Origin of the sequence: [Erwinia] mediterraneensis, assembly GCF_900604315.1 — a bacterium.
Lineage (GTDB): Bacteria > Pseudomonadota > Gammaproteobacteria > Enterobacterales > Enterobacteriaceae > Pantoea > Pantoea mediterraneensis_A.
This window is the reverse complement of the sequence record NZ_LR026978.1, coordinates 1,349,839-1,407,509: the sequence shown is the minus strand read 5'-3', so window position 1 is coordinate 1,407,509 and position 57,671 is coordinate 1,349,839. Positions and strand designations below refer to the sequence as shown.

Here is a 57,671-nt window from a genome sequence, read left to right as displayed (position 1 = left end):
GGAAGTGAAAGGATTTCGTCCCGGCGATCGCGTCTCGGGCGAAGGACATATTACCTGTGGTCACTGCCGCAACTGTCGCGCCGGACGCACTCATCTGTGCCGTAACACCGTGGGTGTCGGGGTGAACCGGCAGGGCTGCTTCGCCGAGTATCTGGTTATTCCGGCGTTTAACGCCTTTAAAATTCCGGACAATATTTCCGATGAGCTGGCTGCCATCTTCGATCCTTTCGGCAATGCGGTACATACCGCCCTCTCTTTTGACCTGGTGGGCGAAGATGTGCTCATTTCAGGAGCCGGACCTATTGGCATTATGGCGGCGGCGGTGTGTAAGCATGTCGGCGCACGTCATGTGGTGATCACGGATATCAACGATTATCGTCTTGATCTGGCGCGCAAGATGGGCGTAACGCGCGCGGTGAACGTGGCGCAGGAAGATTTGCGTGGCGTGATGTCTTCCCTGGGCATGACCGAAGGGTTTGATGTGGGTCTGGAGATGTCAGGCGCACCAGCCGCCTTCCGCACGTTGCTGGAAGTGATGAACCACGGCGGACGTATCGCCCTGCTCGGCATTCCGCCGGGTGAAATGGCCATTGACTGGAATCAGGTGATCTTCAAAGGACTGTTTATCAAAGGAATCTATGGTCGCGAGATGTTTGAAACCTGGTATAAGATGGCCGCTCTGATTCAGTCGGGCCTCGATCTGACGCCAGTGATCACGCATCGCTATCATATTGATGATTTCCAGCAGGGGTTTGATGAGATGCGTTCAGGCCGCGCCGGAAAAGTGATTCTGAACTGGGATTAAGCAAGAAAGGCCGCCGCGTGCGGCCCGTGCTTTACGATTTCAGTTTTTCCGCGTCGGTCAGGTAACGCACCTTGCGGGTATAGTCCTGCCCTTTAAACTGCAGCGGCTGATCGGGGTCTGCGAGGTATTTTTGCCATTCCGACAGCGGAAAACCGCCATGAGCACCCACCACCTCTTTGGGGATCACGGCCGACTGTCCGCCAATTTTTTTGGAAACCGGCCAGTTCGCCCATTCGCCCAGATTAATGGTTTTGATATCAAGTAAATCCAGCAGCGCCGCCAGCGGCAGCTGATCGGTAGGGGGCTGGCTGTCGTTCATCAGTTCCCAGGTATCCTGAAACAGCGTCAGCCAGAGCGGGCAGATACGCTTCCAGGTGGCATGGGTAGCCGCCAGATAGGCCCCATTCACATGGTCAACAATGTAAGGACGAATACTGTGCTGATAATAAGCCGGTACGCTGTCCGGTGCCGCGCCCTCCAGCTTGGCGATCATTTTACCCTGGCGAAAGCTTGAATAAAGATGACCCGCTTTCATCTGGATCTGCGGCATCTGCAGCAGGTTGAGATCGGAATCGATCATCAGGATCCCCTCACCTTTGGCCTGCAGGGGAGCCTGCAGTTTGATCAACCGGCTGCGGTAAATCTGCTTATAGCGATAACTCTCTTCGCGCAGCGGAACATCCAGCGTCACCACGCGCGTTTTTGCCGGTAAAAGACCAAAGGCGCTCACCGGCTGATCGCTGACAATAACGATTTCCTGCACGTCGGGCGCAAAGCGTGCGGCGAACAGCGCGCTCAGGGTGGCCTCTTCGATGTAATCAGCGCCGGTGCAGGGAATAACCACCGAAGTAACGGGAATGTCGCCCTGCACGTCCGGCTGGCTGTAAGCGAGGTTATGCCTGGCGCGCACATGGCGATAACGGGGATTCAAAAATTTAAACATGCTGTTTTTCCCTGACCACACTTTGAAGAATCGTTTCTACACCACTGACATAATGCTCAATAGCATAGTGTTCGCGTACGCGCTTGCTGGCCGCTCCGACCAGACGCTGGCGCAGCGCAGTGTCCTGCCACAGTGCCGTCATATGCTGGCTCAACGTCTGCACATCGCCATAGTCGAAAAGCAACCCCGTTTCATCATGGCTGATAAGTTCAGCGGTGCCCACGACCCGGGAGCCAATCACGGCGGTATTCACCAGCATCGCTTCCAGCACCACACGCGGCAGGCCTTCACTGCGGGAGGCCAGGATAAAGGCATCAAAGGCAGCGAGATAATCCAGCGCGTTGTTCTGAAAGCCGGTAAAAATCACATGATCCAGGATATTTTCATCGGCGGCCAGCTGTACCAGCCGTTGGTGTTCCGGCCCGGCGCCGACAATCATCATTTTCCATCTCGCATCCGGGCAGGCGGCGCGGAACTTGCCCAGCGCCTGCAGAATATGATGATTCGATTTACGTAAGATCAAGGATCCGATAGAGCCAAACACAAAGGTTTCCGGCGACAGTCCCAGGCGCTGGCGCACAGCAGCGCGGTCGGGCAGCGGCTGGTGGATATCAATGGCGTTAGAGACCGTAAAGCAGAGCTCGGGTTTTATCCCACCCCGGCGCAGCGTCTCGTTTACGCCGTGGGAAACCGCGATCACCGCATGGCAGTGCTGATTCACCATCTGCACCAGGCGCGTATCCAGCAGAGGTTCGATACGGCAATGCTGGACAACGGCGATATCTGATCCGCGCGCTGCCAGATAGCCTTCGATATTGGTGCTCGGCTGGTTGTTCATATAGAGCGTGTCGTAACGGCCCTGCTGCAGCAGCGCCTGGATTTTGCGCGCATTCGGCGCCACGCGCCAGCGCGCGTCTACCAGGGCGACGGCGCGTTTTTTTAACGGACGGCTGAAAAAAAGCACGGCACGCAGCGCTTCTTTGGCTATTTTGGCCCAGCCGGGCTGTCTGGCCTGCGGAATAAAAACCACCGGAATGCCCAGCCCTTCCAGAGTGGCACCAATGGTTTCATCATTGCCGCGCGTATAGTTATGATAAAAGCAGCAGGTGATAGCGAATTTCTGACGATCGATACGCTTCAGCAACTCCAGCATGCTGTTGGTACCGCCGCCCCATTCTCTGCCGTTATCGAACAGCAGAATATTTTGTTTCTGTTGTGCCATCCGTACTGCTGTCCTCATCCTGTGCCAGACCTGCGTCATGCAGGATTATAGGTTGCACATCAACCCGAAGTCAGCCGGTTAAAACAGACTTTCGAGGGTTTTCGCCAGCTGGCTGTGAGTGACGCTTTCGCTCACCACGTCCAGAGCCCGGGTAGCCGGAACCGGAGAGAGCGGCTGATCCGCTTTACATTCACCCGGCGGCTGGAAATGCGGCTGTGGTTTGCTGACCGGCTTATTCACAGGCTTGTTAACGGGTTTATTAACCGGTGCGGCAGGCGACGTCGCTGCATGCGGCGTTTCGTTCAGCAACTGGCTCGGGCGCACCAGGATAATATCCGCTGGCAGCGAGGGCAACATCTGTTGCAGCACACGCACCGTCGTCGGATGGGGATGGCCGATGGCGATCGCATAGCCGTCACGCTGGGCCAGCCGCACGGCGCGCGTAAACTGCTGACGGATCGCGTTTTCATTCTGGCTGTCGTCCAGGAACACCCGGCGCTTGAGGACTTTGACCCGCGTCCCCTGCGCGGCGGGCAGCGACTGGCTGTTGCCAATGGTCATACTGTCGAGAAAATAGAGGTTGTACTGATTGAGCGCCTGCATCACTTTTTGCATGCCAAACAGGCTGGAGGTCATTTTGCTGCCCATATGGTTGTTCAGACCTATCGCATACGGCACTTTAGCGACGGCGTTGCGGATGATGCGCTCAATCTCGTCGCTGGTCATCTCGGGCGTCAGAGTATCTTTCTCCAGCGGCTGCTTGCTTAACGGCGCCATCGGCAGATGAATCAGTACTTCATGACCGCGCTGATGCGCTTTGGTCGCCATTTCACGCGCATGGGGCGCGCCGGGCAGGACCGCCACGGAAATGGCGGCGGGCATCTGTAGCACTTTATTCTCTTCGCCGGGTCGGTAGCCGAAATCATCGATCACGATGGCGAGTTTGCCGGCATGGGCGGCATAGCTGAGGAGCAGACCGCTCAGCACAGCGGTCATTTTACGAAGTTGAAACAATGCTTATCTTCCTAACCACGGGAGTGGATTGACGGCCTGTCCCTGGCGCCGGATTTCAAAATAGAGTGAGGGGGTTCCCCGACCGCCGCTGTTACCGACCAGCGCCACCGGTTGTCCGGCTTTCACCTGAGCGCCAACGCTGACCAGCGCGCTCTGGTTATAACCGTAAAGGCTCATATCCCCTTTTCCGTGTTCAATTACCACCACCAGGCCATAACCCTGCAGCCAGTCCGCCATCAGCACGCGTCCATCGGCGATGGCCTTTACTTCGCTGCCTTCTGGCGCCGCGATCACCAGGCCTTTCCAGCGCAGTTCGCCCTGCATCGCTTCGCCGAAGCGATGTTCAATACGCCCACGAACCGGCCAGATTGCCTGTGAGGCGGCACGACCAAGGCCGCCGGTACGCGCGATCAGCTCGCGCTCGCTCTGGGTGGGTTGATAAGAGGATCCTTTAGCTTTCGCCTGCGCCTGACGCTGGCGCACTTTTTCCGCTTCGCGCGCTTCACGCTCGGCCCGTTCCCGCGCCTCACGTTCCGCGCGGGCGATTTTATCCTGCAGACGACTTTCGTTCTGGCGCATCTCTACCAGGTCGGCCTGATCTTTCTCAAGCGCGTTTTCCAGTGTTGTCAGCGTCTTTTTGCGCGCTGCGCTGGCCTGTTGCAGCTTCTCCTGCTGCGCCTGTTGCTGGCTCAGCAGCGCTTTTTGCTGCTGTTGCTTCTGCGCCAGAGCACTTTTTTGCCCGGCAAGCTGGGCGCGCGTCTCTTTCAGATCGTCAATGTTTTGCTGGCGCGCCGCGTTCAGATAGCCAAAGTAAGCGAGTATGCGCTCACTGCGCTGGCTCTCTTCGCCGCCCAGTAAGAGCTGTACGCCGCTATGTTTGCCCTGGCGAAACGCGGCGTCTAACTGCTGCGCCAGCAGATTGACCTGCCGGGACTGCTGTTTTTCCAGCTTTGCAATGGAAGCGGTGAGTTGACTCATCTCCTTGTCCAGCACATTCAGAGTGTTACGGGTTTGCCGCAGCTGACGGCTCGCCTGCGCAATCACTTTTTCCTGACTTTGCAGCTGATCAAGCAGTTTGCTGCGCTGCAGCTTTTGTGCCCGGACACTTTTCTCTTTTTCGGCGATATCTTGCTGGATGGATTTCAGCTGCGATTTACTGTCATCTGCGCTTTGTGCAGCGCAGGGCAACAGCAGAGCCCCCGAGCAGAGCAGGCTAAGGGCGAGGGTGGACAAGCGTATGGACAACGGTGAGCTAAAACCGTTGTAACGGGTCCTTGTATCTGAAACAGTCGCTTTTCCCTTCATAGGTCAATGATTATTCCACGATGAACTGCCGCTTACCAGTTTCCCGCTGGCGTTTTCCGTTTCCGGACGTGTCGTGCGCGCGCCGTGACGGGACAGAAGCCGTGACGACATCATTGCGGTAAATTCACTTTTTTTGAAAAATGGCACACAAATCGTCACTCTGACCGCTTAGCGTCTGTACATGCGAAGTGGCGCAGGTATACTCAGAACCCTTGTTTTAGCTTATTAGCCCGGTCTGGAGTTGTTACCCCTCATGCAAGAAATTATGCAGTTTGCAAGCAATCACCCCATCCTCTGTCTGGCATGGGTGGTTTTGTTAGTTCTGGTGATTGTAACCACCGTTAAAAGCATGTTCTCTAAAGTAAAAACCATCAGTCGCGGTGAAGCAACCCGTCTGATCAATAAAGAGGATGCGGTGGTAGTGGATGTGCGTTCACGTGACGACTATCGCAAAGGCCATATCTCCGGCGCGGTGAACGTGGCGGCGGCAGACATTAAAAAAGGCAGCTTCGGCGAGCTGGAAAAGCATAAAGCGCAGCCCATAATTGTAGTTTGTGCTACGGGCCAAAGCGCAGGCGAACCTGCGGCACAATTAAGCGCTGCGGGCTTTACGCAAGTCGCAGTGCTGAAGGATGGCATCAGTGGCTGGAGTGGTGAAAACCTGCCGCTGGTACGCGGAAAATAACCCTATCTGAGGTACTAACATGGCGAACGTTGAGATTTACACCAAAGCAACCTGTCCTTACTGCCACCGGGCCAAGGCATTGTTGAATCAGAAAGGTGTTACGTTTCAGGAGATCCCCATTGATGGCGACGCAGTGAAACGTGAAGAGATGATCAAACGTAGCGGTCGCACCACGGTGCCTCAAATTTTTATTGATGCGCAGCACATTGGCGGCTGTGACGATCTTTTTGCGCTGGATGGTCGTGAAGGGCTGGACCCCTTATTACAGGCGTAACTCTACGACCAGGATTTTTTAACTTACAGGACTCAGACACATGTCAGAACAAACCACGAATGAAATGACGTTCCAGATTCAACGCGTTTACACCAAAGATATCTCCTTTGAAGCTCCTAACGCACCGCAGGTTTTCCAGAAAGAGTGGGAACCGGAAGTGAAACTGGATCTGGATACCGCTTCATCTCAACTGGCTGAAGGCGTGTATGAAGTGGTCCTGCGTGTTACCGTTACCGCAAGCGTAGGGGAAGAGACGGCTTTCCTGTGTGAAGTGCAGCAGGCTGGTATCTTTACCATCGCAGGTATCGAAGGAAACCAGATGGCGCATTGCCTGGGCGCATACTGCCCGAACATCCTGTTCCCGTATGCCCGTGAATGCATCACCAGCCTGGTTTCACGCGGTACTTTCCCGCAGCTCAACCTGGCACCGGTCAATTTTGATGCGCTGTTTATGAACTATTTGCAGCAGCAGAATGAAGGTGCCGCACCGCATCAGGATGCCTGATGAATACAGTTAACGCTTCTATCAGCGTCATCGGTGCCGGTTCATACGGCACCGCTCTGGCCATTACCCTGGCGCGCAACGGCCATCCGGTGCTGTTGTGGGGTCATAATCCGCAACATCTGGCGCAGCTGCAGGCCGATCGTTGCAACCGCGCTTTTCTGCCCGATGTCGCCTTTCCCGATAACCTGATCCTTGAACCTGACCTGGCGCGTGCGATTACGGCCAGCCGTGATGTGCTGATTGTGGTGCCCAGCCATGTCTTTGGCGACGTGCTGCAGCAGATTCAGCCTCACTTGCGTGCTGACTCGCGTATCGTCTGGGCAACGAAAGGTCTGGAACGGGAAACGGGGCGGCTGTTGCAGGATGTGGCGCGTGAAATTCTGGGCGAGTCTATTCCGCTGGCGGTGATTTCGGGACCGACCTTCGCGAAAGAGCTGGCAGCAGGGTTGCCTACCGCGATTTCGCTGGCATCAACCGATGCGCAGTTTGCCGATGATTTTCAGCAGCGTCTGCATTGCGATAAAAGCTTCCGCGTCTACAGCAATCCGGACTTTATTGGCGTGCAGCTGGGCGGAGCGGTCAAAAACGTTATCGCCATTGGCGCAGGTATGTCAGATGGCATCGGTTTTGGTGCCAATGCCCGTACTGCGCTGATTACCCGGGGACTGGCGGAAATGAGCCGGCTGGGTGCTGCGTTGGGGGCCGATCCCACCACCTTTATGGGCATGGCGGGGCTGGGCGATCTGGTGCTGACCTGTACCGATAATCAGTCCCGTAATCGCCGTTTTGGCATTATGTTGGGGCAAGGTGCCGATGTTGAGACGGCGCAACGCAATATCGGACAAGTTGTAGAAGGGTACAAAAATACTAAAGAAGTCAGGGCGTTAGCAGAAAGATTTGGCGTAGAAATGCCAATAACCGAGCAAATTTATCAGGTATTATATTGCGAAAAGCCGGCGCGAGAGGCAGCATTAACCCTGCTTGGCCGTGCAAGGAAGCACGAAAACAGCAATAGCTGAAGCGGGAAGCTCGGCGTAATTACCTGTGGCGCTATCGTCGGCGCTATTTTCTCGGGAGAATACAGCAATGTCGTCAGAAGAGTTAGAACTGGTCTGGAGTAATATCAAAGCAGAAGCGCGGGCACTGGCAGATTGTGAACCGATGCTGGCCAGCTTTTATCATGCGACATTGCTCAAGCACGAAAATCTTGGCAGCGCGCTGAGTTATATGCTGGCCAATAAACTGGCGAATGCCATTATGCCCGCTATCGCCATTCGCGAGATTGTGGAAGAGGCTTATCGCCAGGATCCTTCTATGATTGCCTCCGCCGCTTACGATATTCAGGCGGTGCGCCAGCGCGACCCGGCGGTCGACAAATATTCTACCCCGCTGCTTTATCTGAAAGGCTTCCATGCCCTGCAGGCGTACCGTATCGGTCACTGGCTGTGGAATGAGGGACGCCGCGCGCTGGCGGTCTATCTGCAAAATGAAATTTCCGTCTCATTTGCTGTCGATATTCATCCGGCAGCACGTATCGGCCGCGGCATTATGCTCGACCATGCAACCGGCATTGTGATCGGTGAAACCGCCGTGGTGGAAAACGATGTGTCGATCCTGCAATCGGTCACCCTGGGGGGAACCGGCAAAACCAGCGGCGATCGTCATCCGAAAATTCGTGAAGGCGTGATGATTGGCGCGGGTGCCAAGATCCTCGGCAATATCGAAGTGGGCCGTGGCGCGAAAATTGGCGCTGGCTCTGTGGTGCTGCAGCCGGTGCCGCCGCATACCACGGCTGCTGGCGTGCCTGCGCGTATCGTTGGCAAGCCCACCAGTGATAAACCGGCAATGGATATGGATCAGCACTTTAACGGCACCATTCCCGGTTTCGTGTTTGGCGACGGGATTTAAGTTTTTACCAGCGCGCCAGCATAGCCAAGCTGGCGCCAGGCTTCATAGACCACAACCGAAACCGCATTAGACAGATTCATGCTGCGGCTTTCCGGTCTCATCGGAATACGTATCTTCTGCCCGGCGGGCAGCGCGTCGAGAATAACGGCGGGCAAACCGCGGCTTTCCGGACCAAACATCAGATAATCGCCCGATTGATAAGCTACCGCGCTGTGGGCAGGCGTGCCTTTGGTCGTCAGGGCGAACAGGCGCTGCGGGCGCTCTGTCGACAGAAACGCCTCATAATCAGCATGTCGTTTAATCGCGGTAAATTCGTGATAATCCAGTCCGGCCCGGCGCAGGCGCTTGTCATCCCAGGCAAAGCCCAGCGGCTCAATCAGATGCAGCTGGAAACCGGTATTGGCGCACAGACGAATAATATTGCCGGTATTGGGTGGGATTTCTGGTTCAAATAAAACAATGTTCAACATAAGGCCCCCGATAGCGAGGGCCGAAGCATAGCAAATTATTACCGTGCGGAGTACAGCGGCAGCCAGAGCGTCAGACGCAGGCCGCCCAGCGGGCTGTCATCCGCTTTGACCCAGCCGCGATGCTGTTGAATCGCCGTTTCCACAATGGCCAGGCCCAGTCCGGTGCCGCCCGATTCCCGATCGCGGGCTTCGTCGGTGCGATAGAAGGGACGGAAAATTTGCTCGCGATCTTCTGCGCTGACGCCAGGACCATCATCATCGACATGCACGGTAATGCCTTCGATATCGACAGAAAAACTGACACTGATATGGGAATGGGAGTAGCGCAGGGCGTTACGGACAATATTTTCCAGCGCGCTTTCCAGCGCATGCGGGTTGCCATATAAGGGCCAGGGGCCAGGGGGATAGGGGATATCGAGCTTTTTCCCCATCTGTTCCGCTTCGAAGCGCGCGTCTTCCAGCACGCCACTCCACAGCTGATTGGCCTTCATCGCTTCGCTGACCAGTGCATTTTTGTGCTGCGTACGTGACAGCACCAGCAGATCGTTGATCATGCCATCCAGGCGCTGCGCCTCCGTTTCAATACGCGCCAGCTCTTTGCCTTCACCGTGACGGCGGCGCAACAGGGCCGTCGCCAGTTGCAGGCGCGTCAGCGGCGTGCGCAGCTCATGGCTGATATCTGACAACAAACGCTGTTGCGCCGTCATCATCCGCTCCAGCGCGCTAACCATTTGGTTAAAGCTCGAACCTGCCGCCAGAAACTCCTGCGGCCCCGATTCCAGCTCCGGATGCTGACGCAGATTGCCGCGGGCGACCTCGTCGGCAGCATGCTTGAGCTTACGCGCCGGACGCGCCAGGCTCCAGGCCAGCCACAACAGCAGCGGCGAGCTAATCAGCATGGTTACGATAAGCAGCAACAGCGGGCGATCGAACAGCAGGTTGATAAAGTCAAGCTGGGAACTGGTGGCGGGGCGAATCATATAGAGCTGATAGTTATCCTCACCGTCATGTACGGCAAAGGGGCCAACCAGCTCAACACGACCATATTTCTTTTTCTGCGGATGATCGGCGTTATCGGACTGGCCGATGAAGTTACGGATCACCTGCATTTCATTATGCTGCGCACCGATAACGCGCCCTTCGCTGGTAACCAGCAGCAGACGCTGCCCCGGCGGTGCCCATTTGTCAATGGCGCGAAACAGCCGGCGCCACCACATCAAATCATTCGGAGGATCTTCTGCCAGCTCCGCTTCGACATGCTGTTCAATCATCACCCCCTGACGCTGCTCACTCTCCAGCAGCGAGGTCATCTGGCGTGAATCGAGTTTCGGCACCATTAACACCAGCATCAGCACCAGAGCCAGCGTCAACCAGAAGATGGCGAAGATGCGGGTAGTCAGACTGCCAATCATGATGCCGAAACCATCAGGTATCCACGGCCACGTAACGTTTTAAACCAGGGGTGGCCGTCACGGCGTTCAGGCAGCTTACGGCGCAAGTTGGAGATATGCATATCGATAGCGCGATCAAAAGGCGTCAGACGCTTGCCTAATACCTCCTGGCTGAGATGTTCACGGGAAACCACCTGGCCCAGGTGCTGCGCCAGTAAATAGAGCAGCGTAAATTCCGTGCCGGTCAAATCCAGCGTCTCGTTATCGAAGCTCGCTTCCTGACGGCCCGGATTCAGCCGCAGACAATCCACTTCTAAAGTCGGTGAGCTGTTATCGTGCAGTTGCTGCTGTTCACTCCAGTTGGAGCGGCGCAAAATAGCGCGGATACGCGCCACCAGTTCTCGATCGTTAAAAGGCTTGGGCAGATAGTCATCAGCACCCAGTTCCAGCCCGAGCACGCGATCCAGCTCGCTACCGCGTGCTGTCAGCATAATCACCGGCGTCTGATGCTGCTGACGCAGCTCTTTCAGCGTATCAATGCCGTTTTTCTTCGGCATCATGACGTCAAGTAACAGCAGGTCAATAGAGTTATCCAGCAGGTTCAGAGCCTGTTCGCCATCGCTGGCGACAACTACTTCAAAACCTTCCATTTCTAACAGTTCTTTTAAAAGCGACGTTAATTCGCGGTCATCGTCAACCAACAGGATTTTATTCATTTTTATTGCCCTCCGCAGGCAAAATACCGTGAACCTATATTGCCAATCCAACGCTTTACGTAGTTTTACACCCCCTGACGGATGTTTGCAGCTGTCCCCGTACACTGGATTTGTAGAATCGCAAAACGGAACGAACTGGGAGTAAACGATGCGCAACTTAACCGCCGTCGTCATTGCCTCAGCGATGGTTCTTGGTCACGCCAGCGCTGGAGCAGCAGACACGACGACGATTGACGAGATGCATCAGAACGGTGGATTGACGACAGGCAGTATGACGCAAAATCCGCAAAGCCACATGTTTGATGGCATTGAGTTGACTGAGCATCAGCGACAACAAATGCGAGACCTGATGCAACAGGCGCGACATGAACGTCCCGCGACAGATATTCAGGATTTTGAAAAGATGCATGATCTGGTCACTGCCGACGCCTTCAATGAAGCGGCGATTCGCGACCTGGCCGAAAAAATGGCGCAGGCGCAGATAGAACAACAGGTCATTATGTCGCGTGTGCGGAACCAGATGTATCACCTGTTAACGCCCGCCCAGCAGGCGACATTACAGAAGAATTACGAGCGGCGCATCAATGAATTGCGCAAGCTGGCAAATTTGCAGCCACCATCACCGCTGCAAGCAGTGAGTAGCACCAGTAGTAACCAGTAACGTAGTATCCCTGTTTTCCTTGCCATAGACACCATCCCTGTCTTCCCCCGCTATGATAGCGGGGTTTTTTTTGCCCATTTTACGGCGGGAACCCGGCAGAAAATCATTCTGCGGCCGCCAGCGAGTGCGCAGATCGACTTTTCTGACACTTTGCCCATAACGGTCTGAATTGTCAGGTTCAATTAATAAAATTTTGCTGTCTTAAATAACAAACAGTTAAATAAATCAATTTTCCCGTTGCGTTTTAATGTGGCGGGAAATAACTTTTTGTTTTATTTGTTTTTATTGAGGCGATGTCGCTCTGGAAAGAATCAGGCTTCTGACAAGCGAGGCGGTTATTTATGTAATTTTGTTTCATAGTATTTTACAATATTATTTTTATTATATAAATCAAATAAAATCAATATGTTAATTAAGATTATTTGTTTGCCGGTAAAACTGGCGTAATAAGATTTTCTTTCTACAATTAAAAGTGTCGCAGCAAGGATGGCGATAAATCCCGGGAAAGAAAGGTTTATTATCCACATCATGTAATCCAGTACGTTTACACTCAACGGAGTAAGTTATGGCAGAACATCGTGGTGGTTCAGGTAATTTCGCTGAAGATAAACAGAAAGCTTCTGAGGCTGGCAAAAAAGGCGGCAAAGCCAGTGGCGGTAACTTCGCTAATGACCGCGAAAAAGCCTCTGAAGCGGGTAAAAAAGGCGGCCAGAACAGCCGTAAGTCATCCTGATTAACGCAAATCTGATGATATAAGGCTTCTGATTAACAGGAAGCCCTGAGCCCCGACCTCTGTTGCAGAGGCCGGGGTTTGTTTTTTCTGCACATCGTTAATCAGGACAACGCGTAACAGCGGATTTATACGTCATGCACCTGAAGGTGGTAAACTTTATTTACTGGTTCCCTGTTATGCACAAGCCTGTGGCTCTGTGAATCTCCCTTTTACCGGATCGTGGCATGCACTCATCCTATGGCAAACTGGTTAAACGCGCGGCCCTGGCTGCCACCTTTATAGCGTCTCTGCTGTTACTGGTGAAAATCTTCGCCTGGTGGTATACCGGGTCAGTGAGTTTGCTGGCTGCGCTGGTTGATTCACTGGTGGATATTGCCGCTTCACTGACAAATCTGCTGGTAGTACGTTATTCCCTGCAGCCAGCAGATGCCGATCATACTTTTGGTCACGGCAAAGCCGAATCGCTCGCTGCGCTGGCGCAAAGTATGTTTATCTCTGGCTCCGCCTTATTTCTGTTCCTGACGGGGCTTCAACATCTGGCGACACCCAATGTTTTGCAGGCACCGTTAGTGGGTATCGTCATTACGCTGATCTCCTTGTTTATCACCTTAATGCTGGTGACCTTCCAGCGCTGGGTTGTGCATAAAACCCGGAGTCAGGCTGTCCGGGCAGATATGCTGCATTATCAGTCGGACATCATTATGAATGGTGCCATTCTGGCTGCGCTGGCACTGAGCAGTTACGGTTTTCCACGCGCCGATGCGCTGTTCGCCCTCGGTATCGGCGTCTTTATTCTCTATAACGCCTTGCGCATGGGTTATGAGGCGGTACAGTCATTACTGGATCGCGCCTTGCCGGAAGAGGAGCAGCAAAGCATTATGGCGATAGTGGCCAACTGGCCAGGCGTGCAGGGGGCGCATGATCTACGCACGCGGCAGTCAGGTCCGACCAAATTTATTCAGCTGCATCTGGAACTGGATGACCAGTTGCCGCTGGTACAGGCCCATCAGGTGGCCGATCAGGTTGAACAGGCATTACGGCAGCGATTTCCAGGTTCCGATGTGATTATTCACCAGGATCCCTGTTCCGTTGTCGCGGCTGAGCGCGAACATTTTTATCAGTTTTAAACGGGTGCCGGTAGTAATTTGCGCTAAAAAATTAACAAAATGTAGCGGTAGAAAATGAATTAGCGGAAACTTGTCTGACCTGAATCAATTCAGCACCAGCGCTTTGATATACTATCTGCCATCTTATGTCGCGCTTATCGTAAATCTGACTCATACGGCGCTCGACAGGCAGGATTAACCCTTAGTTTTGAACAATCCAGAGGTTGTCATGATCAGAAAAATCGGTGTACTGACCAGCGGCGGCGACGCCCCGGGCATGAACGCAGCCATTCGCGGAGTTGTGCGCTCTGCACTCAGTGAAGGACTGGAAGTTTTTGGTATTTATGACGGCTATCTGGGACTGTATGAAGACCGCATGATCAATCTCGACCGCTACAGTGTCTCGGATATGATTAACCGCGGCGGCACCTTTCTCGGCTCGGCCCGTTTTCCGGAGTTTCGCAACGAGGAAATACGCCAGATCGCTATCGAGAATATGAAAAAGCGCGGTATTGATGCGCTGGTGGTCATCGGCGGCGATGGTTCATACATGGGGGCTAAGCGCCTGACGGAAATGGGTTTTCCCTGCATTGGCCTGCCGGGCACCATTGATAACGACGTTGCCGGGACCGATTACACCATCGGTTATTTCACTGCGCTGGAAACGGTGGTGGAGGCGATAGACCGCCTGCGCGATACCTCTTCTTCCCACCAGCGTATCTCTATCGTTGAAGTGATGGGGCGTTACTGTGGCGATTTAACCCTGGCGGCGGCGATTGCGGGTGGCTGTGAGTTTATCGTACTGCCGGAAATTCCTTATACGCGTGAAGAGCTGGTCTCTGAAATCAAAGCGGGCATTGCGAAAGGGAAAAAACACGCGATTGTGGCGATCACAGAGCATATCTGTGATATTGACGATCTGGCGCGCTATATCGAAGCAGAAACCAAACGTGAAACCCGTGCTACCGTGCTGGGCCATATTCAGCGAGGCGGCGCGCCCTGCGCCTATGACCGTATTCTGGCATCCCGCATGGGCGCCTATGCGATCGAGCTGCTGCTGCAGGGCTACGGCGGCCGCTGCGTCGGCATCCAGAATGAGAAGATGGTGCACCATGACATCATTGACGCCATCGAGAACATGAAGCGCCCCTTTAAACGCGACTGGCTCGAAACCGCCAAAAAACTCTACTAATCCTTTTCAGGCGCGAAATGATTCGCGCCTTTTCTTTGTCTGTTTTATTCCTGAAAGTTATAATAACCTTTTTTTAATTCTTTAATTTCAGGAAAATTTTATGTCACGCTTGTTCTATAACCGCTTCGGGAGAGCAAGCAATGAATAAGTGGAGTATCGGTTTTACCCTGTTACTGGCTTCAACCAGCGTGCTGGCTAAAGATGTCCAGTTGCTGAATGTCTCTTACGATCCAACCCGTGAACTGTATGAACAGTACAACAAAGCCTTTAGTGTCCATTACAAAAAAGAAACAGGCGATAATGTGGTGGTACGTCAGTCGCATGGCGGATCGGGCAAACAGGCGACATCGGTAATCAACGGTATTCGTGCTGATGTGGTCACCCTTGCGCTGGAATCTGATGTCGATGCTATCGCTGAGCGCGGACGTATCGATCCGAACTGGCTGAAGCGCCTGCCGGACAATTCTGCTCCTTATACTTCCACCATTGTGTTCCTGGTGCGTAAAGGCAACCCGAAAACTATCCATGACTGGAACGATCTGATTAAACCAGGGGTTTCAGTGATTACCCCAAACCCCAAAACCTCCGGTGGTGCGCGCTGGAACTATCTGGCGGCCTGGGGTTATGCCCTGGACCAGAACAATGGCGACCAGGCCAAAGCTCAGGCTTTTGTCAAAGCGCTGTTTAAAAACGTAGAGGTACAGGACTCAGGCGCACGCGGCGCGACCAACACTTTCGTGGAGCGCGGCATTGGTGATGTGCTAATCGCCTGGGAAAACGAAGCCTGGCTGGCGGTGAACAAGCTGGGTAAAGATCAGTTCGAAATTGTGACGCCGAGCGAATCCATCCTGGCAGAACCCACGGTCTCCCTGGTAGACAAAGTGGTTGATGAGCGGGGCACGCGTAAGGTGGCAGAAGATTACCTGAAGTACCTCTATTCCGTGGAAGGCCAGACCATTGCCGCACAGAATTTTTATCGTCCACGTGATGCTGAGGTCATGAAGGAATTCGCAGGCACCTTTGCGCCGGTTAAGCTGTTCACCATTGCTGATAAATTTGGTGGCTGGGCACAAGCGCAGAAAGCGCACTTTGCCGATGGCGGCACCTACGATAAGGTCATGAAACCTGATTAAACACCCTGTCTTCTGTCTGACGGCCAGCCTGTTTATCATGCTGGCCGTTTTTATTTCCACCCAGCAAAACGCATTCCGTTATCCCGCCGCAGAAGCCCTCTTTTTATAAGCCGTAAAGGCTGGAAAAATTTCGCAATATTGGGTAACACCGCTTGCAACGATAATGCCAATGAGTATATTTCTCATTTGCTTTATAAATAACATTACAACTGCGTTTTACCCGCAGGCGCTCATTCGGGCTGGCAGCTGTTGCGCCTGTCGAGACGCGCGTAGTGAACAGTAAAAAACAAAAAACAAATGAGGCTTAATAATGGCTCTTGATAGTTTGCGCGTCCGGGGATCAGACATAAAGGCGGCGGCAGGTGCCCACCACACACCTCTTCGTTTCTCACTTCTGGCAAGTGTTATCGCGGCCACGTTTGCGCAAGGCTGCGCCTGGGCAGCAGAAGCCCCTGCCGCAAGCGATAATCAGACCCTTACAGTAAGCGCATCTGCTGATGATAGCGCAGCGGATAACAGCAAAACGGATTACAGCGTGCCGGTGACGCGCGCAGGTACCAAATTACTCTCTACGGTGCGCGATGTTCCGCAGTCGGTCAGCATCATCAGTGAGCAGCGCATGAAGGATCAGCAGCTGCAGTCGCTGGGGCAGGTGTTGAATAACACCACCGGGATTCAGGAAAGCACGGCGGACATGGATCGTAAAACCTACTATTCGCGCGGCTTTCTGATTGATAACTATATGGTTGACGGTATTCCCACCGTCTTTGAAAGCCAGTGGAACCTGGGCGATTCGCAAACCGACAGCGCGTTGTATGAGCGTATTGAAGTGGTGCGCGGTGCGAACGGCCTGCTGACCGGGGCAGGTAACCCCTCTGCGGCGGTAAACCTGATTCGCAAGCACGCTGATAGCCGCGAAGCGGCCGGTGAGTTTTCTGCCAGCTACGGCAGCTGGAACAAGCAGCGCTATGTGGCGGATGTGCAGTCGCCGCTGACCGAGTCGGGCAATCTGCGTGGCCGTCTGGTGGCCGGTTATCAGGACAATAACAGCTTTGTGGAGCGTTACGGCGCCGATAAAAAATTCCTCTATGGCGTGATCGATGCTGACCTGACGGATAATACCACGCTGTCCGTGGGTTACGAGTATCAGGAGACCAATGCCGACAGCCCAATGTGGGGCGGCTTACCGCGCTGGTACAGTGACGGCAGCAAGACCGATTATCGTCGCGGCTTTAACACCGCGCCGGACTGGGCTTATAACAACAAAGAGAGCAAAAAGGTCTTTGCCCGTCTGGAGCAGTCATTTGATAACGGCTGGCAGTGGACGCTGAACGGCACCCATAACATCACCACCCTCGACAGTAAAATGCTTTATGTGGATGGGTTCTTTGATAAAACCACCGGTATTGGCGTTTCGCCTTATGCAAATTATCCGGTTGTTGCGGGTACTGGCTATAACACCGGCAAGCGTAAAGTGGATGCGGTCGATACCTTTGCCAGCGGTCCTTATCAGCTGTTTGGTCGCACCCATGAACTGATGGCAGGCGTCAGCTACAGCAAACAGCGCAACACCTACTACAGCGCATGGGAAAACATCTCGCCAGCCCAGCTGGGCGACTTCAATCAATACAACGCTCAGTATCCGGAAACCGACTGGGCGCCGCGTAGTCTGGCGCAGCAGGATGTGACGCGTCAGAAGTCCGCCTATATGGCGACGCGCATTTCGCTGAGCGATCCGCTGCACCTGATCCTTGGCGCACGTTATACGCGCTGGAACAAAGACACCCTGACCAACGATCTGGAAAAGAACAACATCACCCCTTATGGCGGTCTGGTGTATGACATCAATGAAAGCTGGTCAGCCTACGCCAGCTATACCTCAGTATTCCAGCCGCAGTCCTATCGCGATATCAACGGCAGTTATCTGTCACCGGTCGTCGGGAAAAACTACGAAGCCGGGGTGAAATCGGACTGGTTTAACAGCCGCCTGACCGCCTCGGTATCGGTGTTCCGCACCGAGCTGGATAATGTAGGGCAAGATACCGGAAGGATTATTCCCGGCACGCAAGAGAATGCCTATGTGGCTAAAGACGGCACCGTCAGCCGCGGTATCGAATTTGAACTGAATGGCGCTATCACCGATAACTGGCAAATGACCTTTGGTGGTACGCGTTATATCGCTGAAGAGCGTGATGGCACGGCGGTGAATCCGCAACTGCCGCGCACGCAGCTGAAGCTGTTCACCACTTACCGCGTACCGACCCTGCAGGCGCTGAGCGTGGGCGGCGGCATCAACTGGCAGACCCATGTCTGGAGTGAACAAAGTGGGCCGGAAGGCAACGGCACGCTGTATGCGGAGCAGGGCAGCTATGCGCTGGTGAACCTGTTTAGCCGCTATCAGGTTAATAAAAACCTGGCGATACAGGGCAACCTGAATAACCTGTTCGATAAAAAGTATGATACCAATATCGAAGGCGATATCGTTTACGGCGAGCCGCGTAACTTCTCTGTGACGGCGAGCTACAACTTCTGATGATGTCCCCTCTCAGGTATACAGTGTGCGCCTGAGAAGATCTTGCCGGTTGGTGCATACTGACCGGCATTTTTTTGCCTTATGTTGCAGGTAGCGGCATAAGCGCATAAAAAAGGCGACCTGTAGGTCGCCTTTTTGCCTGTCTCCGTCGACTCAGGCTTTTTTCGCTTCCGCCGCCGCTTTCACGATCACGGCAAACGCATCCGCTTTCAGCGAAGCGCCGCCAACCAGCGCGCCGTCGATATCGGGCTGGGTAAACAGCTCGGCCGCATTTTTGTCATTCACAGAACCGCCATACTGGATGATGACCTGTTCAGCGATAGCGGCATCTTTTTTTGCAATGTGCTCACGGATGAACTTGTGCACAGCCTGCGCCTGCGCAGGGGTGGCAGATTTGCCGGTGCCAATAGCCCAGACCGGCTCATAAGCGATGACCGCATCACGGAAGGCTTCTGCGCCCTGGCTTTCCAGTACCGCATCGATCTGACGCGCGCAAACTTCTTCGGTTTTGCCCGCTTCATTTTCCGCTTCGGTTTCACCGATGCAGAGTACCGGCACCAGGCCAGCTGCTTTCAGCACGGCAAACTTCTTCGCAATAAATTCGTCGCTCTCTTTATGGTAGGTGCGGCGCTCGGAGTGGCCGATAATGATGTATTTCGCACCCACATCTTTCAGCATCTCAGCAGAGACTTCACCGGTAAACGCACCCGAAAGATTGACGTCCACGTTCTGCGCGCCCAGCGCGATATGGCTTCCGGAAACTGCATGCTTCGCCTGATCGAGATACATCACCGGCGGCGCAATGGCCACGCCACAACCGTCAACACCGGACAGCGCGTTGCGCAGACCGTCGATCAGGTCGTTGGTCATTTGTTTGCTGCCATTCAGTTTCCAGTTACCCATAACTAATGGATGTCGCATCATATCCTCCGCGTAACGCGATTCGTTAAAATAGCCCTGCCCACAGGCAGCGTTGTCTGCCTGACAGTATAGAGATCAAATGTATTGATGGCTTTGCTTTTCGTCACTTTTGCCGTGCTTATCAGGGCGCGGCAAGCGTCAGCTTAATCGGTTCAACCGCAAAGGTCAGCCCTTTCTCGCCGTTATCTGCCACCACAAAGCGCAGCGCCCCTTCCGTACGGGCGTAATAGCGCGAACCTTTACCGGCACTCAGCAGCTCATCTACCTTTTCACGCGACTCTTCCGGCGTCAGGCCAGGCGAAAAGAAGCGCAGCAGCGCCGTCATATAGGCCAGCGCCCGTTCGCGGGTAATCGCTTCGTCAGGGCCGGGCAACGGCAGCCAGGTAATCTGCAGCGTCTTGATTTTCCCGGTGCCATATTCGAGTGCCGTGGAGGCATACAGCGTTTCATTGATTTTACTGGCGGCACGCGTGAGATGGCTTTTATCGTTGCGATTCTCAATGGCGCGATACTCCAGTAACGGCAGGTCGGGATTCGCGGCATTATATTTTTCGCGAAACTGGGCGATGGTCATATCAAAAGTGGGGGCCCCCGCCAGCAAGTAGGGCGCGGTAGGCAGAGTGGCGGCACCCTCCTGCGGCTGCGCATCGAGAGCCAGTGCCGGTGCGCTCAGCAGCAGACTCAACAACAACGCGCCTGGCAAATTCTTCATTACAGTGGCCCTGACCAGTAAGATTAACGCTAAATTAGAACGTTTTTTACCCGCCAAAGTCAAAACCCCGCCAGGTAATTTTTTCTCTCCGGAATAAAGGGGTTAAGGCGACGCGCCCCGGGACGAGGCAGCGTCAGGCGCGGTGCGGGGGCGCGATTTACCAGTAGTGTTCGCTGGTAATATGTCCTGGCTTACGTTTCAGATGTTTACGCATCTCTCGCGTCTCTTTCAGCAGCTGCTGGGTATCCCGTACCATTTGTGGATTCCCGCACAGCATAATGTGGCTGCTGTCCGCCTCCATCGGCAGGCCGACCGCCTGTTCCAGCTCACCGCTGGCAATCAGCGCCGGAATGCGCCCTGTCAGGGATCCCGCCGCCTCTTCCCGACTGACCACTGTCTGGATATGCAATTTGCCGTTATAGATCTGCTGCAGTTGCAGCATCAGCGGCAGGTAGCTGAGATCGGCTGCATAACGCGCAGCGTGTACCAGCACAATATTTTCGAAGCGCTCCAGTCCTTCCCCCTGCTGCAGAATAGAGAGATAGGGGCCGATGGCCGTACCGGTAGCCAGCATCCACAGGGTTTTACAGTCGGGGATCTCATCCAGCACAAAGAAACCGGACGCGTCCCGGGTGACCATCACCTGATCGCCGGGGCGTAACGCCATCAGATGCGGGCTGAGTTTGCCTTCCGGCACATAGACCAGATAAAACTCCAGATTCTCATCCCGCGGCGCATTAACGTAGGAGTAAGCGCGCTGTACGCGTTCGCCGTCAATCTCCAGCGCCAGTTTGGCGAACTGGCCTGCGGTAAAAGGGGCGACAGGCGCCTGTACCCGAAGGCTGAACAGCGCGTCGGTCCAGTTGATCACTTCCTTTACGTGTGCGTTGACCCAGTCAGCCATGCCATTCTCCTTCATTACTGATTTTTCAGGCTTGTTGCTATCTTCGCCATAGCGGGCCGCTTTTTCCAGCGCGACGGCGGATAAAGGCTCTTATCGACAAACGCGGCTCGCCTTACACAGTAGCAGCTTGTAGTTCAACCTTTACACTTCTGGTGCAGAAACTTGACGTCAACGGCCTGATGCATTCGTGCTGATACCTCGCTTTGTCACCGAATCCTGATATTTTTTGCGCCATCCTGGGCTGCCGCCGTCTGGCTGTTGCCGTTTCGCTTTTTACTGAAAACGTTCCGATAACTCATGATCAATAAACTGGAAAACCGGCATCTGCTGGTAATGCTTATCGTGCTGGTGGCGGTAGGGCAGATGGCGCAGACCATTTATGTCCCCGCTATGGCCAGCATGGCTGAAGCGTTGAATGTCCGCGATGGCGTCATGCAACGGGTGATGGCGGCTTATCTGATCACCTACGGCGGTTCACAGCTGATTTACGGGCCGCTGTCGGACAGTACGGGCCGTCGCCCGGTGATCCTTATCGGTATGGCGATTTTCAGCCTGGGCGCGCTGATATCAATCTTCGCCACCACCCTTGACCAGCTGGTACTGGGCAGCGCCATTCAGGGTGCCGGAACCGGTGTCGCTGGCGTCATGGCGCGCACCATGCCGCGCGATCTCTACTCCGCCGGCGCGCTGCGCCAGGCCAATAGTCTGCTGAATATGGGCATTCTGGTCAGTCCGCTACTGGCACCGGTAATCGGTGCGTTGCTGACACGTCTGTTTGGCTGGCACGCCTGTTTCGTCTTTCTGTTGCTGCTCTGCCTGGCGGTAACGTGCGCCATGGCGCGCTGGTTGCCGGAAACCCGCCCGCAGACGGTGACCGTGAAGCCCTTTTTATCCCGCTACGCCACGCTGCTGAGCGACGGCAATTTTCTTCGTTACCTGCTGCTGCTGATTGGTGCGCTGGCGGGCATCGCCGTGTTTGAGGCGAGCTGTGGCGTACTGCTGGGCGGCGTACTGGGACTGGATGCGCTGACGGTCAGCATCCTGTTTATTTTGCCGATTCCGGCGGCCTTTTTTGGCGCCTGGTTTGCCGGACGCGATCATAAATCCTGGCACAGCCTGATGTGGTATGGCGTAAACAGCTGTCTGCTGGCTGGCGTGTTGATGTGGCTACCGGCCTGGTTTGGCGTGATGAATATCTGGACGCTGCTGGTGCCGGCGGCGCTGTTTTTCTTTGGGGCGGGGATGCTGTTTCCGCTGGCGACCTCCGGTGCGATGGAACCTTACGCCTGGCTGGCGGGCAGTGCCGGGGCGCTGCTTGGCGGCCTGCAGAACCTTGGCTCCGGGCTGGTGGCCTGGCTGTCAGCCCAGCTGCCGCAACGCGATCAGTTTAGCCTCGGCATGTTGATGTTCCTGACTGCGCTGGTGATGCTGCTCTGCTGGTGGCCGCTCTCCCGTCATCCGGAAAGCGGCAACCAGACGGTTACAGGATAAACGGATGTAGCTGCGGATCCTTGCGGTCGAGGTAGTGAATCGACTGAATGCGGCGAATGGTGCGCGATTTGCCGCGAATAAGCAGGGTTTCACTGGTGGCGATATTGCCCTGACGGGTGATGCCTTTCAGCAGATCGCCACTGGTAATGCCGGTGGCGGCGAAAATCACATTGTCATTACGCGCCATCTCCGCAAGCGCTAACACCCGATTCGCCTCAATCCCCATTTGCGCGCAACGCTGCAATTCCTGCTCGCCAATGCGGCGGTTTTCTTCGCTGTCGCCTTTCACGTGGTGACGCGCCAGCAGACGCCCCTGCATATCGCCATCCAGCGCGCGGATCACGGCAGCAGAGACGACGCCTTCCGGCGCGCCGCCAGTCCCGTACAGCACGTCAACTTCGCTGTCCGGCATGCAGGTCAGAATAGAAGCGGCAACATCACCATCGGGGACGGCAAAGACGCGCACGCCAAGCTGCTGAAGCTGAGCAATCACCGCATCGTGACGCGGTTTCGCCAGAATGGTGACGGTGAGTTGGCTGAGGGGCTTGTTCAGCGCGCTGGCGACGTTGCGCAGGTTTTCTTCCAGCGACAGGTTCAGATCGATATGCCCTTTCGCCCCCGGCCCGACAATCAGCTTTTCCATGTACATGTCTGGCGCATGCAGGAAGCTGCCTTTATCACCAACCGCCAGCACTGCCAGCGCATTGGCCTGACCCATGGCGGTCATACGCGTTCCCTCAATGGGATCCACCGCGATATCCACCGCATCGCCCTGGCCGCTTCCCACGTTCTCACCGATATAGAGCATCGGGGCTTCGTCGATCTCCCCTTCGCCAATCACAATCTGACCGTCGATATCGACTTTATTCAGCATGATACGCATGGCGTTAACGGCCGCGCCGTCAGCCGCATTTTTATCTCCGCGTCCTAACCAGTTATAGCCCGCCAGCGCGGCGGCCTCGGTGACGCGGGAAAATTCTATGGCAAGTTCTCGTTTCATGGCATGCACCTGACAAAAAACAGGCAGGCAGTGTAACACAGGGGAGAAGGGGAGGGGGAAAGCCCGCAGCAGCTCGCTGCGGGCGAACAGCATTACTCTTCGTGATCTTCCCAGGACTGGGCGCGTGCGACCGCTTTTTTCCAGCCCGCATAACGGTAGTTACGTTCGGTGGTTTCGATGCTCGGACGGAATTCACGTTCGATAATCGATTTGGCTCGCACCTCTTCCAGATCTTTCCAGAAGCCCACCGCCAGACCAGCCAGATAAGCTGAGCCGAGTGCCGTGACTTCGCGCACTTGCGGGCGTTCCACGCGCGCGCCAAGAATATCGGACTGGAACTGCATCAGGAAGTTATTCGCTACGGCTCCACCATCCACACGCAGCGCCTGCAGACGCGTATTGGCATCATTCTGCATCGCTTCCAGCACGTCACGCGTCTGATAAGCGATCGACTCCAGCGTCGCGCGGATAATGTGATTGGCGTTGGCGCCGCGCGTCAGACCAAAAATCGCTCCGCGCGCATAGGGATCCCAGTAAGGCGCGCCAAGACCGGTAAAAGCAGGCACCAGGTAGACCCCGTTGCTGTCTTTTACTTTCATGGCGAAGTATTCGGAATCCGCGGCATCGCTGATCAGCTTCATCTCATCACGCAGCCACTGGATGGAGGCGCCGCCGATAAAGACCGCCCCTTCCAGCGCATAGTTCACTTCACCGCGCGGTCCGCAGGCGATGGTGGTGAGCAGGCCATGGGTAGAGGTAACGGCTTCGGTACCAGTATTCATCAGCATAAAGCAGCCGGTGCCGTAGGTGTTTTTCGCCATGCCCGGCTGTACGCAGAGCTGACCATACAGCGCCGCCTGCTGGTCACCGGCAATACCGGCGATAGGAATACGCGTGCCGCCTTTACCGCCGATGTTGGTCTGACCATAGACTTCAGAGGAGGATTTCACTTCCGGCAGCATTTCACGCGGGATATCGAGAATATCCAGCATACGCTGATCCCACTCCAGCTTATGGATGTTGAACATCATGGTACGTGAGGCGTTGGTGTAGTCGGTGATATGTACGCGGCCCTGGGTCATTTTCCACACCAGCCAGGTATCTACCGTACCAAACAGCAGCTCGCCGCGTTTGGCACGTTCGCGGGCGCCCTCGACATGATCCAGGATCCATTTCACTTTGGTGCCGGAGAAATAAGGGTTAATCACCAGCCCGGTGGTGTGCTGGATATATTCCTCCAGCCCCTCTTTCTTCAGTCTGGCGCAGTAATCAGCGGTACGCGGATCCTGCCAGACAATGGCGTTATATACCGGTTTGCCGGTCTCTTTATCCCAGACAATGGCGGTTTCGCGCTGGTTGGTAATACCAATCGCGGCAATCTGATCGGAGCGAATATCGGCATGGGCCAGCACTTCCACCAGTGTAGAGCTTTGTGAGGCCCAGATATCCATCGGGTCATGCTCTACCCATCCCGCTTTCGGGTAGATCTGAGTAAATTCACGCTGGGATACCGCCACGATATTGGCATCATGGTCCAGCACCACGGCGCGCGAGCTGGTAGTCCCCTGATCGAGTGCGACAATATATTTTTTATTGGTGGTCGTCATAATCAATTCCTGATGATGAAAGTGACAAGGCTTACGCTTTACGCTGTTCAGCGCGCGTAACCGGTTTATCCTGATTTTTGCTTGCAGCTGCCTGCAAATTAATCGGCAGATGCGGTCCAATCAAAGCGCGGTAGACAAAGCCGCCGATACAGGCACCTGCCAGCGGACCGAAAATCGGCACGAGGAAGTAAGGAATATCACGAGCCCCGGTGAATGCCAGGTTACCCCATCCTGCCAGCCAGGCGAAGAGCTTGGGTCCGAAATCACGCGCCGGGTTAAGGGCGAAGCCGGTCAGCGGGCCCATCGCGCCACCAATAATCGCCACCAGCAGGCCGATCAGCAGCGGAGCCAGCGGACCACGCGGAATACCGTTACCATCATCCGTCAACGCCATAATGGCAGCAATCAGAACGGCTGTGATCACCATCTCAACCAGGAAAGCCTGCCCCACACTGATGTGCGGATTAGGGTAGGTCGAGAAAATGCTTGCCAGATCAAGGCTTTCTATGCTGCCACGTACCATGTGATGGCTCTGTTCGTAATCAATAAACAGGTTATGGTACATGCCATAGACCAGTGCCGCCGCACAGAAAGCACCTGCCACCTGCGCAACCGCATAGGGAAGAATTTTACGGCCTTCAAAATTGCCGAACAGATAAAGCGCCAGGGTTACGGCAGGGTTCAAATGTGCGCCTGAAACACCTGCGGTCATATAAGCCGCAATCGAGACGCCTAAACCCCAAATGATACAAATTTCCCACTGTCCAAAGCTGGCGCCAGCCAGTTTCAGCGCGGCGACACAGCCTGCACCAAAAAAAATAATCAATCCGGTACCTATGAATTCGGCAATGCACTGACCTTTAAGTGTGCTTGTAGTCTGACTCATAATGGTTTTCCTGAAGCGAGGTTAAAATTTTCAATTCGTACTCTCATTCCCTGAGATACCCATCTTCACGGGAGGGCTGTTGTTAACCTATCGTTAACGAGCATAAACGAGAAATAGCGAAATTAAATTCTGTGTACTATGTCAAATAAATGAGCGTTTTCGCGTTTTTTGGCTTTCATAAAACATCATTATTCGAACATTTACCCGGTTGCCAGATGAAAAAGTACCGTCTGTAATCGTCAAATAAAGCGACATCTTTCAGGCATAGACTGAAAAGTGTTAAAGACTGTGCCTGGAAGCCTTGCGCTGCTGGACTTGCGTGGAGAGGCTACATACAATCGGGAGATCGTTGCTGGCCGCAGGTTAACGGGGCGTCCTGAGCTGGGGCTGGCATCATCAACGCCCTGTGAGATTTAGGAGAGGTCAGAAAGATGTCATTTGAAGTATTCGAAAAACTGGAAGCCAAGGTACAGCAGGCGATTGATACCATCACGCTGTTGCAGATGGAGATCGAAGAGCTTAAAGAGCAGAATAACCACCTGAAAAACGAAGCGCAGCAGGCTGCGGGAAATCAGGAATCGCTGGCACGTGAAAACCAGCAGTTGAAAGAAGAACAGCATGTGTGGCAGGAGCGTCTGCGAGCACTGCTGGGAAAAATGGAAGAGGTCTGATCCTCTGACAGCGTAAAGACGGGTGCGCTGACACCCGTTTGCTCTTCTGCTGCTTTATTCTAAATCGAGCGGATCTTCAGAGAGGATAATGCCAGTATTGTCGGCATAGAGATGGTCACCCGAGAAAAAGGTCACGCCGCCAAAATTAACGCGCACGTCGCTTTCGCCGATACCTTCACCCGCAGCACCCGCCGGGATGGCTGCAATGGCCTGAATGCCAATTTCCAGCTCTTCCAGTTCATCAACCTGACGTACCGAACCGTAGACAACAATGCCTTCCCATTCGTTTTGCTCTGCCAGTCGCGCCAGCTGGGCATCCACCAGCGCACGGCGCACGGAGCCACCGCCATCGACAACCAGCACGCGTCCGCGTCCGTTTTCTTCCAGCAGATCGTAAAGCAGACCGTTGTCTTCAAAACATTTCACTGTGGTAATCTGACCACCAAACGAGGTGCGACCACCAAAGTTTGAAAAAAGCGGTTCAACAACGTTCACTTCTTCATGGTAGATGTCGCAGAGTTCAGATGTATCGTATTTCATAGGGGGTTCGTCTGTTTGCCACAGGAGCGGTAAGTATATCGCTTTCTGCAGAATGTTGGCAAAAGCATCAGAGAATAAAGGGTGATGCGTCGGTGACTCTTTATGTTGCCATACTGGCAACGCGCGACCGTGTTTGTCGCAAGAGAGAAGGGTGAGTATGTTCACCCGCGCGCAGGTTCACCACGCGATACAGAGAGAAAAAAGCCCAACCGTCAGGTCGGGCTTTTTCAGACAGCCGTTACAGAATAAAGCGGCTGAGATCTTCGTCAGCGACCAGCTGATCCAGATGTTTGCCTACGTAGTCGGCATCAATGGTGATCGATTCACCACTGCGATCGCTGGCGTCATAGGAGATATCTTCCATCAGGCGCTCCAGCACGGTATGCAGACGGCGAGCACCGATGTTTTCCGTGGTCTCGTTCACCTGCCATGCCGCTTCCGCGATGCGGCGAATGCCGTCGTTGGTAAAGTCGACGTTAACGCCTTCGGTCGCCATCAGCGCTTTGTACTGTACGGTCACAGAAGCGTTCGGCTCGGTCAGGATACGCTCAAAATCGTTAACCGTCAGCGCCTGCAGCTCAACACGAATCGGCAGACGGCCCTGCAGTTCCGGGATCAGGTCAGCCGGGCTGGCCACCTGGAATGCACCGGAGGCGATAAACAGAATGTGGTCAGTTTTCACCATACCGTGTTTGGTCGAGACGGTGCAGCCTTCCACCAGCGGCAGCAGGTCGCGCTGTACGCCTTCACGAGAGACGTCAGGGCCGGATGACTGGCCGCGCTTACAGATTTTGTCGATCTCATCAATAAACACGATACCGTGCTGTTCAACCGCATCAATCGCGTCCTGTTTCAGCTCTTCCGGATTGATCAGCTTGGCCGCTTCCTCTTCAATCAGCAGCTTCATGGCATCTTTGATTTTCAGCTTGCGTGGTTTTTGCTTCTGACCGCCCAGATTCTGGAACATCGACTGCAGTTGGCTGGTCATCTCTTCCATGCCCGGTGGCGCCATGATCTCTACGCCCATCGGTGCCGCGGCCAGATTGATCTCAATCTCTTTATCATCCAGCTGGCCTTCGCGCAGTTTTTTACGGAAGGACTGACGTGCGGCGGACGGTTCCGCGTTCTGCTCCGGCTGGCCCCAGTTATTTTTCGCCGGGGGGATCAGCACGTCGAGGATGCGCTCTTCCGCCATCTCTTCGGCACGGTATTTGTTTTTCTCAATCGCCTGCATACGCACCATTTTCACGGCGGCATCGGTCAGGTCGCGGATAATCGAATCGACTTCTTTACCCACGTAGCCCACTTCGGTGAATTTGGTCGCTTCAACCTTGATAAAGGGCGCGTTAGCCAGCTTCGCCAGGCGACGGGCAATTTCAGTTTTACCAACACCGGTTGGACCGATCATCAGAATATTTTTGGGTGTCACTTCGTGACGCAGCTCTTCGTTCAGCTGCATACGGCGCCAGCGGTTACGCAGGGCGATCGCCACTGCGCGCTTGGCATCATCCTGTCCAATGATAAACCGGTTCAGTTCACTGACTATCTCGCGTGGAGTCATCTCAGACATGTTCAGAATCCTTATGCCCTGGAGGGTAATTCTTCAATATTAATATTATGGTTGGTGTAGATGCAGATATCACCCGCGATATTCAGCGCCTTCTCCACGATGTCACGCGCACCCAGCTCGGTATTTTCCAGCAGAGCGCGGGCGGCCGCCTGAGCGAAGGGCCCACCAGAACCAATGGCAATCAGATCATTTTCCGGCTGAATCACATCACCGTTACCGCTAATGATGAGCGACGCATTCTCATCAGCAACCGCCAGCAGTGCTTCCAGGCGACGCAGCATACGGTCGGTGCGCCAGTCTTTGGCCAGCTCAACGGCGGCCTTCACCAGATGTCCCTGGTGCATTTCCAGTTTACGTTCGAAGAGTTCAAACAGCGTGAATGCATCTGCGGTACCGCCAGCGAAACCGGCTATTACTTTGTCATTGTAAAGACGACGCACTTTTTTTACGTTGCCTTTCATAACGGTATTACCGAGAGTAGCCTGGCCATCACCGCCAATAACTACCTGGCCGTTGCGTCGTACGCTTACTATCGTTGTCACGGGCAGACCCCTTGTTGCAGTAGAAAAAAGGCTCCACGCCTGAGCGTGGAGCGTCATGCAATCTGATATGGGGCGGGTTTGACGGGTTTCAACCCCCGATGGAGAGCGGAATACAGTTTGCGTGTCCGGCACCACGCAGACGCTTCAGGGTATTGTCTGCGCTGCTGCGATCTTTATAGGGGCCGATAACGACACGATTCCAGCCGCCACCGGTGGTAATGCGGCTTTCAAAGCCTTCAAACGCCAGCGCGGCGCGAATGGACTCCGCCTGATCAGCGCCTTTAAACGAACCACACTGCACCATCCAGCGCTGGGAGGTCGCTTTTTCCACCGGTTTTGCCTTAGCTGTCTCCGGCTGTTTAGCGGGTTGCGCCGGGGCGGCCGGACGTGGCGTTTCACGCGTGACTGGCGCAGGCTGACGACCCGGCTGCTGCTGCTGCGTCTGGTTTTGCTGTTGACGAGCCTGCTGCTGCAAACGGTTTTGCTGCTGCACCTGCTGACGCTGCAGCGTTTGCTGGCGCTGGGCAGGGGTTTGCTCGTTCCACGGCACTTCATTCAGCTGCGTGGGTTGCTGACGCATATCCGCCTGCATCTGCTCAAGCAACTGACGCTGTTCATTGGTCAGCTGGGTTTGCGACTCGATGTCGCCACCGGCAGAGGGTTCGGTGGGCGTCGGTACGGTAATCTGGCGGTTCTCCAGCTCTTTAATGTACTTCCAGCGCTCTTCCGGTTTGGGAGGCAGACCATTGCCGTTGGCTTTATGATTCGGAATCACCTGCGTCTCATCTTTTTTGTGATGCGCGAGGAACCATAAACCACCGGCAAAGGTAACCAGGACGGCCACGGCCAGTCCAATCATCAGCTTTGAGGTACCCGATCCGCCTTTGCTTTTTTTGCCACGGCTGTTACTTTTTTTGCGACGCGTCCCTGTTGAACGCCCGCGGCCTACATAATCTTTTTGTGCCACTCTCGTTCCGATACCCTTCAAAAAGTGCTGCCAAAGGCCGGTTAAATCCACAACTGAACGACCGGCAAGGAATCCGCCATGTTACTTAAGGGCCGGAGGTTTGACCAGCAGAGTTCGCATTCAGAATTTACTGAAAATTCCCTGAATTCAGCATCATTTTCCCCGCGCCTGGGGGACCGTAGTACTGCCGCGCACTTTCAACTCGGAATCGAGCAGGCGGGAGCCATTATTCACCCGTTTGCCCTGTAACTGCTCCAGCAGTAACAGCATCGCCTCGCGGCCAATGGCGTAGCGCGGCTGCGCGACGGTGGTTAAGGGCGGATCGTAATAGCGCGACAGTTCAATATCATCAAATCCCACCACTGAGAGATCGTCGGGGATGCGCATGCCCATCGCTCTGGCCTGGTTCATGGCCCCTAACGCCATAATGTCGCTGTGACAAAACAGCGCACGCGGCGGCTGTGGCAGGCTCATCAGCTGCTTCAGGGCGCTGACGCCCGCCTCAAAGGTGAAATCGCCGCGCACAATACAGGTGGGATCCACCGTAATACCGCTACGCCGCAGCGCCTGAATATAGCCCTGCAGGCGATACTGGCACAGCGGCATCTCTTCGGGACCAGCAATACAGGCGATACGCCGGTGGCCCAGCTGAATCAGATGATTCACCGCTTCGAAGGCGGCGGTGAGATTATCAATGTGAACGGTCGGCAGTTCCATCTCCGGCGCGAACTCGTTCGCCATCACCATGGGCGGCAGGTTGCGCTGTTCTTCCACGCCGGCATCAAACGGCACCTGCGAACCCAGCAGCACCATGCCATCGATCTGGCGCGTCAGCATCAGGTTCATAAAGGTTTTTTCCTGCTGATTCTGATGGGCACAGTCACCAATCAGCACCAGATAGCCTTGGGCGGCAGCGGTCACTTCCACACCGCGGATAATCTCACTGAAAAAGGGATCGCAAATATCCGGCACTATCACCAGGATAGTGCGCGATTCACCGCGTTTTGCGTTGCGTGCGATGGCATGAGGAGAGTAGCCAACGGCAATCACCGCCTGTTCAACCCGCTGACGGGTGGCGGCCGAGACTTTTTCCGGGTTCATCAACGCACGTGAAACGGTGGCGGTTGAGACGCCAGCCTGCTCTGCCACATCTTTCATGGTGGCGGATGATTGCTGATTCTGCTCCAACGCTCTACTCCTGGCGCGTTCTTGCGCATGCTTATTCAGATAACGTCCAGACCTCATGTCTGGTATCAGCGCGATCGGGCATTATTGTTAACCGATCTGCGGGTAGGGTTGTTACTTAATTTGCATAAAAATTGTGACTTGTGCGACTTTTTTCGATCCGGCTCGCAGAACCGCAGCGACTTAGCTTTCCGCAGGATCGATATCCAGCGTCCATTTCACTTTACGCGCGGCAGGCAGGGTAGTGACCAGAGGCAATGAGCTGCTGAGTAACTGCTGCAAACGCTTACGGGAAGGATGCTGCAGCAGCAGCTGCCAGCGCCAGCGACCGCTGCGCTTCGCCAGCAGCGCAGGCACCGGCCCCATGATCCACAGGGAAGCGTCTTTCAGCGGGCTGGCTTCCAGCAAGTTACGCAACTGCTGTAAAAACTCCGCGGCCTGACGGTTATCATTATCTTCCGCCCGGAACAGGGCATGGCTGGTCCAGGGCGGCAGGAAAACGGACTGACGCTCCAGCAGGGTCTGCTGCGCGAAGGCGAAATAGCCCTGATGCAGCAGAGTCTGCAGCAGAGGATGCTCCGGGTGGTGGGTTTGCAGCAGCACTTCCCCCTGTTTTCCGGCTCGTCCGGCGCGCCCGGCTACCTGGGTATAGAGCTGCGCGAATCGCTCTGCCGCGCGAAAATCGGCTGAGAACAGCGCGCCGTCGACATCCAGCAGCGCCACCAGCGTCACATCCGGAAAATGATGGCCTTTCGCCAGCATCTGGGTGCCTACCAGAATACGCGCGCCGCCGCGATGAACCGCGGCCAGATGCTCTTCCAGCGCCCCTTTGCGGCTGGTGGTGTCGCGGTCGATGCGCGATATCGGCACGTCAGGGAACAGCGTGCTGAGGTGCTGCTCCAGCTGCTCAGTGCCAATGCCGACCGGCAGCAGATGCGTGGAGCCGCACTGCGGGCATTGGTTCGGCACCGGTCGCTGGCTGTCGCAATGGTGGCAACGCAGCTGGCGCTGATGCTGATGCAGGGTGTAATAGTGTTCGCAGCGCTGACACTCAGCGATCCAGCCACAGTCATGGCAGAGCAGTGCCGGTGAATAGCCCCGGCGGTTGAGAAACAGCAGCACCTGATTATCGGCCTGCAGATGCTGGCGTATTTTACCGATCAACGCAGGTGCCAGACCGCCGGTCAGCTGGACGCCTTTCAGATCGATCAGCTGCTGCAGCGCCGGTTTGGCGTTACCGGCGCGTTTATGCAGATTGAGCTGGCGATATTTGCCGCTCTGGACATTGTGCAACGTCTCCAGCGCGGGCGTCGCTGAGCCCATCACGATGGGGATATTCTCCTCACGCGCGCGAAATACCGCCAGATCGCGCGCCTGATAGCGCCATCCTTCCTGCTGTTTGTAGGAGGTGTCATGCTCTTCATCGATGATAATCACGCCGGGACGAGCCAGCGGCGTGAACAGGGCTGAGCGGGTACCGATAATAATGGCGGTTTCGCCCTTACGCGCCCGCAGCCAGACGGCAAGACGCTCGCTGTCGTTAAGCCCGGAGTGCAGCACATCAACAGGAGCGTGGAAACGTTCCCGGAAGCGGGCGATAGTTTGCGGCGTCAGGCCAATTTCCGGCACCAGCACCAGCGCCTGTTTGCCGCGCGCCAGGACATTTTCCAGCACGCTCAGATAGACTTCGGTTTTACCCGACCCGGTAATCCCGGCCAGCAGCCAGGCGGCAAACTGCTCATCCTCGCTGCGGATTGCGCCCACTGCCATCGCCTGATCGGTATTCAGCCGCAGCCGCTCACCTTTCTCGGCGTAGCTGGTGCGCCAGTCCTGCGCCTGAGGGGTGTGTTCGCGTAACGTGCACAGCCCTTTGGCGCGCAGTGCCTGCAGTGTGGCATCGGTCAGGTCATACTCCGCCACTTTATGGCGATACAGCGGCTGCTGACGCAGCGCCGCCAGCGCCTGCTGCTGTTTGGGCGCGCGCTTCAGACTCTCAGGGGCTGTTTCCCGGCCCTGGTCGGTGATGATCCATTGCCAGAGCGGGGCTTCCTGCGCAGGCTTGCCCTGACGCAGCAGCACCGGCAGCGCATGCATCAGCACTTCGCCCAGCGGAGAGTGATAGTAGCCCGCAGCCCAGTTAAGAATGCGCCACAGCGACGGGGGAAACAGCGACTGGGTATCCAGCACCTCAGCGACCTGTTTCAACTGCGCCTCTGGCAGATCACTGCTGTCGCGCAGGCCCACCACAATGCCGATCATTTTACGGTTGCCAAAGGGCACGCTCACGCGCCCGCCAGGCACAGGCTGCACGCCCGCAGGCGGCAGATAGTCAAACAGGCGAGGAAGCGGAACGGGTAAAGCAACCTGAACTACGGGCATGGCGATCTCTATCCGGCTCAATGATAAGGAGAAGTAGTGTACATGCTGAAAGCGTGGGCGGGTATCCCGGTAAATATTTGCCAAAGGCGCTCATTTTCTGTATAGTATGCCGCCTTTGATGAGTAACTGCTCGTCAAAATCCACCATAATGTCTAACCACGTGTGGTACCGTGCGGGTTCGCCTGGTACGGAGAGCGACACGGCCTTTTGTGAGGTTTTCCATGAAACAAGGTATTCATCCGAAATACGAAGCAGTGACCATCACCTGTACTTGCGGTAACGTGATCAAAACCCGTTCTACTATGGGTCGCGATATGAACCTGGACGTTTGTGGTCAGTGCCACCCGTTTTACACTGGTAAGCAGCGTGAAGTTGCCACCGGTGGCCGTGTTGACCGCTTTAACAAGCGTTTCAGCGTGCCGGGCAGCAAAAAATAAGAATTACCCCGCGGTCGACTCCTGGCGATTCGGCTGCAAGAAAAAACCCAGCTTCGGCTGGGTTTTTTTGTTTCTGGCATTTCAATATTCCCAGCTGTCGGGATCGATGCCCATGTCGCGCATGATCTTTTTCGCTTCTTCCGGGATTTCATCACTGCGCTCTTTGCGCAGATCCACATCATCCGGCAGAGGCTGGCCGGTGAAAGCATGCAAAAATGCTTCGCACAGCAGTTCGCTGTTGGTCGCGTGTCGCAAGTTATTGACCTGACGGCGGGTACGTTCATCCGTTAAAATTTTCAAAACTTTCAATGGAATGGAAACCGTAATTTTCTTAACCTGCTCGCTCTTTTTACCGTGCTCAGCATAAGGGCTGATATATTCGCCGTTCCATTCAGCCATGAGTTACCTTAATTAATAAAAGTGAAATAGGGAGATCCGCTGATTATGCCCGATTTTTCGGTGCCTGACCCGGTAGAAGCCGGTTTTTGTGCGTCGACACGTCCGAAAACAACGTGAAAGAACAGGCAATAAGGAATAATTTTAGCGGGAATTGGCTTTCTGCTCAATCTATACGCAAAGACATTTAGATGTCCAGATGTATTGACGTCTAAAATGGGGGTGCTATCCTGTGCTTCCTTATTTCCATCTTCAGGAACAATAAGCATCATGACGCGTAAACAGGCAACTATCGCCGTTCGTAGCGGTTTGAATGATGACGAGCAATATGGCTGCGTTGTCCCTCCGATTCATCTCTCCAGCACCTATAACTTCCCGGACTTTAATCAGCCGCGTGCCCATGACTACTCCCGGCGTGGTAATCCCACCCGTGATGTGGTGCAGCGTGCGCTGGCGGAACTGGAAGGTGGTGCCGGTGCGGTATTAACCAATAGCGGGATGTCGGCAATCCATCTGGTGACAACAGTGTTCCTGAAGCCCGGCGATCTGCTGGTGGCACCGCACGACTGCTACGGCGGCAGCTACCGACTGTTTGACAGCCTGAGCAAACGCGGCGCTTATCGCGTGAAGTTCGTCGATCAGGGCGACAGCGCTGCCTTACAGGCGGCCCTGGCGGAAAAGCCGAAGGTGGTTCTGATCGAAAGCCCGAGTAACCCGCTGCTGCGCGTAGTGGATATCGCCGCCATCTGTCAGGCGGCGCGCGCGGCAGGCGCGCTGAGCGTCGTGGATAATACCTTCCTTAGCCCCGCCTTGCAGAATCCGCTGGCGCTGGGGGCCGATCTGGTGCTTCACTCCTGCACCAAATATCTCAACGGCCACTCAGACGTAGTCGCCGGTGCGGTGATTGCGAAAGACGCCGCGCTGGCGAGCGATCTGGCCTGGTGGGCAAATAATATCGGCGTGACCGGCGCTGCATTTGACAGCTATCTGCTGCTGCGCGGCCTGCGCACGCTGGCGCCGCGTATGGCCGCTGCGCAGCGTAACGCTCAGGCGATTGTGGATTACCTGCAACAGCAGCCGCTGGTGAAAAAGCTTTATCACCCCTCGCTGCCGGAAAACGCAGGCCACGCCCATGCGGTACGTCAACAACGCGGCTTCGGCGCGATGTTAAGCTTCGAGCTGGATGGCGATGAGACCTGCCTGCGTCGTTTCCTGAAGGCGCTTGAGCTTTTCACCCTGGCCGAATCGCTGGGTGGCGTTGAGAGTTTAATTTCTCACACCGCCACCATGACCCATGCGGGCATGTCTGCAGAAGCGCGCGCCGCCGCGGGAATTTCTGAGACGCTACTCCGCATCTCAGTAGGTATTGAAGATCACGAAGATTTAATCGCCGATCTGGATAACGCATTCCGGATCGCTGTCGAGGGTTAAGCATGACGATTTCAGCAGGCGCAGGAACGCCAAACATAAAGCAGTTGCATAAATTTGGTGGCAGCAGTCTGGCGGACGCCCGCTGTTTTCAGCGCGTCGCCAGCATTATGGCGGATTACAGCCAGCCGGGCGATTTGATGGTGGTTTCCGCCGCCGGCAGCACCACTAACCAGCTGATCAGCTGGCTGAAGCTCAGCCAGAGCGACCGCTTATCGGCGCACCAGGTGCAACAGACCTTGCGCCGTTACCAGAGTGAACTGATTGGTGCACTGTTACCTGCTGAAATTGCCGAGCCGCTGGTAGCGGCTTTCATTCATGATCTGGAGAGACTGGCCGCTCTGCTGGATGGCAAAATCACCGATGCGGTGTATGCCGAAGTGGTGGGGCATGGCGAAGTCTGGTCAGCGCGTCTGATGGCCGCGCTGCTGAGCCAGCGTGATATTGAGGCCTGCTGGCTCGACGCGCGCGATTTTCTGCGTGCCGAACGCGCGGCGCAGCCCCAGGTGGATGAAGGGAAATCCTGGCCGCTGCTGCAGGCGTTGCTGGCGCAGCATCCGCACAAACGCATTGTGGTCACCGGGTTTATCTGTCGCAACGACGCCGGAGAAACTGTGCTGCTGGGCCGTAACGGCTCTGACTACTCAGCAACGCAGATCGGTGCGCTGGCGGGGGTAGGGCGCGTCACCATCTGGAGCGACGTGGCGGGCGTCTACAGTGCCGATCCGCGCAAAGTATCCGATGCCTGTCTGCTGCCGCTGTTGCGTCTGGATGAGGCGAGCGAGCTGGCACGTTTGGCCGCCCCGGTGCTGCATGCGCGTACGCTGCAGCCGGTTTCCGGCAGCGATATCGATCTGCAACTGCGCTGCAGCTATCAGCCAGAGCAGGGATCCACGCGTATTGAGCGCGTACTGGCGTCAGGCACCGGCGCCCGTATCGTGACCAGCCATGATGACGTCTGCCTGGTTGAGATCCAGATACCGGATCGCCATAATTTTGCCAGCCTGCAGAAAGAGATTGATCTGCTGCTGAAGCGTGCGCAGCTGCGTCCGCTCGCCCTTGGCGTACATCCTGATCGCCAGTTGCTGCAGCTCTGCTATACCTCGGAAGTGGTTAACAGCGCCTTCAGCCTGCTGCAGGATGCCGGGCTGCCCGGACACCTGCAGCTGCGTGACGGCCTGGCGCTGGTCGCGCTGGTGGGCGCGGGTGTGACGCGCAATCCGCTGCACAGCCACCGTTTCTGGCAGCAGATTAACGATCAACCGGTGGAGTTTGTCTGGCAGTCGGAAGATCACATCAGCCTCGTGGCGGTGTTGCGTCGCGGGCCAACGCAGCATCTGATTCAGGGGCTGCACCAGTCGCTGTTTCGCGCCGAGAAACGCATCGGGCTGATGCTGTTTGGCAAAGGCAACATTGGCTCGCGCTGGCTGGAGCTGTTTGCCCGCGAGCAGGAGACGCTGTCAGCGCGTACCGGTTTTGAATTTGTGCTGGCCGGCGTCGCGGTGAGTCGGCGTAGCCTGCTGAGCTATGACGGCCTGGATGCCAGCCGTACGCTTGCCTTTTTCGATGATGAGGCGGTTGAGCGCGACGAAGAGTCGCTGTTTCTCTGGATGCGCGCTCATCCGTTTGACGATCTGGTGGTGCTCGACGTCACGGCAAGCGAGCCGCTGGCAAATCAGTATCTCGATTTTGCCAGCCACGGCTTTCATGTTATCAGCGCCAATAAAGTTGCCGGCGCTTCCGCCAGCTATCTCTGGCGTCAGATCCGCGACGCGTTCGCCAAAACCGGCCGTCACTGGCTGTACAATGCCACCGTCGGCGCGGGTCTGCCCATCAACCATACGGTGCGCGATCTGCGCGACAGCGGCGATACTATTCTCGCCATCAGCGGCATTTTTTCCGGCACGCTCTCCTGGCTCTTCCTGCAGTTCGACGGCACGGTGCCTTTTACCGAACTGGTGGATCAGGCGTGGCAGCAGGGCTTAACGGAACCGGATCCACGCGTGGACCTCTCCGGTCAGGATGTGAAGCGCAAGCTGGTGATTCTGGCGCGTGAAGCGGGCTACGACATCGAGCCGGATCAGGTGCGCGTGGAGTCTCTGGTGCCCGAGAGCTGCAAAGCGGAATCCATTGACCATTTCTTTGAAAATGGCGATGAGCTTAATGAGCAGATGTTGCAACGTCTGGAGGCCGCCCGCGAAATGGGGCTGGTGCTGCGTTATGTGGCGCGTTTTGATGCCAACGGCAAAGCGCGCGTCGGTGTTGAGGCGGTGCGGCCAGAACATCCGCTGGCATCTCTGCTGCCGTGCGATAACGTGTTTGCGATTGAAAGTCGCTGGTACCGGGATAACCCGCTGGTGATCCGCGGGCCAGGCGCCGGGCGCGATGTGACTGCTGGCGCTATCCAGTCCGATCTTAACCGCCTCGCGCAATTGCTGTAATCTTTCTCTGGCAGGGCGCTACGGTTTCCTGCCTTCTTCTGCACTTCCCCTGCAACATGAATGTTTTTCAAGCTTCCTGAAGATTTGTCATACCTGCAAATCATTTTTCTGTTGACGCTACGCCGCGGATCGGTCATTTTGAGCATCTGGACGTCTAAACGTATGGATGTTCGTAGTCATAAACCACAGATGCGATCGACAGAGGTAACAGGATGAGTTTCTTTCATGCCAATCAGCGCGAAGCGCTGAACCAAAGCCTGGCTGAGCTGAACGGGCAAATTAATGTCTCTTTTGAGTTCTTTCCGCCCCGTACCAGTGAAATGGAAGAGACGCTGTGGAACTCCATCGATCGGCTCAGCAACCTGAAGCCGAAGTTTGTTTCCGTGACCTATGGCGCCAACTCCGGCGAGCGTGACCGTACCCACAGCATTATCAAAGGCATTAAGGATCGCACCGGCCTGGAAGCGGCGCCGCATCTGACCTGTGTTGACGCCACGCGCGACGAGCTGCGCACCATCGCGCAAGACTACTGGAACAACGGCATCCGCCATATTGTCGCGTTGCGTGGCGATCTGCCGCCGGGCGGCGGCAAGCCGGAGATGTATGCGTCGGATCTGGTGTCGTTGCTGAAAGAAGTGGGCGATTTTGATATTTCAGTGGCGGCTTATCCGGAAGTACACCCGGAAGCGAAAAGCGCCCAGGCTGATTTGATCAATCTGAAACGCAAAATCGACGCCGGCGCTAACCGCGCGATTACGCAGTTTTTCTTTGATGTGGAAAGCTATCTGCGTTTCCGTGACCGCTGCGTTGCCACGGGCATCGATGTGGAAATCGTGCCGGGCATTCTGCCAGTATCGAACTTTAAGCAGCTACAGCGCTTTGCGACCATGACCAATGTGCGTGTGCCTAACTGGATGAACGCCATGTTTGCCGGACTGGATGATGATGCCGAAACGCGCAAAATGGTGGGAGCGAATATCGCGATGGATATGGTGAAAATTCTGTCGCGGGAAGGGGTAAAGGATTTCCATTTCTATACGCTGAACCGCGCCGAAATGAGCTATGCGATTTGTCATACGCTGGGCGTGCGTCCGGTGCCGGTAGCAGCGGCCTGATCGCTCAGGCCATATTCCTCTTTCGATTGCCCATCAGGTCAGGCATTGCCTGACCTGATCGTCTTCGTGTTAGCCGGTATTACGCATCCCCGCTGCGACACCCGCAATGGTCACCATCAACGCCTGCTCTACCCGGGCATCCACCGACTCTTCACGCGCTTCCTGTGCACGGGCGCGATGCAGCAGCTCCGCCTGCAGGACGTTCAGTGGATCGGTATAGACGTTACGCAGCGCGATTGATTCGGCAATCCACGGCTGATCCGCCATCAGATGCGCATCGTTGGCGATAGTCAGTACCGCTTTAATGTCGCTCTCCAGCTGATCACGCAGTTTTTTACCCAACGGCCAGAGCGTCTTATCGACCAGACGTTGATCATAATATTCCGCCAGCCAGAGATCGGCTTTGGCAAATACCATTTCCAGCATGCCGAGACGGGTAGAGAAGAACGGCCAGTCACGGCACATCGCTTCCAGTTGATCCCGGTGACCATCGTCCATCGCTTTTTGCAGCGCGGCACCAGCACCCAGCCAGGCGGGCAGCATCAGACGGTTCTGCGTCCAGGCAAAGATCCAGGGAATAGCGCGCAGCGATTCCACTCCGCCGGTCGGACGGCGTTTCGCCGGACGTGAACCCAGCGGCAGTTTGCCCAGCTCCTGCTCAGGAGTCGCAGAACGGAAATAGGGCACAAAGTCAGGGTTTTCGCGCACGTAGCCGCGGTACATGGCGCAGGAGACTTCCGAGAGCTGGTCCATGATGTTACGCCACTCTCTCTTCGGCTCCGGCGGCGGCAGCAGGTTCGCTTCCAGAATGGCGCCGGTATAGAGCGACAGACTGGCGATAGTGACTTCCGGCAGGCCGTATTTGAAGCGAATCATCTCTCCCTGCTCGGTGACGCGCAGGCCGCCTTTCAGGCTGCCCGGCGGCTGAGAGAGCAGGGCCGCGTGCGCAGGCGCGCCGCCACGACCAATGGTGCCGCCGCGACCATGGAACAGGGTCAGGGCAATGCCCGCTTTTTCACAGGTTTTGATCAGGGCGTCCTGCGCCTGATATTGCGCCCAACTGGCGGCCATCACGCCGGCATCTTTCGCCGAGTCGGAGTAGCCAATCATCACCATCTGTTTGCCCTGAATAAAGCCGCGATACCAGTCGATGTTGAGCAGCTGGCTCATCACGTCATTGGCGTTGTTCAGGTCATCCAGGGTTTCAAACAGCGGCGCAACCGGCATGGCATACTGAATGCCTGCCTCTTTCAGCAGCAGATGCACTGCCAGTACGTCCGACGGCGTTTTCGCCATGGAGATAACGTAGGCGGCAATCGAGCCGACAGGCGCTTCTGCCGCCACGCGACAAGTTTCCAGCACTTCCCGCGTCTCTTCGCTCGGCTCCCACTGACGCGGCAGTAGCGGGCGTTTTGAATTCAGTTCGCGGATCAGGAAGGCCTGCTTATCAGCTTCTGACCAGCTTTCATAATCTCCCAGGCCCAGATAGCGGGTAACTTCCGCAATCGCCTCGGTATGGCGCGTGCTCTCCTGGCGGATATCGATACGTACCAGCGGCACGCCAAAGCATTTCACGCGCCGCAGGGTATCGAGCAGCTGACCATTCGCGATAATGCCCATGCCGCACTGCTGCAGGGACTGATAGATAGCGAACAGTGGACCCCAGAGTTGATCGTTCGAGATCAGCAGATCGTCAGGGCGCGGCAGGCGCTCGCCCTTCAGGCGCATCTCCAGATAAGACTGGGTATTCATCAACTGGCTGCGCAGGCGTTTCAGGATAACGCGATAGGGCTCCAGCGCTTCCGGTTCGCCACACAGAGCGCGGACTTCGTCATTACACTCCGCCATAGAGAGTTCAGAAATCAGCGTACTGATGTCGCGCAGGAACAGATCGGCGGCTTTCCAGCGGCTCAGCTGCAGCGCATGGCGGGTAATTTTCGCGGTCACGTTCGGGTTGCCGTCGCGGTCGCCGCCCATCCAGGACGTAAACTGTACCGGCACAAAATCGACGGGCAGAGTGAGGCCAAAGGTCTCTTCCACCTGCTCGTTCAGCTCGCGCAGGAAAGCCGGCACGCCTTCCCACAGGCTGTTTTCGACCACGGCAAAGCCCCATTTGGCCTCATCGATCGGCGTGGGGCGATATTTACGAATTTCATCGGTGTGCCAGGCTTGCGCGACCAGCTGGCGCAGACGGCGCATAATCTGGTTGCGCTCATAATCGGAAATATCGCTGTGGTCCAGCTGCTTCAGGCAGCTGTTCACTTCCACCAGCTTGTGGATCAGGGTGCGGCGGGTGATTTCTGTCGGGTGGGCCGTAAGCACCAGTTCCAGCGACAGCGACTCAATAGCCTGACGAATTGCACTTTCATTCAGATCAGTCTGCTGTTTCAGGCGCTCAAAGGTCTTTTTCAGCAGTTCGGGGTGGTTTGCGCCCTCGCTGTGGTGCGAGATGGTCTGATACTGTTCTGCCACGTTGGTCAGGTTTAGAAACTGGCTGAAGGCACGAGCCACCGGCAGTAGTTCATCATTCGACAGGTTTTGCAGAGTGGAGAGCAATTCCTTACGATCGGCGTCATTTCCAGCACGGGATGACTTAGAGAGTTTGCGGATGGTCTCCACCCGATCAAGGATGTTCTCTCCCAGTGCATCCTTTATCGTATCCCCGAGCAGCTTGCCGAGCATACTGACATTACTTCGCATAGCGGAATATTGTTCGTTCATTTGACCCTGACACCCTTATCGTATCTGTAACTTTTTTACACCCCACGGGCATAACGTCGTCTTTTATCTAGCCACGTAACCTTTCATTCGTCAATTAGCATCAAATAACGGCATCATGCCGCTAAGTGGCTGGAATTTATGGAAATAAATTACAAAGGAGTGAGATAAGTTATTCTTATCGCTAAACTCCGAACAATGAAGGGGCATTTTGCCGTTTTTGCAGCGCAATGCCCCATTCATTGCTTATCAGTGGCAAAAATGCCGCACAAGCTGCGTGATAAGCGCATGAGTTGGCTTGATAAATGCCATATCAATAAACTCATCTGGCTGATGCGCCTGATTAATCGAGCCCGGGCCCAGGACCAGCGTTGGGCAGAGGGTCTGAATAAAAGGGGCCTCGGTGCAGTAGTTCACTACTTCAGTCGGCGTGCCGAGCAGTTTCTCTACCACCTGTACCAGTTCATGATCCGCCGGACACTCGTAGCCAGGGATAGGCGGATGCAGCTCGCCGACCGTCAGACGGCCTGGCCAGCGCGCACTGACCGGCGCCAGGGCTTCATTCAGCAGTCCGTCGAGATCGCTGAGCGTCAGACCCGGCAGCGGACGAATATCCATATGCAATTCACAGCAGGCGCAGATGCGGTTCGGGGAGTCGCCGCCATGGATGTGGCCGAAGTTCATGGTCGGATAAGGAATGGCGAAGCCGTCATGGCGATAGCGCTCTTTCAGCGTATTGCGCAGCTGCATCAGATGACCAATAGCGTCATGCATCAGTTCAATGGCGTTCACGCCGCGTGACGGATCGCTGGAGTGCCCGGACTGGCCCTGAATACGAATCGCGTGAGAAAGGTGGCCTTTATGCGCGCGCACCGGTTTCAGCGAGGTCGGCTCGCCAATGATGGCGCAGTCGGGGCGCAGGGTGCTGGTTTCAGAAAAATATTTCGCACCCGCCATGGTGGTCTCTTCATCGGCGGTTGCCAGGATATAGAGCGGCTTTTTCAGCGTTTTGACATCCACATCGCGCAGGGTGTCGAGAATAAAGGCGAAGAAGCCTTTCATGTCAGCAGTGCCCAGCCCGTAGAGCTTGTTGTCGTGCTCGGTCAGGGTAAAGGGATCACGCGTCCAGCGCCCGTCATCGAACGGCACGGTATCGGTATGCCCGGCCAACAGCAGACCGCCGCTACCACTGCCGGTGCGCGCCAGCATATTGTATTTATTGCGCGTACCGGGTACCGGCTGCACTTCCACATCAAAGCCAAGATCGCGGAACCAGCCGGCAAGTAAACTGATTAAAGTTTCATTGCTTTGATCGAGGCTGATGTCACCGGCGCTGACGGAAGGGGCTGCGATCAGCTGGCGGTAGAGTTCGATAAAAGGCGGTAATTTTGTCTTCACTGTTGACGGTCCTTGAGTTAGGATGTATCAATATTCATGCATTAATAGTGAATAAAAATACATTAACGGCGTTAGCATGGAAACCAGAAAGTGTGTGCAAACGCTACTGTGGGCAACGGGGCAAGGCCGCGACCCGGAACGAGTGACTGTAAAAAGGTATACAGCCTGATGTTGAATACGCTGATTGTGGGTGCCAGTGGTTACGCTGGTGTAGAGCTTGCTACTTACCTGAATCGCCATCCGCATATGAACATAACCGCATTAGCGGTTTCAGCGCAAAGCCCGGATGCGGGAAAATTACTTTCCGATTTGCATCCGCAGCTGAAAGGTATTGTCGATCTGCCGCTTGAGCCGTTAAGCGATGCTGCGGCCTGGGCTGACAAAGTCGATGTGGTGTTTCTCGCTACCGCCCACGAAGTGAGCCACAAACTGGCGCCAGCGTTTCTGCAGGCGGGCTGCGTGGTGTTTGACCTCTCAGGCGCTTTCCGGGTTAACGACGCGGATTTTTACCCTGAGTATTACGGCTTTACCCACCAGCACAGCGACTGGCTGGATAAAGCGGTGTATGGCCTGGCGGAATGGCAGCATGAGGCGATCCGCGAAGCGCAGCTGATCGCCGTGCCGGGCTGTTATCCCACCGCTTCGCAGCTGGCGCTGAAGCCGCTGATCGCTGCGGGCCTGCTGAATGAGGCGCAGTGGCCGGTGATCAACGCCACCAGCGGCGTGAGCGGGGCGGGACGTAAAGCCAGTCTCGGCAACAGCTTCTGTGAAGTCAGCCTGCAGCCGTACGGTATTTTTAATCATCGTCATCAGCCAGAAATTGCCCGTCATCTCGGCGTGCCGGTGATTTTTACCCCGCACCTTGGCAACTTTGCCCGCGGCATCCTGGCGACCATTACCTGTCGCCTGAAAACGGGCGTCAGCCGTGACGATGTGGCCGAAGCCTTCCACAACGCTTACCAGGATAAACCGCTGGTGCGTCTGTATGACAACGGCGTACCGGCGCTGAAAAGCGTGGTAGGCCTGCCGTTTTGCGATATCGGTTTTGCCGTGCAGGGCGAACATCTGATTATCGTGGCTGCGGAAGATAACCTGTTGAAAGGGGCCTCTTCGCAGGCGGTGCAGTGTTTAAATATTCGTTTCGGCTTCCCCGAAACGCAGTCACTTATTTAACAGGCAGGTGTGCTGATCATGACCAATCCATTAATTATCAAGCTGGGCGGGGTGTTACTGGACAGCGAAGAGGCGCTGGCCCGGTTGTTTGATGCGCTGCTGGCTTACCGTTCCGCACATCGGCGTCCGCTGGTGATTGTGCATGGCGGAGGCTGCCTGGTGGATGAGCTGATGAAAAAGCTGGCGCTGCCGGTGCAGAAAAAAAACGGTCTGCGCGTGACGCCTGCCGATCAGATTGACATTATTACCGGTGCGCTGGCTGGCACGGCGAACAAGACACTGCTGGCATGGGCCAAAAAACAGGGTATTCAGGCGGTGGGTCTCTGCCTGGCTGATGGCGGTATGGTAAATGTCGAACAGTTCGATGAGCAGCTGGGGCATGTCGGCCACGCGACGCCGGGCTCGCCTGCGCTGCTGAATACGCTGCTGGCGGCGGGTTATATGCCGGTGGTCAGCTCTATCGGCATCACCGACGCGGGTGAATTAATGAATGTAAATGCCGACCAGGCGGCGACCGCGCTGGCCGCGACCCTGGGGGCCGATCTGGTGCTGCTTTCCGATGTAAGCGGTATTCTGGATGGTAAAGGCCAGCGCATTGAAGAGATGACGGCGGAGAAAGCCGAGCAGCTGATCGCGCAGGGCATTATTACCGACGGCATGATTGTGAAGGTCAATGCGGCGCTGGATGCCGCACGCGCGCTGGGCCGTCCCGTGGATATCGCCAGCTGGCGTCATGCGGAACAGCTGCCCAATCTGTTTAACGGTGTGTCCATTGGCACCCGGATTCTCGCTTAACGATACTGATTCAAGGATTACGAAATGCAAACGCAAGGCATTAAAAAAATCGTCCTGGCTTACTCCGGTGGTCTCGACACCTCGGCCATTATTCCATGGCTGAAAGAGAACTATGGCGGCTGTGAAGTGGTCGCGTTCGTGGCGGATATCGGTCAGGAGCGTAGCGATCTGGAAGGCGTTGAGAAAAAAGCGCTGCAGTCCGGCGCCTCCGAATGCCATGTTGTCGATCTGCGCGAAGAGTTTATCCGTGATTACGTTTACCCGGTACTGCAGACCGGTGCGCTCTATGAAGGCACCTATTTGCTGGGCACCTCTATGGCGCGTCCGATTATCGCCAAAGCGCAGGTTGAGCTGGCGCTGAAAGTGGGCGCTGACGCGCTCTGCCATGGCGCAACCGGTAAAGGTAACGATCAGGTGCGTTTCGAAACCACCTACACCGCGCTGGCACCGCAGCTGAAAGTGGTCGCGCCCTGGCGTGAGTGGAACCTGCGTTCGCGTGAAGCGCTGCTCGCCTATCTGAAAGAGCGCAACATCCCGACCACCGCGTCACTGGAGAAAATCTACAGCCGTGACGAGAACGCCTGGCATATCTCTACCGAAGGCGGCGTACTGGAAAGTCCGTGGAACGCCCCGAACAAAGATTGCTGGGTCTGGACCGTGGATCCGCAGGAAGCCCCGGATCAGCCGGAAAACGTCACCATTACCGTGGAAAAAGGCTGCGTAGTGGCGGTGAATGGCGAAGCGCTGAGCCCGTTCCAGTGCCTGGAAAAACTAAACGTCCTGGGGGCGAAACATGGCGTAGGCCGTATCGATATCGTTGAGAACCGTCTGGTTGGTATCAAATCGCGCGGCTGTTATGAAACCCCTGGCGGCACCATCATGGTGAATGCGCTGCGTGCCGTAGAGCAGCTGGTTCTCGATCGCGACAGCTTCAAATGGCGTCAGCAGCTGGGTCAGGAAATGTCCTATGTGGTTTACGACGGTCGCTGGTTTGCGCCGCTGCGTAAATCGATCCAGGCGGCAGCCGCGTCTCTGGCAGAAGAGGTGAACGGCGAAGTCGTGGTACAGCTGTATAAAGGCCAGGCAACGGCAATTCAGAAAAAATCGTCCAATAGCCTCTATTCCGAAGAGTTCGCCACCTTTGGCGAAGATGAAGTCTACGACCACAGCCATGCAGGCGGCTTCATTCGACTCTTCTCGCTTTCGTCACGCATTCGTGCGCTGAACGAGCAGAAAAAATAGTTTGTACGACGAGCGCGACTTGTCCTGGTAATAATGTCGGGGCGGCTTCCAGGCCGCCCCAGTTGTAATGATTAGAGGGAGCATGCTCATGGCACTTTGGGGTGGACGGTTTACCCAGGCTGCAGATCAGCGTTTCAAACAGTTTAATGACTCGCTGCGCTTCGATTATCGTCTGGCGGAGCAGGATATTATTGGCTCAGTCGCCTGGTCCAAAGCGCTGGTGACGGTCAACGTGCTTACTGCCGAAGAACAGCAGCAGCTGGAAGCGGCGCTGAACACGTTGCTTGATGAGGTGCGTACCGATCCGGTCCGCATTCTGCAAAGCGATGCGGAAGATATCCACAGTTGGGTGGAAAGCCAGCTGATCGAGAAAGTGGGTGCGCTGGGTAAAAAACTGCATACCGGTCGTAGCCGTAACGATCAGGTCGCAACTGACCTGAAACTCTGGTGCAAAATGCAGGTAGAGGCGCTGTTGAGCGCTACGCGCCAGCTACAGCAGGCGCTGGTCGCCACGGCAGAAGCGAACCAGGATGCGGTGATGCCGGGCTATACCCATTTGCAGCGTGCACAACCGGTCACCTTTGCTCACTGGTGTCTGGCCTATGTCGAGATGCTGGCGCGCGATGAGAGCCGTCTGCAGGATACCCTGAAGCGCCTGGACGTCAGTCCGCTGGGCTGCGGCGCGCTGGCCGGGACCGCCTATGCCATTGACCGCGAGCAGCTGGCTGGCTGGCTGGGCTTCGCCTCCGCGACCCGCAACAGCCTGGACAGTGTCTCCGACCGCGATCACGTGCTGGAGTTGCTCTCCGATGCCGCTATCGGCATGGTGCATCTGTCGCGTTTTGCCGAAGATCTGATCTTCTTTAATACCGGCGAAGCGGGTTTTGTTGAGCTGTCAGACAAAGTCACCTCCGGTTCGTCACTGATGCCGCAGAAGAAAAACCCCGATGCGCTGGAGCTGATCCGCGGTAAGTGTGGCCGCGTGCAGGGTGCGCTCACTGGCATGATGATGACGCTGAAAGGGCTGCCGCTCGCCTATAACAAAGATATGCAGGAAGACAAAGAAGGGCTGTTTGACGCGCTCGATACCTGGCTTGACTGCCTGCATATGTCCGTACTGGTGCTGGAAGGTATTCAGGTGAAGCGCCCGCGCTGCCAGGAAGCGGCTGAACAGGGCTATGCGAATGCCACCGAACTGGCCGATTATCTGGTCGCGAAAGGGGTACCGTTCCGCGAAGCGCACCATATCGTGGGTGAAGCGGTGGTCGAGGCGATCAAGCAGGGCGTGGCGCTGGAAGCTTTAGCGCTGGCAGATCTGCAGAAATTCAGCAGTGTGATTAGCGACGATGTCTATCCGATGCTGGCATTGCAATCCTGTCTGCAGCAGCGCAGTGCCAAAGGTGGGGTGTCGCCCCGGCAGGTCGCGCTGGCGATCGACGCGGCAAAACAACGTCTGGATAACTGATAAAAAAAGAGCGGGCAATGATTGCCCGCTAACCTCTAGCTTCAGAATGGTTTTTTTATAGGCACATTATCAAAGGGCCAGCATCCGGCTGACACAGTGATGCTTTTACGCTGAAAACAGATACTGTTTCAGGTCATCGGCGTCGCCGATATGGCGTCCACCAATAAAGACTTGCGGCACAGTGGCTCGGCCTGAGACGGCGCGCAAACTGACTGTCGTCGCATCCTGTCCCAGCACAATCTCTTCGAACGCAATTCCACGCTCGCGCAGCAACTGTTTCGCCTGGGCACAGAACGGGCAACCCGGTTTGGTGAATACCGACACTGATTCCTGCACCTTAAATTCGGGGGCCAGATAGCGCAACATGGTGTCAGCGTCGGAAACCTCAAACGGGTCGCCCGGTTTTCTGGGCTCAATAAACATTTTTTCAATCACGCCGTTGCACACCAGCATGGAGTAGCGCCATGAGCGCGGCCCCAGGCCCGGATGGCTGTTCTCCACCAGCATATTCATGCCGCGGGTAAAGTCGCCGTTACCATCAGGAATAAAAGTAATATGTTCAGCACGCTGATCGGCTTTCCAGGCATTCATTACAAATGCATCATTCACCGAAACGCACAAAATGCTGTCGATACCCTGCTGTACGAAAACATTGTACAGCTCGTTATAGCGCGGCAGATGGCTGGATGAGCAGGTTGGCGTAAAGGCTCCCGGCAATGAAAAGACAATGACGGTTTTATCTTTAAACAACTCATCAGTCGTTACGTCTACCCAGCGATCGTTCTGACGGGTATGAAAGGTGACCTGAGGAACAGCGTTACCTTCCTGACTAGCAAACATCTCACTTCCTTTATGGGTGGTCCGATATGATTCATTGCGTGCATTATTCTCTGCGCCGCTTGATAGGGCTAATCGTTCATTGCTATTCTATTTATCGCCACGGGCTATCGTGGTACGGAGGATAACAATGAACATTCGTGATCTGGAGTACCTGGTTTCGTTAGCGGAGCATCGCCATTTTCGGCGCGCCGCCGATGCCTGTCATGTCAGCCAACCCACACTGAGCGGACAAATACGCAAGCTGGAAGATGAACTGGGCGTGATGTTGCTGGAGCGAACCAGCCGTAAAGTACTTTTCACGCAGGCGGGTCTGCTGCTGGTCGATCAGGCGCGCACCGTGTTGCGTGAAGTGAAAGTTCTGAAAGAGATGGCGAGTCAGCAGGGTGAGGCGATGTCAGGACCACTGCATATTGGCCTGATTCCCACCACCGGGCCTTACCTGCTCCCGCATATTATTCCTATGCTGCATCAAACCTTTCCCAAGCTGGAAATGTATCTGCATGAAGCGCAGACCCAGCAGTTGCTGGCGCAGCTCGACAGCGGCAAGCTGGATTGTGCGATTCTGGCGCTGGTGAAAGAGAGCGAGGCTTTTATTGAAGTGCCGCTGTTTGATGAGCCGATGATGCTGGCGGTCTATGAAGATCATCCCTGGCACGATCGTGACCGCGTGCCAATGTCCGATCTGGCCGGTGAAAAACTGTTGATGCTGGAAGACGGGCACTGCCTGCGCGATCAGGCGATGGGCTTTTGCTTTGAAGCCGGGGCGGATGAAGATACCCATTTTCGTGCCACCAGTCTGGAAACGCTGCGCAATATGGTGGCGGCAGGCAGCGGTATTACGTTACTGCCGGCGCTCTCGGTGCCGCAGGAGCGCGTCCGCGATGGCGTCTGCTATCTGCCTTGTTATAAGCCCGTGCCCCAGCGCACTATCGCCCTGGTTTATCGTCCGGGCTCACCGCTGCGCAGCCGTTATGAACAGCTGGCAGAGGCAATTCGTTCACACATGCAGTCCCGGATGACCCAGTCGTTAAAAAAGGCGATTTAAGCCGTTTAACGCTGCCACGCGGTAGGCTTCCGCCATGGTAGGATAGTTAAAGGTGGTATTCACAAAATACTCGATTGTGTTGCCACCGTTTTTCTGTTCCATGATCGCCTGACCGATATGAATGATTTCTGCGGCACGCTCACCGAAGCAGTGAATACCGAGAATCTCTTTGGTTTCGCGGTGGAACAGAATCTTCAGGCTACCCACGTTCATGCCGACAATCTGCGCCCGCGCCAGATGTTTGAACTGGGCGCGACCCACTTCATACGGCACTTTCATCGCCGTCAGCTGCTGCTCGGTTTTACCCACGGAACTGATTTCCGGAATGGTATAGATGCCCGTCGGGATATCTTCGATCAGATGCGCCGTCGCTTCGCCCCGCATAATGGCCTGCGCTGCAATACGTCCCTGATCGTAGGCGGCTGACGCCAGGCTCGGATAGCCGATCACATCGCCCACCGCGTAAATATGCGGCTGTGCGGTCTGGTACATGCTGTTCACTTTTAACAAGCCGCGTCCGTCAGCTTCCAGGCCAACATTTTCCAGCGCCAGAGAATCGGTGTTACCGGTACGGCCGTTAGCATAGAGCAAACAGTCCGCCTTGACCTTTTTGCCCGATTTCAGGTGCATAATCACGCCATCATCCACACCTTCAATCTTTTCAAACTCTTCGTTGTGACGGATCACCACGCCGTTGTTCCAGAAGTGGTAAGAGAGAGAATCTGACATCTCTTGATCAAGGAAGGCCAGCAGGCGATCGCGGGTGTTAATCAGGTCAACCTTGACGTTCAGCCCACGGAAAATGGAGGCGTACTCACAGCCGATCACCCCGGCGCCATAAATAATGACGTGGCCCGGCTCATGATGCAGGTTGAGTATGGAGTCGGAGTCATAGATACGGGGATGGGTAAAATCGACGTCTGCCGGGTGGTAAGGGCGGGAGCCGCAAGCGATGACAAATTTTTCTGCGGTCAGGCGCTCATGCGACCCGTCATGCAGTTCAATCTCCAGGGTATGGGTATCAACAAAACGCGCATTCCCCTCATACAGTTCGCAACGGTTACGCTCGTAGAAGCCCTGGCGCATCGCGGTCTGCGTGCTGATAACGTTCTCGGTATGGTTCAGAATGTCAGCGAAGGAGGAGCGCAGGAGACGGGTATGATCACTGTAAAGCGGGTTCTGGTTAAATTCGATAATACGGCTGACGGCGTGGCGCAGGGCTTTTGAGGGAATGGTACCCCAGTGGGTACAGCCGCCGCCGACATTATGGTAGCGTTCGATCACGGCGACGCGCGCTCCCTGCTTCACCAGCCCCATCGCTGCGCCTTCACCGCCCGGGCCGGAGCCAATAACAATGGCATCGTAATCGTAAGACTTTTGCATACCGGTAGGTCCTATTTTTAAACATTTTAACAACGGGATTCTAACATCTCCTTGCTCACTTCTGAATTCTAACAGCGAATTTAGCCGGGGTTTGGCAAAGCGTGAGGTTAACAAGCGATCACAAAGTTTGCTCATCTGTACGCTGAAAAGTTTGTTATAGTGCCTGCCGGGATGGTTAAAAGGTAGAAATGATGGGCGTCAGAGCGCAACAAAAAGAACGTACACGACGTTCGCTGATCGAAGCGGCATTCAGCCAGCTGAGCGCAGAACGCAGCTTCGCCAGCCTGAGTCTGCGTGAAGTGGCACGCGAAGCGGGTATCGCGCCGACCTCGTTCTATCGCCACTTCAAAGATGTCGATGAGCTTGGCCTGACCATGGTTGATGAGAGCGGGCTGATGTTGCGTCAGCTGATGCGCCAGGCGCGCCAGCGTATCGCTAAAGGCGGCAGCATTATCAAAACCTCGGTGTCGACCTTTATGGAGTTTATTGGTAACAATCCCAACGCTTTTCGTCTCCTGTTACGTGAACGTTCCGGCACCTCGGCAGCTTTTCGTGCCGCGGTTGCGCGAGAAATTCAGCATTTTATCGCTGAGCTTGCGGATTATCTGGAGGTGGAAAACCGTATGCCGCGCAGCTTTACCGAGGCGCAGGCAGAAGCGATGGTGACTATCGTCTTCAGCGCAGGTGCCGAGGCGCTGGATGTCGATGCTGAACAACGCCGTAAGCTGGAAGATCGTCTGGTGCTGCAACTGCGGATGATCGCCAAAGGCGCGTATTACTGGTATCGCCGGGAGCAAGAGCGTCTGGCGGTGGCCCTGGACAAAACTGACGAGTAGACTGATAAGGATAATGACATGACAGAACAACCCTCTCGCGATAAAGGCACGCTGTTACTGGCTTTTATTACCGGTCTGGCCATTAACGGCTCATTTTCCGTGCTGTTTAACGCCTTTGTGCCTTTTTCTATCTTTCCGCTGATTGCGCTGGGACTGGCCGCCTGGTGCCTGCATCAGCGTTACCTGAATCGCAATATGCCGGAAGGCATGCCTTCGCTGGCGGCGGCGTTCTTCCTGCTGGGGATTCTGGTCTACAGCTCTATCGTGCGTGCTGAATATCCCGATATCGGCTCTAACTTTATCCCGACGATCCTGATGGTTTGCCTGGTGTTCTGGATTGCCACGCGCTTCAAACGTGGCAAGAAAAACCACGGCTGAACCGTCGCAGGCAAGAAAAAGGGAACCCTCAGGGTTCCCTTTTTCATTTTCAGGACCTGCGCGTCAGCAGCACGCCGCACTCCATATGATGGGTGTAAGGGAACTGATCGAACAGCGCCAGCCGGGTAACCTCATGGGTAAGGGAGAGCTGCTGCAGGTTGTCGCACAACGTCTGCGGGTTGCAGGAGATATACAGGATACGCGGATAGGCCTGCACCATCTTCACCGTCTCCTCATCCAGCCCACTACGTGGCGGATCGACAAAAATGGTTTCGCAGTCATATTCCGTCAGATCGATACCCTGCAGACGGTTAAAGGTGCGCACGCCATTAATGGCCTGGGTGAACTCTTCTGCTGCCATACGAATTATCTGCACGTTCTCGATCTGGTTGGCCACAATATTGTATTGCGCCGCCGCCACGGAGGGTTTGGCGATTTCAGTGGCCAGCACGCGGCGGAAATTACGCGCCAGCGCGAGGGAGAAGTTACCGTTGCCGCAGTAAAGCTCCAGCAGATCGCCACGGGAATCCCGGGTGACATCCAGCGCCCACTCCAGCATCTGAATGTTCATCGCAGCATTCGGCTGGGTAAAACTGTTTTCCACCTGACGGTAGATCATCTCCCGGCCCGCAACCGGCAAGCGCTCGTCAATATAGTCGCGATCGAGGCATATCTTGGTTTTTGTCGCGCGGCCAATCAGCTGCACCTCAATCCCTTCCTGGCGCAGCGCATCGCGCAGAACGCTTGCCGCCTGCTGCCAGGCAGCATCCAGCTTGCGGTGATAAAGCAGCGAGATAATGATTTGATTGCTGAGCGTAGAGAGATAATCGATCTGAAACAGCTTGTGGCGCAGGACAGTGTTGTCGCGGATCGCTGCGATCATTTTCGGCATGAGCAAATTGATCAATTCACTGGCAGCCGGAAATTGATCGACGCGTATCCGCTGACGCGTCTGCTGATCAAAAATGATGTGATAGAGATCGTCGCCGTCGTGCCAGAGACGGAACTCTGCCCGCATGCGGTAATGGCTCACCGGTGAGCGAAACACCTCTACGGCGGGCGCGGCAAAGGGCGTCATCATCGTTTCCAGACGGCTGACTTTTTCCGCCAGTTGCGCGTCGTACTCTTCAATCGGGAGGTGTTCGGGTGTCATTATCGATCCTGTTAAAAGCGGGCTTGCCGGGCGATTGTAGGCATTCGTCTTGCGATGTCCAGCCCCGGCGTAAGAAGATGGCCGGAAGTCTGGATTTCTGGCCATCTTACCCGTAGACTGCGCCAGCCGGTCTCAGCATGAGTGAATAGGGAATCCAGTGTAAATCTGGAGCTGACGCGCAGCGGTAACGAACATCGTGGTGATTGCATATGCAGACACTGTCCGTAAGGATGGGAAGTCTTCATCACTTATGGTTCCCAGCCCGAAGACCTGCCGGTGTGTCGTCGCAATCTGTACGATCATCGCGTACTATCGATCGTATGCCTGCGGCATCCTGCTTTAGCCTTTGGATGCTTAAAAATGATGAAAACAAAAGCTTCGCTGTGCGCCTTCAGTGCAACGGCGATCTCCCTCTGGGCGCAAACCAGTGTCGCGCAGCAGAGTCATGATCCTCTCGTCGTTACCGCTAACCGCTTTGCCCAGCCCGTCTCCTCGGTACTGGCGCCCACCACCGTTGTGACCCGTGCAGAGATTGATCGCTGGCAGGCCAAAAGCCTGACGGATGTGATGCGTCGTTTACCGGGCGTCGATGTGGCGCAAAGCGGCGGCCTCGGTCAACAGAGTTCGCTCTTTATTCGCGGCACCAACTCCAGCCACGTGTTGGTTCTGATTGATGGCGTGCGGCTGAATCAGGCCGGCATTACCGGCTCTTCCGATCTCAGTCAGATTCCGCTGACGCTGGTTCAGCGTATTGAGTATGTACGCGGTGCGCGTTCTGCCGTTTACGGTTCCGATGCGGTGGGCGGGGTGATTAATATTATTACGGGCCGTGACCAGCCAGGTACGACGCTGACCGCAGGCGCAGGATCGCATAGCTATCAATCGTATGACGCAACGACCCGGCAGTTACTGAACGATGCCACAACGCTGACGCTGGCCGGCAATTACACCTATACCAAAGCGTATGATGTGGTCGCCGGGCTGCCTGACGCCTATGGCGCGGCAGCACAGCCGGACCGTGATGGCTTTATGAGTAAAACGCTCTATGGCGCGCTGGAACATCAGTTCAGCGATAGCTTCAGCGGTTTCGTACGCGGCTACGGCTTTGAAAACCGCACGGATTACGATGGTTCTCCCACCTGGATAGCACCCAATACTTTTGTTGATACGCGCCAGCTTTACAGTCAGACCTGGGATGGCGGCGTGCGCTTCAGTCAGGATATCTACTCAACGCAGCTGGTAGCCAGCTACAGCCACAGCAAAGATTACAACTACAGTCCGGCATTTGGTCGTTACGGCAGCGCCGCCACCCTGGATGATACGCAGCAATACAATCTGCAGTGGGGTAATACCGTGCAGCTGGGGCAGGGCGCGCTAAGCGCCGGCGTTGACTGGCAAAAACAGTCCTCGGAACCGGGCACCGGTTATGTTACCGATGGCCACGAGCAGCGTAACACAGGTATTTATGCCACGGTGCAGCAGCAGCTGGGACAGTTGACATTAGAAGGCGCCGTGCGCGGTGACGATAATGATGAGTTCGGCTGGCATCAGACCTGGCAAACCAGCGCAGCCTGGGAGCTTATTGCCGGTTATCGTGTTTTCGCTTCCTATGGCACCGCCTTCAAGGCACCCAATCTCGGCCAGCTGTACAGCGATTATTATGGCAACCGCAATCTCAATCCGGAAAAGAGTAAGCAGTGGGAAGGGGGCTTCGAAGGGTTAACCGGGCCGGTTAACTGGCGCGTCTCGGGCTATCGTAATGATATTGACGGGTTGATTGACAGCGATCCTGTCACCTGGCGCTATTACAATATTAATAAAGCGCGTATTAAAGGCGTGGAAGCCACCGCATCCTTCGATACCGGCCCGCTCAGTCATCAGCTCTCTTACGATTATGTCGACGCCCGTGATGGTGAAACCGATCAGGTGCTGCTGCGTCGGGCAAAGCAACAGGTGAAATATCAACTCGACTGGACGCTCTATGATATCGACTGGGCTGTCAGCTGGCATTATCTGGGCGAGCGCTATGATAATGACTACAGCACAGGCGTGGCCCGGCGCGTGAAGTTTGGCGGCGTGAGTTTATGGGACCTTGCTCTCGCTTATCCGGTCACCTCCCACCTTACTGTTCGTGGTAGAATAGCCAACCTGTTCGATAAAGATTACGAGACAGTCTATGGCTATCAAACTCCAGGGCGGGAATATTACCTCAGCGGCAGCTACAGCTTCTAACCTGCGACCCACCGTGCTGGTATTTGACTCCGGCGTCGGTGGGCTCTCCGTCTATGATGAGATCCGGCAGCTGTTGCCGGAGCTACACTATCTTTACGCCTTCGATAATGCCGGTTTCCCCTACGGGGAAAAGAGCGAAGAGTATATCGTTGAGCGCGTCGTGGCGGTGGTTGACGCTATTACTCAACAGCATCCGCTGGCGCTGGTGGTGATCGCCTGTAACACCGCCAGCACTGTTTCTCTGCCCGCTTTACGCGCCCGTTTCGCGTTTCCCGTGGTCGGCGTCGTGCCGGCAATCAAGCCCGCCGCACGGCTGACGCGCAACGGCATTGTCGGCTTGCTGGCGACACGCGCGACCGTACGTCGCTCCTATACGCAGGAACTGATTACCCAGTTCGCCCGCGAGTGTCGTATCAATATGCTGGGTTCTTCAGAACTGGTCGAGCTGGCAGAGAGGAAATTGCATGGGGAAAAGATAGATAAAGAAGAAGTCCGGCGCATCGTACAGCCCTGGTTGCGGCTGCCCGAACCGCCCGATACGGTAGTGCTCGGCTGCACCCACTTCCCGTTACTGCGTGAAGAGTTGCAGCAAGTCTTGCCGGAAGGGACGCGCCTGATTGATTCCGGTGCAGCTATCGCCAGAAGAACTGTCTGGTTGCTGGAACATGAATCACCCGATGCTAAATCAGCAGAAGAAAATGTCGCTTTCTGCACGGCAATGGACAGCGATGCTGAGCAATTAGTCGCCGTTTTACAGCGTTATGGCTTCGCAACGCTGAAAAAAGTGGCGGTTTAGCACGTCTTTGGGTAAAAAATCAGCACTCAGAAATTAATTTGAAATTAACGCTTGTCAGAGAGAATTAACCCCCTATAATGCGCCTCCACTGACACGGAACAGCGCGAAACGCAACGATGTGTCAGGGCGCAGGAAAGCGAAATAAAGGCTTGACTGGCAAAGCGGAAAGCGTAATATACGCAGCCCGCGCCACTCGATTAGTGGCACCGCTCTTTAACAATTTATCAGACAATCTGTGTGGGCACTCGCAGGATTGATATCGGAGCCTCCGGGCTTAAAAAATATCAAGTCTCAAGAGTGAGCACGTAATTCATTACGACGTTTTTCCTTGAGCATCGCTTCACGAGTTGAAGCAAATCAAGCTTTTAATTGAAGAGTTTGATCATGGCTCAGATTGAACGCTGGCGGCAGGCCTAACACATGCAAGTC

The 57,671-nt window shown here is 55.5% G+C and carries 52 protein-coding genes and 1 riboswitch (1 of these 53 running past the window's edge); of the genes, 27 read left to right on the top strand and 25 right to left on the bottom strand.

What is annotated here, in order from left to right; genetic code table 11:
• Positions 1 to 805 carry the 3' portion of an L-threonine 3-dehydrogenase gene (gene tdh, locus E0E17_RS06645; protein WP_130832704.1) on the top strand. It extends 224 nt beyond the left edge of the window, so the window shows 805 of its 1,029 coding nt (coding positions 225-1,029); its start codon lies off the left edge, out of view; the stop codon is at positions 803 to 805.
• Between the two features lie 31 nt (positions 806 to 836).
• Here tdh and E0E17_RS06640 read toward each other — a convergent pair whose 3' ends face one another.
• The 4 genes from E0E17_RS06640 to envC all read right to left on the bottom strand — a co-directional run bounded on the left by E0E17_RS06640 (position 837) and on the right by envC (position 5,289).
• Complete coding sequence (locus E0E17_RS06640) at positions 837 to 1,748, bottom strand: hypothetical protein (RefSeq protein WP_130832701.1); 912 nt, start codon at positions 1,746 to 1,748, stop codon at positions 837 to 839.
• Positions 1,741 to 2,970 carry a glycosyltransferase gene (locus E0E17_RS06635; protein ID WP_130832699.1) on the bottom strand — a complete coding sequence of 410 codons (1,230 nt, stop codon included), beginning with the start codon at positions 2,968 to 2,970 and terminating at the stop codon, positions 1,741 to 1,743. Before E0E17_RS06635 ends, E0E17_RS06640 begins: the two co-directional genes overlap by 8 nt.
• A 78-nt stretch (positions 2,971 to 3,048) precedes the next feature.
• Positions 3,049 to 3,984, bottom strand: a complete 936-nt coding sequence (locus E0E17_RS06630) for a divergent polysaccharide deacetylase family protein (protein ID WP_130832697.1) — start codon at positions 3,982 to 3,984, stop codon at positions 3,049 to 3,051.
• A 3-nt stretch (positions 3,985 to 3,987) separates the two neighbouring features.
• Complete coding sequence (envC, locus tag E0E17_RS06625; RefSeq protein WP_130832695.1) at positions 3,988 to 5,289, bottom strand: murein hydrolase activator EnvC; 1,302 nt, start codon at positions 5,287 to 5,289, stop codon at positions 3,988 to 3,990.
• A 253-nt stretch (positions 5,290 to 5,542) separates the two neighbouring features.
• Here envC and E0E17_RS06620 point away from each other — a divergent pair, with 253 nt between their 5' ends.
• The 5 genes from E0E17_RS06620 to cysE all read left to right on the top strand — a co-directional run bounded on the left by E0E17_RS06620 (position 5,543) and on the right by cysE (position 8,661).
• Positions 5,543 to 5,974 (top strand): rhodanese-like domain-containing protein, encoded by a 432-nt coding sequence (locus E0E17_RS06620; RefSeq protein ID WP_130832687.1) that lies wholly within the window; start codon positions 5,543 to 5,545, stop codon positions 5,972 to 5,974.
• 19 nt (positions 5,975 to 5,993) lie between these two features.
• On the top strand, positions 5,994 to 6,248 hold the full coding sequence (grxC, locus tag E0E17_RS06615) for a glutaredoxin 3 (protein WP_130832681.1): 255 nt from the start codon (positions 5,994 to 5,996) through the stop codon (positions 6,246 to 6,248).
• A gap of 40 nt (positions 6,249 to 6,288) precedes the next feature.
• Positions 6,289 to 6,753, top strand: a complete 465-nt coding sequence (gene secB, locus E0E17_RS06610) for a protein-export chaperone SecB (protein ID WP_130832679.1) — start codon at positions 6,289 to 6,291, stop codon at positions 6,751 to 6,753.
• Positions 6,753 to 7,772 carry an NAD(P)H-dependent glycerol-3-phosphate dehydrogenase gene (gene gpsA, locus E0E17_RS06605; protein ID WP_130832677.1) on the top strand — a complete coding sequence of 340 codons (1,020 nt, stop codon included), beginning with the start codon at positions 6,753 to 6,755 and terminating at the stop codon, positions 7,770 to 7,772. Before secB ends, gpsA begins: the two co-directional genes overlap by 1 nt.
• A gap of 67 nt (positions 7,773 to 7,839) precedes the next feature.
• Complete coding sequence (gene cysE / locus E0E17_RS06600; RefSeq protein ID WP_130832675.1) at positions 7,840 to 8,661, top strand: serine O-acetyltransferase; 822 nt, start codon at positions 7,840 to 7,842, stop codon at positions 8,659 to 8,661.
• Here the strand turns inward: cysE and trmL are convergent.
• Genes trmL through cpxR form a run of 3 tightly spaced genes read right to left on the bottom strand, consistent with a single transcriptional unit; the run spans position 8,658 to position 11,238 of the window.
• A complete protein-coding gene (gene trmL / locus E0E17_RS06595) occupies positions 8,658 to 9,131 on the bottom strand; it encodes a tRNA (uridine(34)/cytosine(34)/5-carboxymethylaminomethyluridine(34)-2'-O)-methyltransferase TrmL (RefSeq protein ID WP_130832673.1) in 474 nt (157 codons plus the stop codon). The genes cysE and trmL overlap by 4 nt on opposite strands.
• 38 nt (positions 9,132 to 9,169) lie before the next feature.
• On the bottom strand, positions 9,170 to 10,543 hold the full coding sequence (gene cpxA / locus E0E17_RS06590) for an envelope stress sensor histidine kinase CpxA (protein WP_130832671.1): 1,374 nt from the start codon (positions 10,541 to 10,543) through the stop codon (positions 9,170 to 9,172).
• Positions 10,540 to 11,238, bottom strand: coding sequence for an envelope stress response regulator transcription factor CpxR (gene cpxR, locus E0E17_RS06585; RefSeq protein ID WP_130832669.1), 699 nt, complete (start codon positions 11,236 to 11,238; stop codon positions 10,540 to 10,542). The genes cpxA and cpxR overlap by 4 nt, the downstream gene beginning before the upstream one ends.
• A 148-nt stretch (positions 11,239 to 11,386) precedes the next feature.
• Between cpxR and cpxP the strand changes: the two genes are divergently transcribed.
• From cpxP to fhuE, 6 genes are all read left to right on the top strand, one after another.
• On the top strand, positions 11,387 to 11,899 hold the full coding sequence (gene cpxP / locus E0E17_RS06580) for a cell-envelope stress modulator CpxP (RefSeq protein ID WP_130832666.1): 513 nt from the start codon (positions 11,387 to 11,389) through the stop codon (positions 11,897 to 11,899).
• 565 nt (positions 11,900 to 12,464) lie between these two features.
• The gene (locus E0E17_RS06575) at positions 12,465 to 12,632 is read left to right on the top strand and encodes a con-10 family general stress protein (RefSeq protein WP_130832664.1); all 168 of its coding nucleotides are present in this window, start codon (positions 12,465 to 12,467) and stop codon (positions 12,630 to 12,632) included.
• Between the two features lie 224 nt (positions 12,633 to 12,856).
• A complete protein-coding gene (gene fieF, locus E0E17_RS06570) occupies positions 12,857 to 13,759 on the top strand; it encodes a CDF family cation-efflux transporter FieF (protein ID WP_130832662.1) in 903 nt (300 codons plus the stop codon).
• Between the two features lie 208 nt (positions 13,760 to 13,967).
• Positions 13,968 to 14,930 carry a 6-phosphofructokinase gene (pfkA, locus tag E0E17_RS06565; protein WP_130832660.1) on the top strand — a complete coding sequence of 321 codons (963 nt, stop codon included), beginning with the start codon at positions 13,968 to 13,970 and terminating at the stop codon, positions 14,928 to 14,930.
• Between the two features lie 140 nt (positions 14,931 to 15,070).
• Positions 15,071 to 16,063 carry a sulfate ABC transporter substrate-binding protein gene (locus E0E17_RS06560; RefSeq protein ID WP_130832657.1) on the top strand — a complete coding sequence of 331 codons (993 nt, stop codon included), beginning with the start codon at positions 15,071 to 15,073 and terminating at the stop codon, positions 16,061 to 16,063.
• Between the two features lie 310 nt (positions 16,064 to 16,373).
• On the top strand, positions 16,374 to 18,596 hold the full coding sequence (fhuE, locus tag E0E17_RS06555) for a ferric-rhodotorulic acid/ferric-coprogen receptor FhuE (protein ID WP_130832655.1): 2,223 nt from the start codon (positions 16,374 to 16,376) through the stop codon (positions 18,594 to 18,596).
• Positions 18,597 to 18,749: 153 nt separating this feature from the next.
• Here fhuE and tpiA read toward each other — a convergent pair whose 3' ends face one another.
• The 3 genes from tpiA to fpr form a co-directional block, all read right to left on the bottom strand.
• Positions 18,750 to 19,517, bottom strand: a complete 768-nt coding sequence (tpiA, locus tag E0E17_RS06550) for a triose-phosphate isomerase (RefSeq protein WP_130835475.1) — start codon at positions 19,515 to 19,517, stop codon at positions 18,750 to 18,752.
• Between the two features lie 121 nt (positions 19,518 to 19,638).
• Entirely contained in the window at positions 19,639 to 20,229 is a 591-nt protein-coding gene (locus E0E17_RS06545; protein WP_130832654.1) for a DUF1454 family protein, read from the bottom strand.
• A 157-nt stretch (positions 20,230 to 20,386) separates the two neighbouring features.
• The gene (gene fpr / locus E0E17_RS06540) at positions 20,387 to 21,133 is read right to left on the bottom strand and encodes a ferredoxin--NADP(+) reductase (RefSeq protein WP_130832653.1); all 747 of its coding nucleotides are present in this window, start codon (positions 21,131 to 21,133) and stop codon (positions 20,387 to 20,389) included.
• 297 nt (positions 21,134 to 21,430) lie between these two features.
• Here fpr and emrD point away from each other — a divergent pair, with 297 nt between their 5' ends.
• Complete coding sequence (gene emrD, locus E0E17_RS06535) at positions 21,431 to 22,624, top strand: multidrug efflux MFS transporter EmrD (protein ID WP_130832652.1); 1,194 nt, start codon at positions 21,431 to 21,433, stop codon at positions 22,622 to 22,624.
• Here emrD and glpX read toward each other — a convergent pair.
• The 3 genes from glpX to E0E17_RS06520 form a co-directional block, all read right to left on the bottom strand.
• Positions 22,614 to 23,624 (bottom strand): class II fructose-bisphosphatase, encoded by a 1,011-nt coding sequence (glpX, locus tag E0E17_RS06530; protein WP_130832651.1) that lies wholly within the window; start codon positions 23,622 to 23,624, stop codon positions 22,614 to 22,616. The two genes, emrD and glpX, sit on opposite strands and share 11 nt — an antisense overlap.
• Before the next feature lie 92 nt (positions 23,625 to 23,716).
• Positions 23,717 to 25,231 (bottom strand): glycerol kinase GlpK, encoded by a 1,515-nt coding sequence (gene glpK, locus E0E17_RS06525; RefSeq protein ID WP_130832650.1) that lies wholly within the window; start codon positions 25,229 to 25,231, stop codon positions 23,717 to 23,719.
• Between the two features lie 31 nt (positions 25,232 to 25,262).
• The gene (locus E0E17_RS06520; protein WP_130832649.1) at positions 25,263 to 26,117 is read right to left on the bottom strand and encodes an MIP/aquaporin family protein; all 855 of its coding nucleotides are present in this window, start codon (positions 26,115 to 26,117) and stop codon (positions 25,263 to 25,265) included.
• Positions 26,118 to 26,548: 431 nt separating this feature from the next.
• Here E0E17_RS06520 and zapB point away from each other — a divergent pair, with 431 nt between their 5' ends.
• Positions 26,549 to 26,788 carry a cell division protein ZapB gene (zapB, locus tag E0E17_RS06515; protein WP_130832648.1) on the top strand — a complete coding sequence of 80 codons (240 nt, stop codon included), beginning with the start codon at positions 26,549 to 26,551 and terminating at the stop codon, positions 26,786 to 26,788.
• A 54-nt stretch (positions 26,789 to 26,842) separates the two neighbouring features.
• Here the strand turns inward: zapB and rraA are convergent, their stop codons facing one another.
• The 6 genes from rraA to priA all read right to left on the bottom strand — a co-directional run bounded on the left by rraA (position 26,843) and on the right by priA (position 33,971).
• Complete coding sequence (gene rraA / locus E0E17_RS06510) at positions 26,843 to 27,328, bottom strand: ribonuclease E activity regulator RraA (RefSeq protein ID WP_130832647.1); 486 nt, start codon at positions 27,326 to 27,328, stop codon at positions 26,843 to 26,845.
• 238 nt (positions 27,329 to 27,566) lie between these two features.
• Complete coding sequence (gene hslU, locus E0E17_RS06505) at positions 27,567 to 28,898, bottom strand: ATP-dependent protease ATPase subunit HslU (protein ID WP_130832646.1); 1,332 nt, start codon at positions 28,896 to 28,898, stop codon at positions 27,567 to 27,569.
• An 11-nt stretch (positions 28,899 to 28,909) separates the two neighbouring features.
• Positions 28,910 to 29,440, bottom strand: coding sequence for an ATP-dependent protease subunit HslV (gene hslV / locus E0E17_RS06500; RefSeq protein WP_130832644.1), 531 nt, complete (start codon positions 29,438 to 29,440; stop codon positions 28,910 to 28,912).
• An 88-nt stretch (positions 29,441 to 29,528) separates the two neighbouring features.
• Positions 29,529 to 30,407, bottom strand: coding sequence for a cell division protein FtsN (gene ftsN / locus E0E17_RS06495; protein ID WP_130832641.1), 879 nt, complete (start codon positions 30,405 to 30,407; stop codon positions 29,529 to 29,531).
• A gap of 153 nt (positions 30,408 to 30,560) precedes the next feature.
• Positions 30,561 to 31,595 carry a DNA-binding transcriptional regulator CytR gene (gene cytR / locus E0E17_RS06490; RefSeq protein WP_130832639.1) on the bottom strand — a complete coding sequence of 345 codons (1,035 nt, stop codon included), beginning with the start codon at positions 31,593 to 31,595 and terminating at the stop codon, positions 30,561 to 30,563.
• 180 nt (positions 31,596 to 31,775) lie between these two features.
• On the bottom strand, positions 31,776 to 33,971 hold the full coding sequence (gene priA / locus E0E17_RS06485) for a primosomal protein N' (protein ID WP_130835474.1): 2,196 nt from the start codon (positions 33,969 to 33,971) through the stop codon (positions 31,776 to 31,778).
• A 221-nt stretch (positions 33,972 to 34,192) separates the two neighbouring features.
• Between priA and rpmE the strand changes: the two genes are divergently transcribed.
• A complete protein-coding gene (gene rpmE / locus E0E17_RS06480) occupies positions 34,193 to 34,408 on the top strand; it encodes a 50S ribosomal protein L31 (protein ID WP_130832637.1) in 216 nt (71 codons plus the stop codon).
• 81 nt (positions 34,409 to 34,489) lie between these two features.
• Here rpmE and metJ read toward each other — a convergent pair whose 3' ends face one another.
• The gene (metJ, locus tag E0E17_RS06475; protein ID WP_130832635.1) at positions 34,490 to 34,807 is read right to left on the bottom strand and encodes a met regulon transcriptional regulator MetJ; all 318 of its coding nucleotides are present in this window, start codon (positions 34,805 to 34,807) and stop codon (positions 34,490 to 34,492) included.
• 267 nt (positions 34,808 to 35,074) lie between these two features.
• Between metJ and metB the strand changes: the two genes are divergently transcribed.
• From metB to metF, 3 genes are all read left to right on the top strand, one after another.
• Entirely contained in the window at positions 35,075 to 36,235 is a 1,161-nt protein-coding gene (gene metB / locus E0E17_RS06470; protein WP_130832633.1) for a cystathionine gamma-synthase, read from the top strand.
• 2 nt (positions 36,236 to 36,237) lie between these two features.
• On the top strand, positions 36,238 to 38,673 hold the full coding sequence (locus E0E17_RS06465) for a bifunctional aspartate kinase/homoserine dehydrogenase II (RefSeq protein WP_130832631.1): 2,436 nt from the start codon (positions 36,238 to 36,240) through the stop codon (positions 38,671 to 38,673).
• A gap of 212 nt (positions 38,674 to 38,885) precedes the next feature.
• Entirely contained in the window at positions 38,886 to 39,788 is a 903-nt protein-coding gene (gene metF, locus E0E17_RS06460) for a methylenetetrahydrofolate reductase (protein WP_130832629.1), read from the top strand.
• 69 nt (positions 39,789 to 39,857) lie between these two features.
• Here metF and ppc read toward each other — a convergent pair whose 3' ends face one another.
• Positions 39,858 to 42,509 carry a phosphoenolpyruvate carboxylase gene (gene ppc / locus E0E17_RS06455; RefSeq protein ID WP_130832627.1) on the bottom strand — a complete coding sequence of 884 codons (2,652 nt, stop codon included), beginning with the start codon at positions 42,507 to 42,509 and terminating at the stop codon, positions 39,858 to 39,860.
• Between the two features lie 246 nt (positions 42,510 to 42,755).
• Entirely contained in the window at positions 42,756 to 43,904 is a 1,149-nt protein-coding gene (argE, locus tag E0E17_RS06450) for an acetylornithine deacetylase (protein WP_130832625.1), read from the bottom strand.
• 168 nt (positions 43,905 to 44,072) lie between these two features.
• Between argE and argC the strand changes: the two genes are divergently transcribed.
• The 4 genes from argC (at position 44,073) to argH (ending at position 48,579) form a co-directional block, all read left to right on the top strand.
• Positions 44,073 to 45,077, top strand: coding sequence for an N-acetyl-gamma-glutamyl-phosphate reductase (argC, locus tag E0E17_RS06445; protein ID WP_130832623.1), 1,005 nt, complete (start codon positions 44,073 to 44,075; stop codon positions 45,075 to 45,077).
• 18 nt (positions 45,078 to 45,095) lie between these two features.
• The gene (argB, locus tag E0E17_RS06440) at positions 45,096 to 45,872 is read left to right on the top strand and encodes an acetylglutamate kinase (protein ID WP_130832621.1); all 777 of its coding nucleotides are present in this window, start codon (positions 45,096 to 45,098) and stop codon (positions 45,870 to 45,872) included.
• Positions 45,873 to 45,896: 24 nt separating this feature from the next.
• Positions 45,897 to 47,114, top strand: a complete 1,218-nt coding sequence (locus tag E0E17_RS06435; protein ID WP_130832618.1) for an argininosuccinate synthase — start codon at positions 45,897 to 45,899, stop codon at positions 47,112 to 47,114.
• 88 nt (positions 47,115 to 47,202) lie between these two features.
• Positions 47,203 to 48,579 (top strand): argininosuccinate lyase, encoded by a 1,377-nt coding sequence (gene argH / locus E0E17_RS06430; protein WP_130832616.1) that lies wholly within the window; start codon positions 47,203 to 47,205, stop codon positions 48,577 to 48,579.
• A gap of 105 nt (positions 48,580 to 48,684) precedes the next feature.
• Here the strand turns inward: argH and E0E17_RS06425 are convergent, their stop codons facing one another.
• The gene (locus E0E17_RS06425; RefSeq protein WP_130832614.1) at positions 48,685 to 49,419 is read right to left on the bottom strand and encodes a glutathione peroxidase; all 735 of its coding nucleotides are present in this window, start codon (positions 49,417 to 49,419) and stop codon (positions 48,685 to 48,687) included.
• 127 nt (positions 49,420 to 49,546) lie between these two features.
• Here E0E17_RS06425 and oxyR point away from each other — a divergent pair, with 127 nt between their 5' ends.
• Complete coding sequence (oxyR, locus tag E0E17_RS06420) at positions 49,547 to 50,464, top strand: DNA-binding transcriptional regulator OxyR (RefSeq protein ID WP_130832612.1); 918 nt, start codon at positions 49,547 to 49,549, stop codon at positions 50,462 to 50,464.
• Here the strand turns inward: oxyR and sthA are convergent.
• Positions 50,447 to 51,847, bottom strand: a complete 1,401-nt coding sequence (gene sthA / locus E0E17_RS06415) for a Si-specific NAD(P)(+) transhydrogenase (protein WP_130832610.1) — start codon at positions 51,845 to 51,847, stop codon at positions 50,447 to 50,449. The genes oxyR and sthA overlap by 18 nt on opposite strands.
• 191 nt (positions 51,848 to 52,038) lie before the next feature.
• Between sthA and fabR the strand changes: the two genes are divergently transcribed.
• Both fabR and E0E17_RS06405 read left to right on the top strand, forming a co-directional pair.
• Entirely contained in the window at positions 52,039 to 52,683 is a 645-nt protein-coding gene (fabR, locus tag E0E17_RS06410) for an HTH-type transcriptional repressor FabR (RefSeq protein ID WP_130835473.1), read from the top strand.
• Between the two features lie 18 nt (positions 52,684 to 52,701).
• The gene (locus tag E0E17_RS06405) at positions 52,702 to 53,061 is read left to right on the top strand and encodes a YijD family membrane protein (protein WP_130832608.1); all 360 of its coding nucleotides are present in this window, start codon (positions 52,702 to 52,704) and stop codon (positions 53,059 to 53,061) included.
• Between the two features lie 49 nt (positions 53,062 to 53,110).
• Here E0E17_RS06405 and trmA read toward each other — a convergent pair whose 3' ends face one another.
• Entirely contained in the window at positions 53,111 to 54,214 is a 1,104-nt protein-coding gene (gene trmA / locus E0E17_RS06400; RefSeq protein ID WP_130832606.1) for a tRNA (uridine(54)-C5)-methyltransferase TrmA, read from the bottom strand.
• A 110-nt stretch (positions 54,215 to 54,324) separates the two neighbouring features.
• Positions 54,325 to 54,507, top strand: a riboswitch (cobalamin riboswitch).
• 67 nt (positions 54,508 to 54,574) lie between these two features.
• On the opposite strand from trmA, the gene btuB reads away from it, so the two are divergent.
• Together btuB and murI are read left to right on the top strand one after the other, a co-directional pair.
• A complete protein-coding gene (btuB, locus tag E0E17_RS06395) occupies positions 54,575 to 56,446 on the top strand; it encodes a TonB-dependent vitamin B12 receptor BtuB (RefSeq protein ID WP_130832604.1) in 1,872 nt (623 codons plus the stop codon).
• Positions 56,391 to 57,242, top strand: coding sequence for a glutamate racemase (gene murI, locus E0E17_RS06390; RefSeq protein ID WP_130832602.1), 852 nt, complete (start codon positions 56,391 to 56,393; stop codon positions 57,240 to 57,242). Before btuB ends, murI begins: the two co-directional genes overlap by 56 nt.
• Positions 57,243 to 57,671 lie beyond the last annotated feature (429 nt).

Coding starts and splice junctions, on each gene's coding strand:
- E0E17_RS06640 (WP_130832701.1), bottom strand. CDS start 1,748: ATGTTTAAATTTTTGAATCCCCGTTATCGCCATGTGCGCGCCAGGCAT.
- E0E17_RS06635 (WP_130832699.1), bottom strand. CDS start 2,970: ATGGCACAACAGAAACAAAATATTCTGCTGTTCGATAACGGCAGAGAA.
- envC (WP_130832695.1), bottom strand. CDS start 5,289: ATGAAGGGAAAAGCGACTGTTTCAGATACAAGGACCCGTTACAACGGT.
- E0E17_RS06620 (WP_130832687.1), top strand. CDS start 5,543: ATGCAAGAAATTATGCAGTTTGCAAGCAATCACCCCATCCTCTGTCTG.
- grxC (WP_130832681.1), top strand. CDS start 5,994: ATGGCGAACGTTGAGATTTACACCAAAGCAACCTGTCCTTACTGCCAC.
- secB (WP_130832679.1), top strand. CDS start 6,289: ATGTCAGAACAAACCACGAATGAAATGACGTTCCAGATTCAACGCGTT.
- gpsA (WP_130832677.1), top strand. CDS start 6,753: ATGAATACAGTTAACGCTTCTATCAGCGTCATCGGTGCCGGTTCATAC.
- cysE (WP_130832675.1), top strand. CDS start 7,840: ATGTCGTCAGAAGAGTTAGAACTGGTCTGGAGTAATATCAAAGCAGAA.
- trmL (WP_130832673.1), bottom strand. CDS start 9,131: ATGTTGAACATTGTTTTATTTGAACCAGAAATCCCACCCAATACCGGC.
- cpxA (WP_130832671.1), bottom strand. CDS start 10,543: ATGATTGGCAGTCTGACTACCCGCATCTTCGCCATCTTCTGGTTGACG.
- cpxR (WP_130832669.1), bottom strand. CDS start 11,238: ATGAATAAAATCCTGTTGGTTGACGATGACCGCGAATTAACGTCGCTT.
- cpxP (WP_130832666.1), top strand. CDS start 11,387: ATGCGCAACTTAACCGCCGTCGTCATTGCCTCAGCGATGGTTCTTGGT.
- E0E17_RS06575 (WP_130832664.1), top strand. CDS start 12,465: ATGGCAGAACATCGTGGTGGTTCAGGTAATTTCGCTGAAGATAAACAG.
- fieF (WP_130832662.1), top strand. CDS start 12,857: ATGCACTCATCCTATGGCAAACTGGTTAAACGCGCGGCCCTGGCTGCC.
- pfkA (WP_130832660.1), top strand. CDS start 13,968: ATGATCAGAAAAATCGGTGTACTGACCAGCGGCGGCGACGCCCCGGGC.
- E0E17_RS06560 (WP_130832657.1), top strand. CDS start 15,071: ATGAATAAGTGGAGTATCGGTTTTACCCTGTTACTGGCTTCAACCAGC.
- fhuE (WP_130832655.1), top strand. CDS start 16,374: ATGGCTCTTGATAGTTTGCGCGTCCGGGGATCAGACATAAAGGCGGCG.
- tpiA (WP_130835475.1), bottom strand. CDS start 19,517: ATGCGACATCCATTAGTTATGGGTAACTGGAAACTGAATGGCAGCAAA.
- E0E17_RS06545 (WP_130832654.1), bottom strand. CDS start 20,229: ATGAAGAATTTGCCAGGCGCGTTGTTGTTGAGTCTGCTGCTGAGCGCA.
- fpr (WP_130832653.1), bottom strand. CDS start 21,133: ATGGCTGACTGGGTCAACGCACACGTAAAGGAAGTGATCAACTGGACC.
- emrD (WP_130832652.1), top strand. CDS start 21,431: ATGATCAATAAACTGGAAAACCGGCATCTGCTGGTAATGCTTATCGTG.
- glpX (WP_130832651.1), bottom strand. CDS start 23,624: ATGAAACGAGAACTTGCCATAGAATTTTCCCGCGTCACCGAGGCCGCC.
- glpK (WP_130832650.1), bottom strand. CDS start 25,231: ATGACGACCACCAATAAAAAATATATTGTCGCACTCGATCAGGGGACT.
- E0E17_RS06520 (WP_130832649.1), bottom strand. CDS start 26,117: ATGAGTCAGACTACAAGCACACTTAAAGGTCAGTGCATTGCCGAATTC.
- zapB (WP_130832648.1), top strand. CDS start 26,549: ATGTCATTTGAAGTATTCGAAAAACTGGAAGCCAAGGTACAGCAGGCG.
- rraA (WP_130832647.1), bottom strand. CDS start 27,328: ATGAAATACGATACATCTGAACTCTGCGACATCTACCATGAAGAAGTG.
- hslU (WP_130832646.1), bottom strand. CDS start 28,898: ATGTCTGAGATGACTCCACGCGAGATAGTCAGTGAACTGAACCGGTTT.
- priA (WP_130835474.1), bottom strand. CDS start 33,971: ATGCCCGTAGTTCAGGTTGCTTTACCCGTTCCGCTTCCTCGCCTGTTT.
- rpmE (WP_130832637.1), top strand. CDS start 34,193: ATGAAACAAGGTATTCATCCGAAATACGAAGCAGTGACCATCACCTGT.
- metJ (WP_130832635.1), bottom strand. CDS start 34,807: ATGGCTGAATGGAACGGCGAATATATCAGCCCTTATGCTGAGCACGGT.
- metB (WP_130832633.1), top strand. CDS start 35,075: ATGACGCGTAAACAGGCAACTATCGCCGTTCGTAGCGGTTTGAATGAT.
- E0E17_RS06465 (WP_130832631.1), top strand. CDS start 36,238: ATGACGATTTCAGCAGGCGCAGGAACGCCAAACATAAAGCAGTTGCAT.
- metF (WP_130832629.1), top strand. CDS start 38,886: ATGAGTTTCTTTCATGCCAATCAGCGCGAAGCGCTGAACCAAAGCCTG.
- ppc (WP_130832627.1), bottom strand. CDS start 42,509: ATGAACGAACAATATTCCGCTATGCGAAGTAATGTCAGTATGCTCGGC.
- argC (WP_130832623.1), top strand. CDS start 44,073: ATGTTGAATACGCTGATTGTGGGTGCCAGTGGTTACGCTGGTGTAGAG.
- argB (WP_130832621.1), top strand. CDS start 45,096: ATGACCAATCCATTAATTATCAAGCTGGGCGGGGTGTTACTGGACAGC.
- E0E17_RS06435 (WP_130832618.1), top strand. CDS start 45,897: ATGCAAACGCAAGGCATTAAAAAAATCGTCCTGGCTTACTCCGGTGGT.
- argH (WP_130832616.1), top strand. CDS start 47,203: ATGGCACTTTGGGGTGGACGGTTTACCCAGGCTGCAGATCAGCGTTTC.
- E0E17_RS06425 (WP_130832614.1), bottom strand. CDS start 49,419: ATGTTTGCTAGTCAGGAAGGTAACGCTGTTCCTCAGGTCACCTTTCAT.
- oxyR (WP_130832612.1), top strand. CDS start 49,547: ATGAACATTCGTGATCTGGAGTACCTGGTTTCGTTAGCGGAGCATCGC.
- sthA (WP_130832610.1), bottom strand. CDS start 51,847: ATGCAAAAGTCTTACGATTACGATGCCATTGTTATTGGCTCCGGCCCG.
- fabR (WP_130835473.1), top strand. CDS start 52,039: ATGGGCGTCAGAGCGCAACAAAAAGAACGTACACGACGTTCGCTGATC.
- E0E17_RS06405 (WP_130832608.1), top strand. CDS start 52,702: ATGACAGAACAACCCTCTCGCGATAAAGGCACGCTGTTACTGGCTTTT.
- trmA (WP_130832606.1), bottom strand. CDS start 54,214: ATGACACCCGAACACCTCCCGATTGAAGAGTACGACGCGCAACTGGCG.
- btuB (WP_130832604.1), top strand. CDS start 54,575: ATGATGAAAACAAAAGCTTCGCTGTGCGCCTTCAGTGCAACGGCGATC.
- murI (WP_130832602.1), top strand. CDS start 56,391: ATGGCTATCAAACTCCAGGGCGGGAATATTACCTCAGCGGCAGCTACA.